Raw genomic sequence first — 47,506 nt, 5'->3', positions numbered from 1 at the left:
ATACTTAAGTTATTGAACCGCCGTATACGAGAACCGTATGTACGGTGGTGTGAGAGGTCGGCTAATCAATTAATGATTAGCCTCCTACTCGATTTCTTAATGAATGCCGTTCATGTCTAAAGTAGTAGTTCTAATGTATTTTATATGCGCTTTAAGAACAATAGTTTATATTTGGTGATGCATGTATATCTTGTCACTATCAAGTGAAAGGTGAAATAAGAGAAGGTAAAACTTTTAGACTATTGGTTACAAAAAAAGGTAATTGTGGTATGATTTAGTCAAAAGGTCATGTGGGGGAAAAGCGATGTTTACGACAAAAAAGAGAGAGAAACAAGAAGCGAATGCATTACTTAAGGAAATGGAGCAATTAAAAAAGTCCTATGAAATGAAAGAAGAGCAAGATCGGGAATGGTTTTTAAAAATTCGAAATGAATTGCAAGCAGCCGTTTCACAACACGAAAAAGTAAATTCTCAACATGGTCGATTGGAAGAGGTAATCTCGCGAATTGAAAATAGATTTAGTAATATCTATGAGATTAGTGAACAATCAGCCCAGAAGTCAAACAATCTTTACGAAAAAGGCCGGTCATTAAAAAACTTTTCAGAAATGAAGGTAGAACGTTCGCAACAAAATGCTGAAGATGTAAAAATTACAGCGCAAATTATTCAAGAACTTGGGGAGGAAATTGAATACTCTGAAATCAATATGAGCCATCTAAATGAGCGTTCCGTAGAGATTCAATCGATTGTAGGGGTTATTGAAGATATCGCTTCTCAAACTAATTTACTTGCTCTAAATGCATCAATCGAAGCGGCAAGAGCTGGGGAATCTGGCAAGGGATTCGCCGTCGTCGCACAAGAAGTTCGGAAATTAGCTGAAAGTACAGCTGACAGCACAGCTAATATTCAATCTTTGACGAATGCCCTGCAAGCCGAAATTGATAATGCTTTACAAGCGACAAAAAAGAGCTCGGAACTGATAGAAAAAGGAATCCAAATGAGTGAAAAAGCTGCGCAAAATGTGGAAGAGATGATGGGAGTTATTAAAGATAGCCAATTAGATATTGGGGCAATCGAGCAAATGATTGAGGAACAAAAGCAGTTTGCAGATTCAGTCCGGAATGAACTAGAAGAAGCTCAAACTCTGTTTGCCGATGCACATGAAACTATTATCGAGCATATCGAGGATGCTAAAATCGTTGATGAACGCTTAGAAAATGGAATACAACAATTACAAAATTAAGAAAAGCTGCCAAAATTGGCAGCTTTTCTTAATGTATTTTCCTAAATGTAGTATGATAAGATGCATGAACTTGTAAATAAGAAAAGCAGAGACGACTGTTCAGCTGCGTACAAACTTTCTAGGGGCCTGACGAGATAAAGGAAACACAGTGAGCCTAGTAGGCGAACTGATGTTGACTTATCGTAGGAAGGCACCGAAAGTTTGCTAGCAGCTTAGGAGTCGGAGCTAGACAAAGAAAAGCAGAGACGACTGTTCAGCTGCGTACAAACTTAAATAATAAGGATGAACGGCTAAGTACGCCACTTCCTGTGGCAACGCCGTTCTGACCAACATCCTGTTGGCCTGAGATAAAGGAAAAGTGAAAAGCGAACGACGGCTGATTAGGAGCGACAAGCAAATGTTCCTGAACTGAAGAAGGGTGAACTTGCCCTTCAGCGGTTCAGGGTTATTTGACCTCGAGCTCCTGCGGTCTGTAGCGAGACAACACAGTGAGCCTAAAAGGCGAACTGATGTTGACTTATCGTAGGAAGGCACCGAAAGTTTGCTAGCCGCTAGGCGCTGGAGTTAGATACAGCTAATAGACAAATTTAAACGAGTTGAATATTCAAAGAAGGAGTAATGATCCCGATGAAAAAATCATTTTTATCGAATTTTAATACAAATACACAAACAATTTGGAAACAATCTGGATTTACGAATCCTACAGAAGTGCAAGAATCAGTGCTCAATCCGATTTTGGCGGGGAACGATATAATCGCTAAATCTCCTACAGGTACCGGAAAGACGGTAGCCTATCTATTACCACTGATAGAAAGGATTAAAGAAGAAGACGGAGCTATCCAAACCGTCATTTTAGCTCCATCTCGGGAGTTGGTGATGCAAATCTATCAAGAAGTTCAGAAATGGACACAGGGTACGAAGATTCGAACAGCATCATTTGTGGGTGGCGCCAATATTAAGCGCCAATTGGAAAAATTAAAAACCAGTCCACAAATTGTTGTCGGCTCACCTGGGCGCATTTTGGAGTTAATTAAATTAAAAAAATTAAAAATGCATGAGGTGAAATCGATTGTCCTCGATGAAGGGGATCAGTTATTAAATGAAGAGCATTTAAATACAGTAAGAACGGTCGTGAAATCAACCCTTAATGATCGACAATTACTGTTATTTTCAGCTACCTCTCTTAAGGAACCAGAACAGATTAAGGCGATGATCGGGAGAGCACCTGAATTTATTTCTGTAGGTCAAGCTCAATCACCAACCGATCACCAAACCGAGCATCTATACTTACTTTGTGAACCGCGGGATCGTGCAAAATTGCTACAAAAAATAGCTGCTATGAAAAATGTGAAGGCTCTTGTATTTGTTCGTGACCGTGGAAATATGAATGTGCTTTATGAGAAATTAAAATATGAAAAAGTTTCTGTTAATCTTCTTCACAGCGATTTGAGTAAAAGAGAAAGGGAACAAGCTTTGACCTCCCTACGTAAAGGTGAAGTCACATTATTACTCGCTACCGATATAGCGGCAAGGGGCCTTGACATTAAGGGACTTACCCATGTGATCCATTTTGATTTTCCAAAAGATTTGGATCAATACATTCATCGTTCAGGGAGAACTGGCCGAATGGGAAAAAAAGGAACGGTCGTTTCATTTGTTACTCCAAGGGAAGAAAGAGAACTGAAAAAGTTTGCAAAACAGCTTCAGTTATCTATCAAGTTAATGCGCATCTATAAAGGGAATTTCGTTAGTACAATAAAACATAATAGGAAGGAAAAAAGATAAATGATAAAAGCAGTGGTCTTTGATTTTGACGGTTTAATATTGGATACAGAAACAGTTTGGTATGAATGTTATAAAGAGGTGCTTGCTGATTACGAAGTGGAGCTACCACTGGCAATTTTTGCCCAAATTATTGGGACACATGATGCTGCCTTTCATCAGTATATGGTTGAACAGTTAAAAGGAAGTGACCAAATAGAAGCGATTAATGCGGCGGCTTCAACACTTCATAAAGAAAAAATGGCGATGATCGTTGTGCGTGAAGGCGTCAAAGAATTTTTAGAGGAAGCTAAAGAATTAAATTTACGCATTGGATTGGCTACAAGCTCAAGTGAAAGCTGGGTGATGCCTTTTCTTAAGAAATATGACCTACTTAAGTATTTCGAGACAATTCAAACAAGTGATCAGGTTAGGAAGATTAAACCAGATCCTGAACTATATATAAAGGCGGTTGAAGCATTAGGGGTAAAACCGGAAGAGGCGATTGCTTTTGAAGATTCAGTGAATGGCTCTATAGCTGCGAAAAGAGCGGGGATGAATTGTATTATTGTCCCTAATCCTGTAACAAAAGATCTCGAATTTCAAGATTTTGATGCAAGAATCGAAACAATGGGTGGCCAATCTTTAAAGAAACTTTTAGATGAGATGGTTGAAAAAGCAGGAGCTAAGATTGAGTGAACAGTTGTTATAGCATCTGTGGCATTAATACCACAGATGCTCTTATACAATGAAAATGAATGCTGCCTATGAGGAAAGACAAAAGGCCAGTTTAATAGATTGGAAGTGAGCTTTATGAACCAAGAAAAGCTGATATATGAAAAAATACCTTATTCACTAGAGCGATTTTTTAATACATATAGTTCCCTAACCGCCAATTCAACCCATCATGTACTTTTAGAGAGTGGACGTGCCGGCAGATACAGTATCGCTGGACTTCACCCCTTTGCTAAAATTCAGGGCGCTAATCATTCATTAAAAGTGGAACAAGCTGGAAATATAAGAATTTTAGAAGGTAAACCACTTGCAGAACTTGAAAAATGGATGAAGTCTTTTGCATTTTCACCTGAACCAGGGCTTCCAGATTTTCAAGGTGGAGCAATCGGTTATATTAGTTATGATTACAATCAATATATTGAAGAATTGCCTAATCTTGCGGAAGATGATGTACAACTTCCCCTACTTTATTTTCTTGTTTTTGATGAGTGGGCTGTGTATGACCATAAAGAAGAGTGTTTATGGTTGATCGTATTAAATCAAAGAGCTGCAACAGAGAAATTAACAAAGCTGAAACAAAGTTGGATGAACTTTACACATGAAGAGGAGAACAATTTTGAACCTATTGATACAGAAGAAAATCTCTCCGTTTCTTTTACAGAAGAAGATTTTGTCAATGCAGTACAAAAAATTCAAGCCTATATAAGAGAAGGTGATGTTTTTCAAGTGAATTTGGCCGTTCGGCAATCCAAGCAACTTGGGATACCTCCGCTCGCCATTTATAAGCAATTAAGAAAATTAAATCCTTCACCATATATGGGATATCTTCATACACCAGACTTTCAAATTGTTTGCGGCTCTCCTGAATTGTTGATTCAAAAAAGTGGTCAGCGTGTGGGGACACGACCAATTGGCGGGACACGACCAAGGGGACGAGATGACATGGAAGATCAAGTATTAGCGAATGAACTGCTTGAAAATGAAAAAGAACGTGCAGAACATATTATGTTAGTTGATCTGGAAAGAAATGATCTTGGGCGTGTTTGTGAATATGGCTCTGTTCATGTTGATGAATTCATGATAGTGGAAAAATATTCCCATGTAATGCATCTTGTTTCCCATGTCAGTGGCCAAGTCTCAAAGGAAAAGACGCTTAGTGATTTAATCGAAGCAATGTTTCCTGGCGGTACGATTACAGGGGCACCAAAGATTCGTACAATGGAAATTATTGAGGAGCTTGAGCCTGTTAAACGTGGGATTTATACTGGATCACTTGGGTGGATTGGTTTTAATGAAGATTTGCACTTAAATATTGTGATCCGCACGATGATCGTGAAGAATGGGATGGCTCATGTACAGGCTGGAGCAGGAATTGTGATCGATTCAAATCCTGTTGCAGAATATAAAGAATCACTCAAAAAGGCGGAAGCGCTTTGGAAGGCAAAAGAATTAGCTGAGCAGAAGGAGACTGTCCAATGATTCTAATGATTGATAATTATGATTCTTTTACTTATAATCTTGTTCAATATTTGGGTGAGTTAGGAGAACCTATTACTGTAAAAAGAAATGATAAAATTAGCTTATATGATATAGAGGAGCATTCTCCTAATTACATTATAATTTCACCTGGTCCTTGTACTCCAAATGAAGCGGGGATTTCGCTTGAAGTAATTCGCCATTTTTCAGGGAAGATTCCAATATTAGGAGTTTGTTTAGGTCATCAGGCGATCGCTCAAGCTTTTGGTGGGAAAGTAGTGAAAGCAAAACAATTGCTACATGGGAAAACTTCGCAAGTATATCATGATCAAAAGACAATCTATACTCAAATACCTGATCCGTTTTTGGCAACAAGATATCATTCTCTCATTGTTGAAAAGGAGAGTTTACCAGACTGTCTAGAAATCACTTCTTGGACAGTGGATGACGAGATCATGGGGATTCGTCATACAAAATGGGCTGTGGAAGGAATTCAATTTCACCCTGAATCCATAACAACAGAGGCAGGTAAACAGCTTTTAGCTAATTTCTTGCAGACTTATCGGATCGGAGTCGTTTAATATGTATATGTATATTAATGGCGAATATATTCGCCAAGAAGAAGCTAGAATCTCCCCATTTGATCATGGTTATTTATATGGTTTAGGAATTTTTGAGACATTGCGCACCTATAATAGTTCCCCTTTTTTGCTTGAACAGCATTTAGAACGATTAAATTATGGGTTACGACAACTGCAAATCGCCAGACAATTTGAGTATCACGAAGTAGAAAAGTGGATTGGAGAGCTATCAAAGTTAAATGATTTGCCGAATTCTTATATTCGTCTCAACGTATCCGCTGGCTCCGGACAGATAGGGATTCAAACGACTACCTATGAATCGCCAACTACAATTATCTTCCAAAAGCAACTTCCGGTACTTAAGCCCTTAGGAGAAAAGGAAATTAGCTTTTTAAAAATATTACGAAATACTCCAGAAATGGAAACGCGGTTAAAATCACACCATTTTATGAATAATGTAATGGCGAAACGAGAAGTCGGCGCTGATCCAAATAAAGAAGGAATATTTCTGACAGAGAAAGGCTTTTTAGCAGAAGGAGTGACCTCGAATCTATTTTGGATTCGTAACAAAACTCTTTACACACCGGCTTTGGAAACTGGGATTCTCAAAGGGATCACACGGGAGTTTATATTCGAATTGGCAGCAGAGTTAGGTTTAAGGGTAGAGGAAGGATTTTATCAAAAAGAAGATCTACTAAGAGCAGAGGAAGTATTTCTCACCAATTCAATTCAAGAAATTATCCCAGTTAAAAATTGTGGGAAGCAAACTTTTTCCGGGAAAAATGGTTTCTACACTCAACAATTTTATCAATTATATTGTCAAGCTGTGGACGAATCGACGAAATAAAGAAAAGGTGTATCCAGAAAAAATTCTAGATACACCTTTTGGATGGCAAAATTAATTTTTATCATCTGGGGGACGATCAACCGTATGAGCATCATCTGAGTTGAGTGGACCACGTAAGAAAAAGACGAGAAAAAGGGCAACTAACATAATCACAACGATCATGCCAATGGCAATTCCTACACCCATTCTTATTCCTCCTCATCATGCTAAATTTGAACAGAAACTCTTCATACTTATAAGTATTATACTACCCTAAAAAAATATACTAAAACAGACGATAAAATAAAAAACACCCCCACAGCATAAAGCAATGGGAGTGTAGTTAAATATTAATTTGAAAATGGGTGATTATCAGGAACTTCATCCACTTTTGATGCATCATTAAAATTAAGAGTTTTATAAATGAAGTAAGATAAGAATGAAGCGGTTGTACCAAGAACAATGACTAGTCCAATTAAAATTCCTAAGTTCATTTGAAATCCCCCTCTTGTTCATAGTAGACTAAGCGTTTTTAACTCTGGTAGTTTTTATTTAGTCAAAAGTCATTTATTTCAATTATATAGTATTTATGACTTTTATTCAAAGGGACTTTGTATTATAATGGATAAGTCGTAAAAAATAATGACAAAATTGTGGCTCCGTAGCTCAGAGGATAGAGCGTCGGTTTCCTAAACCGTGCGTCACAGGTTCGATTCCTGTCGGGGCCGTCTCTGAAAGTCAATGATAGCAAGGGGTTGAGAACTTTCATCCCCTTGCTATTTTTAATGAAAATGCAAATTGGTCACCGATTGGTCACATTGATGTTTTTGAAGTGTCTTTTTCATCATTTTCTTGTTCCTTTTTAAATGCAGATTCCAGGTGCTCAGCCACAGCTTCTTGCATATTCGGGATCATGTGAGAGTATCTATCTAAGGTAACTGATATTGAAGAATGCCCTAAACGCTCTTGAACGATTTTAGGATGTACTTTCAATTCAAATAGCATGGAAGCGTGGGTATGTCGTAAATCATGGAAACGTATATTTTCTACATTTGTTTGTTTGAGACAACGTCTGAATGCTCGACCAATATTTGATGGTAAAACAAAATTTCCCGTTTTTGTTGCAACAATAAGATCCTGATCTTGATAATCGGAGCCAAGTTTATTTTTTAATTTCTTTTGTTTTTTAAGATGTTGCTTAAGCGCGAAAACATCACTATCCGATATGTTGATGGATCGGTAACTTGGATTATTTTTCAATTCTGAAATAATGTATTTTCCTTCATCTCTCTTAAGGGCCCTCCGAACATAAATCACTTTATTATCAAAATCGACACTATCCCATTTTAGTCCTAAAATTTCTCCTAAGCGCATTCCAGTAAATGCTGATAAGTACCATGAAATGTAATAATATTCTTGCATGGTTTTTGATAAGAATTGATTCAATTCTTTCATGTTCCAGTATTTCATTTCAATTTTCGGAACTTTCACGGGTTCTACTGCTTTCATAATGTTTCTAGGTAGTTCTCCGATACGGGCGCCTCTGCCAATAGCATTGGATAAAATGCGATGTATATGGTGTATTGATTGCGGAGATAATACCTCATTATCTAGCAAACTTTCATAAAACGATTCTACTTGTCTAGTAGTTAAATCAGCTACTTTGACATTGCCAAGAGCTGGGATAACATGATTATTAATATAGCCCTCATAATGCAAATAGGTACTGTGTACTACACGTTTTTCTTTAAATTTGAGCCAGTCTTTTAAGTAATCACCTAGCTTTTTCACTGTGGGTTCTACATATGTCCCTTTATTTAATTCAGCGATCATGTCAATCATGGCTTTTCTTGCTTTTCTTTCACTGGTAAACCCTGACACCCGTTTTTGTTTTCGCTTTTTGGTTACTGGATCTCGACCAATATCAATTACAAAAGAATATTTATCGCCACGTTTTACAATATGTCCTTTCATGTCTTATCCCCCTCAACAAATCGTAATAAAATCTTGTTTTCTTTCCTGTGGTAAAAACATAAGAAAATCATTTAATTCCGGCGTCGATAATATAAATTGTTGAACTATATACGGATCCACCCCATGCTTTTCTATTCTCTTTTTAATACTTTTAAGGTTAATGCCAATTCTGTTGGGATAATTAACATTAAAAATAAAATCAGCCAGCTGTATCGACATGCTAATCAATGATTCATCAAACTCTATTCTCTCTATGTATTCAAATGGTTTTATTACTTCAAAGTAATATGCGGGTTTGTCCCAATCTATTTCACAGAGATCAAAAGTTAGAGCATACCAATATGGGATTAGGTCTCCATTTTCATATTCATAGTACAGTCGTTGCTGTGGCATTATTTTTTCAGTCCTTTCTTATATAAGATAGATGATAATTCCTCCATAACCTTCATAGTTTCCTTGCTATAGGGAGGAGCCTTCGGATAGAGCGATTCCATAAATTCCCTGTGTTCCGCATCCAGCTTGGCTTGCTGAATTTTATTTCTGAACTGAATAAGTCGCTTCCTAGCAAATTCTTTCGTAACATTGAAATCTTTTGCGATAATTGGAATGCCGTCCTCAACATTGTAATAATTAGCAATCTCATATTCTTGTAGCATGAATGTAGGTACACAAAATTGATACATAAAGTTATTAGCTTGGTGTTCCTGTAATTTTCTGAATGCATGTCTTAATTTATGTTGATTTCCCACATGTCTAATCGCATGGCCAAGTTCATGTGCAAAATCTTGATACTCTTCTTGAGGTGATAATTCATTGTTTAAAAGTATGTAATAACTCCCATTAAATTTAGTGACTTTACTTTCATCTTCGTAGTAGTGGATCCAGATATCTAATTCTTTAGCAACCTTCCAAATATCAATATCTTGCGGCTTATGAATGTCCATATCTAAAAACAGATTCATTATATCCACCTCTAAATCAGTCATTATAAAACCCAATTGATACATCCCCTTTTTTTACAAACGTATGTTCTTTATAACTCTATAAGAAAAGCCCTAATAGGGCAATTATATTTATTTGTTTTTTTTTGGTTTGCTCTTATTTCGTGCCTTTTCAACTTCTTTCATCATCTCAATAAAATCAAAAACCTTTTGTTTACTTTCTTCAGAAAGTCCTTGTGCGCTCCTCATGGCATATTGAAAATCAGGGTCTTCATATATTTCTTCGGCAGTTTTTTCCTCATTCGGCTTATCCGTTCTTCCCAGAAGATAATCAGTTGAAACATCGAAAAAATCAGCAAGTTTTTTTATTGTTTCATTATCCGGCTCACTTTGTCCGGTTTCATATTTGGCATACCCTTGCCTTGTTATTCCTAAAAAATTTGCCATATTTTGTTGGGTTAATTTTTTATTTGTTCTTAAAAGTTTAAGCCTTTTAGAAAACATATCCACTGCCCTTTCTTCACTTATCATAATAATATTATATAGCAACAATGAGTTGCTTTTAAGTAAAGGAAACAAAAAGTTGCATTTTTACTTGACAGCAACCAAAAGTAGCGTATAATAATAATCATAAAGCAACCGTTAGTTGCTAATAGGTGGTGTTTAAATGACCAAAAAGGAATTAACTATCACCTTGATGGAGGCACGTAATAAGAAAAAAATGTCACATCAAGATGTAGTAGAAAAAATAAATAAATCAATAACTAGACAATACTACGGTATGATAGAAAAAGGCGACCGCAGACCATCTGTAGATGTAGCCAAATCTATCGCAAAAGTTCTTGATCTTAATTGGACCATTTTTTTTGAAGTTAATTGCAACTAATGGTTGCTAAAACCTTTTGAAAGGGGGCACATATGAATCTAACTGCCTTTGCGATCTGGGCTTAGTCTAAATCTCTTATCCTGAATTTGGCAATCATGATCCGTGATGATCATCAGAACTTACAACAAAAAGGAGCTGTTTTAAAGATAAAACCATATATAAATTTCGAGGTGAGAGCCTCAACTTTTTTTTAATAAAGATCGCAAAAAATGTTGCTGAATACCTAAGATTCTTAGAAAGGTGATGTTCTAAATGTCATTTGAAGAAACCATTCGTCAAATTGTACGCGAAGAAAATGAAAAGCACTTAAAAGATATTGCTTTGCTTTTAGAAAAACATGGCTATAACGAGGTTCCAAGATTTTTAACAGTGCCCGAAGCTGCCAAAATCTTAAGAATCGGACGCACAGCCACATATGAACTTTGTCAACAAGCAGAAGTAAATGGATTCCCCTGTTTTAGGGAAGGAAACAAAATTAGAATCCCATACACAGCCCTTATGAACTGGATTGATCAACAGGCAAATCAACTAATCTCTTAACTTAAGTTTACTAGGTATTGAGACGGTTGTCTGTTCCAAATTGGAACATGTTCAAATTTGGAACATTTTAAGGGGGTGAGTAGGTGAAATGAATTTAGGGGTAGCGTTGAGAAAAACGCGAAAATTTGCGGGGTTTAGTCAAGAAACTATGGCAGAGCTAATGCATTTGCCAAGGAGCACGATTTCTAAATTAGAGAACAACAAATTGGTTCTGAAAGCTGATGACTTAATCAGATGGTGTAACGTTACACAGACCCAAGAAATAGCAATCGCTTTAATTTACGGAGTTGACGTTCCAACGGTGGTACAGAACTTAACAACTTTGATTGGAGGTTTCATCTTTTGGATATAAACGAGAAATACCAAGAATTGGGTAATTGGGCAAGATGCATCTTGGAAGTACATAAGGATAAGCCTGGATTATTCACTTGCGAACAAATCGTTAAGGAATTAACGAAACGATATGAGCAATTGCGATTTGAACCGATTGAGGGGGATGTTTGATGGATTTATTCGGAATGTGGCTAATCACATGTGCAGCACTGGCATTTGGCTTTATGCTAGGACGATTCTTAAAAGAAAACAAAAAAGCAGCAAGATGAGGGGCAACTCAACTTACTGCAGGGCTCAATATACTAACTCCATTATAGCAAATGCTGTAGTGGAGTGCAACAAAGGGGGAAGTGTATGAAATGAGTAAGTTACTTTTTGATGAACACCCTTTAGTCATTTTGCCTTCTCTAGCGATCCATCTGGGGCTAAATGAATCAATTATCATTCAACAACTCCATTATTGGGTTAATAGTAACGGCAAAACGAGAGAAGGTCACAAATGGGTTTATAACACGTATGAGGATTGGCAAAAACAATTTCCGTTTTGGTCTATAAGTACTATTCGTAGAACTATTACAAAATTAGAGAATGCTGATTATATTATTGTTTCGAATTTTAATAAACTCGCCATTGATAAAACAAAGTGGTATCGGATCAACTACGACATGTTAAAAGGACTGAACAGTCCATCTGTTCAAAATGAACAGTCGATGTGTTCAAAAAGAACAGTAGGGCTGTCCAAAATGAACAAACCATTACCAGAGAGTTCTACAGAGAGTTCTTTAATACCTTATGTCGAGATAGTATCCTATCTCAACCACGCAGCTGATAAAAATTATAAAGATTCTACGAAATCAACTAGGAAACACATAAGGGCACGTTGGAACGATGGTTTCACTCTTGAAGATTTTAAAAAGGTAGTTGATATCAAGGTTACCGAATGGAAAAACGATGGAAAAATGAATAAATTCCTTAGACCAGATACTTTATTCGGAACTAAATTCGAAAGTTATTTAAATCAAGATGTCGGCAAGAAGGATCCGCCGGGACCAGGTAGTCCAGCACCATTTTCATATGACATAAATGCCGGGGAGGATTGGGAATGAAAGTTGAACAAGCTTACCTAGGAACGTTGCTTAAGGAAAATTATTTGATTAATGATTCTGGATTGAAAGCTAGTCAGTTTGAACAAGCTTGGCACATTGCTTTATTTGCAAGCATGAAAAACCTTGTAGGGAAAGGAAATTCTGTTGATATTGCTACTCTATCAATCGAATCGAATTTGGAAAGCTTTGGTGGAGCAAGCTACATAAACGACTTGATCAGTTTGGCTAATCCGCAAAAGGTGGAAGAATATGAACAGCTTGTGCTGGATGCATGGAAAGAACGCGAGAAGAAAAACATTCTTTCGATTGCGAAAGAAGAAGATTGGGAGATTGCTAAGGTCATATCAAGTTTGGATGCAATCAACGAAGTTCGGGATGATGATCACACTTCCATAGCAGATGCACTAGTAAGAGTGTTTGAAGCTCCATGGAAACAGACTTCACAGCCAAAAGGCGTATTGACAGGGATTAAGCGCCTAGATGATATGACAAATGGTTTCCAGAACGGAGAACTTACCATAGTGGCAGCAAGACCCTCGATGGGGAAATCGGATGTGATGTTACATTTTGCTAAGCAGGCCGGGTGGAACAACCACCTACCCTTAATTTTTTCACTGGAAATGCCAGAGAAAAGTTTGACTGACCGATTAATTGCCTCCACTGGTGGGATTAACCGAATGAAAATGCGCGATCCATACAAGAGTTTAACTCCTAGTCAAAAAGAGAACTGGTCACACATAGTTGGCCGTGTTACTGAAACAAACATACAAATATTTGATGGTGCTGGACAAACAGTGGCAGAGATGAGAGCGAAGGCAAGAAAACAGATGCACCAATACCCAGATAAAAAGCCAATCCTTATCATCGATTATATGACTCTTATACGCCCGTTACATCACCACAATGGAAATGCTAATGCTCAAGTTACAGAGATTTCTAGAGATCTTAAGGGCATGGCAAAGGAGTTCAATTGTCCGGTAGTTGTATTATCTCAACTTTCTAGAAAGGTTGATGAAAGAGCAGATAAGCGTCCTTTTCTATCAGACATCAGGGATTCAGGAAGTGTTGAACAGGATGCGGATGTCGTTATGTTCCTATATCGGGAAAAGTATTATGACAAGGATTCCGATAACAAACAATTAGAAATTATCGTAGCCAAGCAGCGTAACGGTCCAATTGGAACGGTATCCACAATCTATAACGAATTTACAGGAGAAATACTAGATGCCTACCATACGCGAGCTGTATGAGGACGCGATCAAGTACGAAGAATCCACTTTAGCCCATTACATACTTTTATTACTTCAAGAGGGCAAGATCAGTACCAATGATGATGATTCGGTGCTGGAACGAATGCCGATCGATGCCGAAAAACTAGATCAAATGATTCAGAGCAATTATTTAGGATTTAGCAAAATCAAAATATATTCCATCAAGTATGCCGTTAACACATTTGCCTTTGTTTATGCTGGAAGCCCAGCAGATGCCAAGTTATATTTTTTCTCTAGAACCGGAAAGCAGCCACTCAACTGCCATGAGCTATCCCTAGATTATATGATGGCAGTCGGTAATAGATTCATAAATTTTCGAGATTGGCGAAAGGAACAAAAACAATTTCCGTGCATTGTGGGTGTTTATAAAAAAGAGTATTGAAAGGAAGATTGTCATGTCAAAACAAATTGTTGATTTAAATGAATTCGCAGATGGGGCTGTTTCAGAACGCTTTAACTTGGAGCTTCAACGTGTTTTGGAAAATATAGCTGATCTAAACACTGAACCAACAACGAAAAGGAAAATTAGCTTAGAAGTCACTCTAACGGCTGATGAAGCAAGAGACGTCATTTTGGCAAGTGTTCAAGCTAAAACTAGATTAGCTCCTGCCAAGAAGCTTGAGTCCAAAATCATCATGGATCATGACGAAAATGGCCAGGTCACGGGGCAAGAACTGAAATCAGGTATTAAAGGTCAAACATATGCAGATATGGAAACTGGTGAAATCAAAGAAGATACAGGATCTAAAGTTTACAGTTTTAGACAATAAAAGGAGGAAGCTAAGTAATGATTAAACAAGCTATTGAGTACATTGTCGGTTTAGGAAAGTCGGAGATTCATAGGGAAAATGGACAAACCTTTTCGGATAAGCAGCTGCATTTAGTGGAAGTACCCACCTTACGTCCATTTGAGGTCAACACATTATCAAGTCTTATTAGTTATTTGAAGTCTAATTTTGATAGTTCTGAATCAGTTATCGTTCACATTGTTAGTCCCACCGAGGTAACAATTAAATCATCTATCAACGCAGATAAAAACAGAGATTACTTTATAAAAGCTAAAGCCTTAATTCCAGAAATATATTTTGACAATTGGTATGACAGCGAAAAATTTAACATTAAGCTGCAGTCTTGTTTCGTAAAAAATGATGATCGAGATGTGATGTTAAAAGTCATTGGAAATATCAAAGAAGAGGACGTAAAAACCTTCGGGGATAACGGTGTGAGTCAATCTGTTACAGCTAAAGTAGGCGTGGCAACTGTTGGTCAAGTGGAAGTACCTAACCCAGTTGTTTTAAAACCTTATCGCACATTTGTTGAGGTAGATCAACCAGAAAGCGAATTTATTTTCCGAATGATAAACGGTCCAAGCTGTGCGCTTTTTGAAGCAGATGGCGGGGCGTGGAAGCTTCAGGCAATGAAGAATATTGAAGTCTACTTACAAGCAGCACTTGGAGAAGAAATTGAAAATGGGAAAGTCATAATCATTGCATAAAATAGGGGCTCTTAAAGGGCCCTTCCAATAGAAAGGAGCCTAATTATGAAAACTTGCTTTCAATGTGGAAAAACACACAGTCGGAAACGGAGTAGTTTTTGTCAGGTCTGCTTTAAAAAAATGATTGGGAGTGAAAAACATGCATCTAGCAAAGTTAATTAAAATGCAAAAGACGTTGGATGGGCGTATTAGAAAAGAAAAAGGATTAGAAGGAAAGGATCTAGTACCAAATACATTTGTTGCTTTGCAAGTTGAGTTGGCGGAATTTGCTAATGAGGGCCGATGGTTTAAGCATTGGAAAGAAGATCGAGCGCCAAGGACAAGTGGAAAATGTTCTAACTGTCAGGGAAAAGGGGAAGGATTTTTTAGTGGAAATCGATATACAGGCAACAAAGAAGTTTGTGTGGCTTGTGACGGAACAGGCATTAATGAAAAGGAAAATCCACTTCTAGAAGAATTCGTTGATGGTGTTCACTTCTTCCTGTCGATTGCCATTCAAAATGGTTGGGATGATGCACTTTACATTTATGAGGAACAACTAGATCCAGGTGATTTTACAGGGGACTTAACCGGATACTATCTGGAAATGACATGCTTTCTAAGCAACGCATATATAAAAATATACTCATCGGAGGAAATTGAGAAGTCTAAGAAGTTGTACGGTTTCCCATCTAATCAATTTGATTTCAGAATGGCTTGGTTATGCTTTTTGAACTTAGGAATTAATGGATTCGGCTTTACGTTAGATCAGATCGAACAAGCCTATTTTGATAAAAATAAGGTAAATCACGAAAGACAAGCAAATGGATATTGAAGTTTTCTACAAACGCCGCGACGGCCAAACACTTGTCGTCGCGGGCCATTTATCCAAATGGGAGAAAAAAGAGCTCATCCGGGATGGTTATAAAACAAAGATTGTAAATAAGCATGGAATACCCGTGAGAAGGCGAGTTGAACGACACAATGGGAGGAAACAAAAGAAAAGCATTAAGTAAAACAAGTGTAAAAGTCATTATAAATATGGACATTGCAGTAGAAGCATTAAATAAAACTCAAATAAAGAACTTGCATGAAATTATAGGGAAGTTAACCAAGTGGGATGAAAAGTATAAGGAAAAGTTTGGCCGGAGTTGACACAAAAAGCGACATATTGAAAGGAGAATGTAAGTGGCTAATCTAGAAGGCATACAAAAGAAGTTTACAGTTGTAAAAGATAACGATATTTGGGACGCTGATGCACTTGCAAGAACGCAATTAGAGTGCGCCTTAGAATCCATTAATAAGCAAAGGAAAAAGAAAGGCAAGAAAGAAAACACATACCTTGTCATTAATACAGATGAACCCTATGCAGATGAAGTCATTGAAATTATGAAACGCAATGGACACTGGGGATAGAGTGCAATTGAAACAAATTGTGAAGGAGTGAAAATATGAAATACGTAATTCAATATGAACATCTTGAAGATGAATTAGTAATCAACGAAAAGACAAAGTGGCATTTTGATATGGTGAAGGAATGTGCAAATGAACACCGATTAGAATTATCGGATGAAGAATTTAAAGGGTTTTTTAAAATTCATATATCCGGCAAAGACATAAGTTGGTTAATGCACAAAATGAGTGTTTACAAACTATCGTTCGCAGATTCCCTTATAAGTTACATCACTTATTAGTTTACAGTCCGAACAAAAAACAACATTAGGAGTGAATAAAAATGCACGAGTTGAAATACAAAATTGGGCAGCAGGTAAAGTATCGAAACAAATGGTTTATTGTCCTTAACATTCGTATGGACGCATTAAACGAACAAGTGGATTACCTTTTGAAAAATGATTATACAACAGGCTGGATCAACGAGGAATTTATTCAAGAGGGAAGAGATGAAAGGTCCTTGAATGAAAGATTAAAAGATATTAAAGGCAACTGGGAATATGAGCGCTGTATCAAACCAGAGGATATTGACTGGCTGATCTCTACAGCAGATGAATATCAAAATGAAAGGTTTGTCCGTTTATGAGTAGAGAAGAACTTATTCATGAATTAACCAAACGTACTGGCATTGATAAAAGCATTCTCCAATTAAAAAGTACACCGGAATTAGAAGATTTATATGAGGAACGTATTTTAAACAAGGGAATGTTTTAAATGATCGAATATGTCTGCGAGGAATGTGAAGTGAATGAATTACAATTTGAAATTGTTCCCAAAAAGAAATGTCCGCATTGTGGGAAATATCTAGAAGCCGTTGAGCACGAAGACAAATAAAAAAGCCAGGATCTCTCCTGACAGCCTAATTCAATTTTACCACAAATTGGAGGGGTTCTGGTGAAAGAAAATCAAATTGCGGAAATAAATTTAACTGAAAATGCTCTTTATATTATACAGAATGGTAAAAAAACTAAAGTTACTCCTAAAAAGTTTGGGCAGGATTTAATTATTTGGAAAAACGGGATTGTCTTAGATATTGATCGTAGCGAGCGAGTGAGAATAGAAGGGCAGGAAGTTATATGATGCAGAAGTTTGGAAATTTTTACGATGATTATATTTGCAAACCGATAATGGGGCCATTTGAAAAATATATCTGGAATCCGATGTTAAAGCATCAAAAGATAACTTATTCATGTTTAGCATTAATTGTGATTTTACCAGTGATAATAAGATATTTAACTAAATAACAGTCCTTACGGAAGAACCGACGGACACTGAATGACGTTAAAACGTTGTTTGGTGTCCTTTTTATTTTTAAAAAAGGAAGTGAGAATATGAACCGTAGTTTAAAAGATCAATTAAAAGTTTGGAAGAAAGACCATATGGCCGTGAAGAAAGAAAAGGCTAAAAAGAAGCGTAAAGAAGAGCGTTTTTCAAATTCCGAATTGAAAAGTCTTATGGGGATGGACAGACCAATTTATGGCAGAGGAAAAGGCGGCGCCATTCGCCAAAAATAAATGGGAGGTTAGAGATTATGAAACAGCTTGATTTTCATTTATCGGCAATAGATCGTAAAGCCACGAAAGAAGAAGTGGAGGGCGCATTGGAAAGATACAGAGTCATGCTGCTCACACAAGAATTAAATCAGCTTCCCAAAGTTACACAAAGCTTTTCACTTGTTCCACCAACTAATACAAATGAATTTCATTCCTCCACTGAACAAGCTGCAGTTAATAATGCAAATTATGAATTGGAAAGAACAAAGTACATTAAAAGAATCACTTTGGCTGTTAATCGCTTGGGATATAAGGAAAGAGCCATCTTGATCATGAGATATATGACTGAGGATGATGTATTCGATTATGAGGTGTATAGCGAGCTTAATATGAGCGAAAGAACCTATCACCGATATAAAACGAAAGCATTCTATAAATTGGCCTTTGCTCTTGGGATTGAAGTATATGCAGAAGAGGAGGCAGGCGCATGAACTTTGTACACCCTATTCGGGATCCTGATCAGATCGCGGAAATGAAAAAGTATCTTCGACAGCAAAGTGAAAGAAATTATATGTTGTTTGTTACTGGGATAAATAGTGGATTGAGAATATCGGATATTTTGCCACTTCGAGTAAGGGATGCCAAGAAATCATACTTTGATTTAAGGGAGCAAAAGACACAAAAGCAGAAACGCATTCTTATGACTCCAGGACTAAAAAGAGAATTGAAGCGATACATTGAGGATAGAGAAGATGATGAATACCTGTTTAAAAGCCGTGAAGGTCTGAATAAGCCGATTGGCAGGAGTATGGCATATAAGATATTAAGAGAAGCAGCAGACTACGTAGGATTGGATGGGATAGGCACACATACGCTAAGAAAGACATTCGGGTATCATTTCTATATAAAGTATAAAGACGTAGCTTTGCTTCAGGAGATCTTTAATCACAGTGAGGAGAAGATCACCTTAAGATACATTGGAATCAACCAGGACTCAATGGACAGGGCTCTGAAAGACTTCAAGATATAATTACCACCTAACTTTATTGTTGGGTGGCTTTTTTATTGTCTAACGAGATATGTTCATCTTGATCTAAAGAGTCTTATTAATCCTATTAGATAACCATAAAAGACGAATGTGTAACTCATTTTAAGGAAATGCAATTGGAATAGTGGTATCAAGGCTTTCAGCCTTTGTGTAAGTTACCCAGTTTATAAGATATGGATAACTGTAATTAATAGGTGAAATATCAAGTGGCAGAAAAATGGCAGACTTTTGGCAGGATGATGGCAGGATTTTCCGTATTTACGGTGTTAAGATAGTAGTATCAAAAAATATAGAAACACGGATACCAAGGCACTGGTTACTCGGGTGTCTTTTTATATTTCATTAAAGGGAGAGGATAACCTATGAAAGTACCAATTCGTAAAACAATATCCGGTACGGAGTATTGGGATACAAAAGCTAAGAAGATAGTATTTGTCACAAAAGGTGAGAAGCCAAAGTTTGATGTTACTAAAGATCCTGAATCAATGATAAGTGGCGTTGATCTAACAACTGGTCCTGATTTAACATCTATCAATGGTGAGGTAATTGATACCCAAAGTTTAGATGAAATGAATGCTGATCAGCTACGAGCCTTTGCAAAAGATAATGATATTGAATTGCCTTTCAATGTGAAGAAAGAAGAGACCATTCGCAAAAGGATTCAGGAAGCATTAGATGCTGATGATGAACAATGAAGTACTGTGGCTTTAATGGCTGCTCCAATAAGATAAGTACTGGCTATTACTGTGATGAGCACAAGCGCAAGAAACCAAAGCACAAGCGAAGTAAGAAAGAAATCTACCATAGTAAGAACAAATCATTTTACAATTCAAAAGCGTGGGAGTCTATGCGCTCGTTTGTATATGAAAGAGAACGCGGCTACTGTCAAAGGTGCAAGAAGTTTGTCTTTGGTAGACGTGCTCATGTCCATCATGTCATTCCAATCAGTGAAGATGAGACATTGAAACTGGATCCTAACAATTTAAGACTTTTATGCCCACAATGTCACACAATTGAAGAAAATGAGGATAAGAAAAGGACTGTTTTCCCTTCGTATTTCGGATAGCCCCCCTACAAAATAATTTTTTTATATGGGCGGGGAGATAGGTAGCAGGGGAGGTAAACGCATCGTTGGACAAAATTTTAAAAAAATAAAGGGGGGTGTAAATTGTCCACTAAAAAAGAACGTAGAAAAATCGTTGTTGAAAAGACGGAAGCTGAGAAAGATAGGATCCTTAAAATCATGCTTGAAGCGGACATTTACACGAAAACACTAGACCCTTTGATTGAATCCTATCTTGATATTTTTGAAATCTATCAAACCATGTTTATAGAATGGAAAGATAAAGGTTTCCCATCTACTCAAAGGCATACGAATAAGGCCGGAGCAACCAATAATTCCAAACATCCATTGGCCCAACAGGTGGAAACTTGGTCCGAAAAGAAAACGAAAGCACTTGATTTATTGGGCCTTACCAATAAAGGGAAAAATGGCAATGGAGTTACTGGTGGTTCTTCTGTTCGTAAAGATGAAAAGATGGAGAAACCAGAAAAGAAAGTAAGTCAATTGGATGCGCATAGAAATAAGTGGCGCAGTAAGGCAGGTGGCTGATTTATGTGACAGAAATCAAACGTGGCGTAAATTATGCTGATGTTTACGCTAGAAAAGTAAGGCGAAGTCCTAAGAAATACCCCGATACAATTAAATTAGCTGTAGATCGTTATTACAGATGGAAAAAGCGTAAGGACATTTGGTTTGATGTAGATCGTGCTAATGAAATGATGGATTGGGTCCAGACATTTATTCGTCATGTTAAGGGGGATTTGGCTGGACAACCACTTATATTAGAGGATTGGCAAAAATTCATCTTTTCCAATATTTATGGTTGGGTACATGAAAACGAAAAGGGCGATATTGTCCGTGTTATTCGTGAAGCATATATTCAGGTTCCTAAAAAGAATGGTAAAACATTATTGGCGGTCGGTGGTCTTGGTTATGCCATGTATGGCGAAGGTGTTCTTGGTGCTGATTGTTATGCTTGTGCAAGTGATTTTACTCAAGCGCAATATGCAGCCAAGCCTTTTGCATCTACAATATTGAATCATGAAGCATTGATGGAAGATAGTACAATTTATAAAGGCCCAAAAGGTACTGTTTCGTCAGTTACTTACGATTATATTCATGATGATCTTGCCTATCAAAATACATTTATGGCTGTCACGAAGAACATTGGTTTTATTGAGGGTTCTAACCCACACTTTGTTCTAAATGATGAGCTGCATGCTCAAGAAAAGATGGAACAATACGATAACTTTAAATCTGCCCAAATCAACAGACCAGAACCACTCATGTTTAATATTTCTACTGCAGGAAAAGGTTCATCCTCTGTTGGAATGCGCGTTTATCGTGAAGCCAAAGAAGTTTTGAAAAATGATGACAATGATTCATCCTTTGTTATGATCTATGAGCCGAACAAAGGATATGATTGGACAGACCGAAAAGTTTGGGCAATGGTCAATCCTAACATCGGTATTTCCGTTACTATGAGTGCATTGGAAACTGAGTTCATTACTGCTGCTCGATCCGCCCATAAAAAGGCTGAGTTTCTATCCAAGCATTTAAATGTGTTTGTTAATGCTGCGGAAAACTATTTTGAACAAGATCAAGTGGAACATATTTTAGTGGATGATCTTGGAGATCTGGAAGGATTAACTTGTTACATTGGATTGGATTTATCTAAGACGACTGACTTAACATGCGTGAGTCTCAATTTCCCCACGCATGATGAAGAGGGTAGATCAATACTTAAAGTTAAGCAAATGTACTTCATTCCAACTGAAAATATTGACACACGAGAAAAAGAGGACAACGTACCTTATACTGACTTAGCGGAAAAAGGATTTGTCCAATTTTGTGATGGCAAAATGATCGATCAAGATCAAGTCTATGAATATATCGTGGAGTGTATTGAACTTTATGATGTGCAGCAGATTAACTATGACCCGGCTATGTCAGAAAAACTGATTGAGAAGATCGAAAACATTGGTCTAGAATGTGTGGCCGTTAACCAGTATCCAAATGTTATGAATGCTATGGTGGATGATTCCGAACTATTAATCTATGAAGGGCGTTTGTTCACAGATAACCCATTATTCATATATTGCACCTTGAATGTCGTTGTAGTTAAAAATATCAACGGCATGAAGGCACCTTCAAAGCGACAGTCCAAAAAGAAAATTGATGGATATGTTGCTTTTTTAGTTGCCCATAAAGAAACAATGTTCCATATGGATGAGGTTAATGATGAGGGAATGGATGAATTGATTGAAGAAATTTATAGATAAAGAAAGAGACTAGTTATACCCTAGCCTCTTCGAAAATACTTTCATTTTCTATTGGATTTAAGATTTTATACTCAAATTCAACAAAACAATTAATTTCATTATCCTGATCTTTAAAAATATTCTTTACTAATCCAATTGCAACTATATCATGTTTGTTAATCCAAAGTAGACCATCACCTATATAGAACGTACCATCCCATTTAAAATTATCCTGGGAGAACTTTTGAATATCCGATATTTGTTTTATTTTATCAAGATCATTAAGTGCTGGTATTTTACAAAAGGTTTGTACTTTATTGTATGAGTATATTGAATCCCTTCCACGAGTTGACCAATGTGTTGTAAAGGACATTTTTTCTTTGCCAAAGTAAAAATCGCCATCATTATTTGCATAATAAAATTTAACAGAATCTTGAAGTTTAGTGTCAAATTGCATATTGCCAAAAATAGTTGAGTATAATTTTAGTTGCATTGCAGTTACACCATATTTTTCTATTGGTGAATTAACTGAAGTAGGTAATATTCCTTCGTTATCAGCAATAACTGAAATTAATTTATAGAGTTCATCCTTGTTTTTAATAGAAGTTGGATTAGACATATCAACTTTTGTAGCAAATTTCCCTTCAAATATTTCAGGGAAATCAATTGTTTTTTCACTATGTACTATGGGAATAATATAAGGATTTGTCTGTAGACTCTTTATGAGTGCCACTTCTGTACCAACACCTGTTTTAGGGTCATCCATTTTATTCTTATATGATTCAGTAACAATAGGGAGAATATATCTACTTTTATTAAGTCCTTGTTCCATAAATTTCTGTAAGTTGCTTCCTGGAAAAACATCTAATTGGTCCAAATTAACCTTTATATTATATTTTTCAATAAAATTAGCAAGCCAATTGGCAAAACTTATTACTTCTTCTGATTCCCAAGAGTATGAAATAAAAGCTGTAATTTCTGTTTTCATTATTTATCCTCCCTCTATAATAATTAGAGTATATCTAATAAAGGGGACTTAAACAACAGATTTTAGAATACTAGAAAGGCGGTGATTAATTGGGATTTAGAACGAGGTTTTCTAACTTTGTTTACAATCGTTTAGAAAAGCGCATGAAAGAAAGTATTGGTGGTTCTGTTCGTTTTTCTTCTGTTTTTGCAACCGAAGGAAACATACTAGAATCAAGTGATGTTTATGAATTGCTTCAAGATATATCCAACCAAATGATGTTGGCAGATATTGTAGTTGAAGATGAAGATGGCAACGAAATCCGTAATGATCCAGCAATTAAAACGCTAAAGAATCCTAACAGCTACCTGACACAATCAGAGTTTATCAAATTGATGACCAATACCTATCTATTACGTGGAGAAGTTTTTCCTTTGTTAAATGACAAGCAAATTCATTTAGCTGCAGGTGTCTCTACGGAATTGTATAAAAACCTAGTTGAGCATTTTAAGATTGGTAGTGTTGAGATTCCACCTGATATGATTCGTCATATTAAAAATATTGGTACGAACCATTTAAAAGGTGTTGGTCTATTAGATCTTGGTAGAAACACGCTAGAAGGCGTTATGAGCGCTGAAAAGGTTTTGACAGACAAATACACTAAGGGTGGCTTACTCGCCTTCTTGCTTAAATTAGACGCTCATATTAATCCTGCAAATGGAGCGCAGTCTAAATTGATTAAAGCCATTTTAGACCAGTTGGAACAAATTGATGATTCGAGATCCGTTAAAATGATTCCGTTAGGCAAGGGTTACCAAATTGAAGCCATGAAAAGCCCTGTGGAAGACGAAAAGATACTTTCCTATTTGAATGTCTATAAAAAGGATTTAGGCAAGTTCTTAAGTATTAATGTGGACACGTACCAGGCATTAATCAAAGTTGATTTTGAAAAGGCCATGATGTATCTCCATAACAAGGCGGTACGTCCGATAATGAAAAACTTTGAAGACCATTTGAGTCTTCTTTTTTATGGCCAAAATTCGAAAAAACGAATTAAATTCAAGATTAATGTACTTGATTTTGTTACCTACAGTACCAAAACGAATATTGGATACAATATCGTTCGTACTGGTATCACTTCCCCGGATAATGTTGCCGATATGCTTGGATTTGAGAAACAAAATACACCTGAAACACAAGCAATCTACATTTCTAATGATTTGTCCAAAATTGGTGAGAAAAAAGCAACTGATGATTCACTTAAAGGGGGTGATGACGATCAGCAAAAAGATGGAGAAAAGGACAGTTGACATCACCAACATCCAAACAAGGAATAAAGAGAATGAACCAATTAAAATAAATGGTTATGCTGCCATTTTTAATAGTCGCACATCAATTGGTGATTTCTTTGATGAAATTATTTCTCCTGGTGCTTTTGACAGATCCATATCAGCTAAAAATGCCGATATCCGAGCACTGGTAAATCATGATTGGGATAAAGTGATTGGCAGAACTAAAGCCAACACTATGACATTAAGGGAAGATGAAAAAGGTCTAAATTTTGAAATTGAATTACCCAACACGTCTTATGCTAGAGATTTGGCAGAAAGTATGGAACGTGGTGACATCGATCAATGTAGTTTTGGTTTTTTTGTTGATGAAGGAAAAGAAAGATGGGATTACTCACAGGAACCTGCTTTACGAACCTTGGAAGAGGTTGAACTATATGAAGTGTCCATTGTAAGCCTACCTGCATACGAGGACACAGAAGCTGCTCTTGTCCGCAGTAAAGAAATTGATAAAACCGTTGAAAGACGGATTAAATTAATAAAACAAATAAATGAGGTGCTCAAATGAATAGAAAATTATTGTTGGCTCTACAAAAACGAAATAAGGCTAGATTGGAAGAGTTACGCGGAAAGTTAGAAAAGAATGAAGTTCGTGAGGAAGATTTGGAATCCGTTCAGACAGAAGTAGATGATCTAACGCAAGAACAGCAAGACATTGCAGATACCCTTGCAAATATGCCGGAAGAGGGAGATGAGGGAGAAGGCGAAGATCGTTCTGGTGATGACGATAAGGACGACAAAGACGAGGATGACGACGATGAAGAGGACGAAGAAAGAAAGAAAGGAATTTCCCAAGAACAGCGTGACAAAGTGTTAGGCGCTATTGGCAAAGGTCTTTCCACCCGTGGCCATAAATCCACCAAAACAAAAGAAAATGAAATCCGTTCAGCATTTGCTAATTATATTGTTGGGAATATTGACGATAAAGAAGCACGTTCTTTAGGTCTTGTTAGTGGAAATGGTGCTGTTACCGTTCCGGATTTTATGGCAAAAGAAATTATCACGTATGCTCAGGAAGAAAACTTCTTACGTCGTTTGGGAACTCGTGTAACTACTAAAGAGAATATCAAATACCCTGTACTTGTTAAGAAAGCAGAAGCGCAAGGGCATAAAGAAGAACGTACTACGGATATGCCTGAAACGGATATTGAATTCGATGTAATCGAACTTGAACCAACAGAATTTGATGCGTTGGCGACCGTAACTAAAAAGCTTCTTGCTCGAACTGGTTTACCGATTGAGCAAATTGTTATGGACGAGCTTAAAAAGGCATACGTCCGTAAAGAGATTCAGTACATGACTCACGGTAATGAAACGGATAATGTAAATGATGGCGCATTGTCTAAAAAGGCAATTGAATTCACTCCAACTGGTACAGTTGATTTGACTTCTGGTCAATCGTTATATGACGCACTAGTTGAAATGAAAAACACACCAGTTAAGGAAATACGTAAAAAAGCACGGTGGGTATTAAACACTGCAGCATTGACTGCTATTGAAAAAATGAAAACTGATGATGGATTCCCACTGTTACGTCCACTTGATGCTCCTGTTGAAGGATGTAACTATAAATTACTTGGTTATTTAGTTGAAGAAGAAGATGCCATTGATGGAGCTGATCCATCGGTACCAGTGTTCTACTTTGGCGACTTCAAACAATTCCGTATTCAGGACGTTATTGGATCCCTAGAAGTACAGAAACTTGTTGAACTTTTCTCACGTACCAACCGTGTCGGTTTTAGAATTTGGAATCTATTAGATGCTCAATTGGTCTATAGCCCATTTGAGCCACCTATTTATAAATATGAAATTACTCCTGATACACCCTAACGAGCCCGCAAATTTCAATGTGACAAATACAGACACGTCCATCACATTAACTTGGGATTAGGGCTTGTATTTTAATAAAAAGAAAGGATGATGAAATTGGCATCTACTTATAATGTTTATCGCGATGGCACTAAAGTTGCTAGTGGTTTGACTAGCAAAACGTATACAGATAGTGATTTAATCCCTGCAACAGCATACGAATACCACGTGACTGCAGAAAATGAACATGGAGAATCTGGACCAAGTAACACTGTCACAGTGACTACAGATGAACCACATGAGCCACCAGAGGAGCCTGGGGGATTATCTAGCACTGGTAACACCGATACAACCGTTGATTTAGGTTGGAATTAATATGGATGATCTAACAGCAAAATTAAAATCACATATTCATTGGGAGGAAGGTATGGATGAGTCCAACCTTCCTTTTTATATTGAAACAGCAAAAAAATATGTAAAAAGAGCTACTGGTGGGCAATCAGAATATCTGGTCATTATGGTTGCTGGCATTATGTATGATTACCGTGTGTCTGATTATGAATTGGAACAGGCATTAGATGCGATTACACCTTTCATTGTCCAGGAGGTGTTTGACGATGGCGAGGAGATCTTATCAGAGGAGACAAACGAATAAGCTCAAATGGACTGCTGATCTACTTAAGCTAGGTGAATATACGGATCCTGAAAATGATCGTATCAAGATTGATTATCTGCCGGACCGTGAAATTAAATATAACAACATTGGTGTCACTGTTACTGATAATGCATTTGTCGAACGTGACACAGATAAAATTGTTAAGAAAATCGAAGTCCGTATTGATAGAAAGATTGAGGACAACCGTAAAGATTATCGTATAAAAATACGTGATCGCATTTACAACATTGGACGTACTTATGTACGTGAAGAGGATCGGATCATGGAGGTGTCACTTTCCTATGCAAATTAGTCTTCAACAGTTAAGAGACATCATGAAAGAATCCGGTATACCAGTGCATCGGGATGGTGCACCTACTACGGCCGAATATCCATACATTGTCTATGAATATGTCAATGAGACACATAAGAGGGTCTCTAATAAAGTTATTAAGTCGTTACCACTCTATCAGATTGCTGTTATCACAGCTGGAACAGAAAGCGACTATGAGCCTTTAAAAGAAGTCTTTAATAAGTATGGGGTTTCGTATGATATGTTTTTCGGCATACCTTTTGACGAAAATGACGATACCATAACGCAATTTATTACCAATGTGAGGTGTGTACAGTGAGAGTACGAAGATTTTTATATTTGTTTTGGAAATTAAAAGTTTTGGGAATTCCAATGGCTACATTTAGGGTGGCCTATGGTAGAAATAAATCATTGAAAAACATTTGGAGACATTCGCGTAATTGGCGTTTCATTTGGGAGTGATACATTGCAAAACAACAACGGCTTTGCCGATATGCTCAAAGAGATGAAAACACTTCTTAAGGTGGACGAGAAAGTAACACTAGATGTGTTAGAAGAAGCAGCTGAATATTTTGCCAAACAATTAAAACCTAAAATACCTAGAACAGCACGCAATAAGAAGCACCTAATAGATACACTCAAAGTAGTTGTTAAAGGTGATAAAGTTCAAGTCATTTTTGATGATGAATCTTGGTATTGGCACCTTGCTGAACATGGTCATAGAAAACGCGGTGGCCGAGGGCGTATCAAAGGTGCTCACTTTGTTCAAAACACATGGGATGCCGAAAACGAAAAAGTGGCCAATATGATGGCCGACAAAATAATTAAGAAAATGGAGTGATATAAATGCCAAAAGCCAAAGAATTATTATACGTAGTAACTATCGAATCACTTTATATGGCTTTTATGACTGATGGAAAAGACAGTCGTGATGCCATTCCAACATATGATCCGGATATTTACCAAATGGACAATATTACAGAGTTAGGGATTGCAGGGAACATTACTACCGTCACAAAGTGGGCATCAGGAAAAATGTTTGTAAATGCGAGTAAAAATTCTAACTTTACTTTGAATTTAACTCATGTTGCATTGCCACAGGAAGTCAAAGATAAAATTGACGGTGTTACACCGGAAAAAGGAGTTTCTTTTGAAACGGCCGATGTAAAAGAATACCCAATGTTTGCGATGGGATTCACTGCAAAACTATCTGATGGTTCTCGGATTGCTCGTTGGTATCCAAGGGTACAAAAGACACCTGCAGAAGAAACTTTTGCAACATCAACAGAGGAATCAGAAGTACCTGATGTATCTGCAACATTCAATGCTACACCATTGCTTTATAACAACGTTACTGTAGCTGATTTTTCGGAGGTGCGTGATAGTGCCCTTGGAATTACTGCAGAACAATTCATGAAACAAGTAATCGCTGATGAATCACAACTTGATCTGCTAACCGCACCAGAAGAAGGATCTACACCCTAACAAGCCCGTAAATTTAGTTGCCAGTAATATCACTGATGAAAATGCAACATTAACTTGGGACTAAACAGGGCTAATTAAAAAGGAGCTGGAAAAATGGCTAAATTAAAAGATTTAGTAAATGTAAATATAAATAGAAATACCATCAAGATACAGGGAGTGGAAATCCCTGTTATTTTTACGTTTGAAAGCTTCCCATATTTGGAACAAGCTTATGGGAAACCGTATTATGTGTTTGAAAAAGATTTGAACGCCATGATGAAAAAAGGAAGGGTAACACTCGGTAAAAATGAATTTAAGCTGATGAAAGCTTTAATCTATGCGATGGTTCGCTCAGGTGGTACTGATTGTACAGTGCACGAACTTGAGGGAGCAATATCTATAGATGATTTACCAGGAGTTTTCCAAGTGGTATTGGGAATCTTCCAAAACCAAATCTTTCAAGCAGAAGATGCTAAAAAGATAAAAACTGAAAAAAAAAGCTAGTCAATGAGTCTCAATCCGAAGATCTGGATTGGGACTTTTATTTTTATGTCGGGAACACATTGCTGGGGTGGGATTTAGAAATGTTTTGGAATGTTACTCCTGCCCATTGGCTTAAACAATACATCATGCATTTAAAAGCAAACAACCCCGATGCATTAAAGACCGAAAAAGAAATCCATTTCTTGGACAATACGCCATTTCTATAAAAGAGGATGTGAGGTGATTGGCGGATAAAGAAAAAAATGTCGTCCTTAATTTTAAGATGGACGGCCAGGTTGAATATGCAAAGACAATAAGAGACATCAACGCCATTATGAATGCTGCAGCATCGGAATACAAAACGCATATAGCAGCCATGGGGCAAGATGCTACCGCCACACAAAAATTAGCTGCAGAAAAGAAAAAGCTCGAAATACAATTGGAAGCTGGTAAAAAGCGAACTGAACAATTAAGAACAGAGTATGACGCCATGGCGAAAAGTTCAAAGACCACAACAGGACAATTGGCGGCTAAACACAATCAGCTCATGAAATCAGAACGCGCTGAACTTGCTTTAGAAAAAGCACTCGAACAAGTCAATGAAGGGCTAACGGATCAGGCTGAGGAGTCGCGAAAAGCTGAACAAGCAATGAATCTACTTGAATCTCAATCAGAGCGACTAGATTCCCAAACACAGTTACTCAATGCTGAATACGAATTGCAAAAAGAAAAGCTTGGTGACAGTGCTGACGAAAGTGAAAAATTAGCCCTTAAAATGGCCCATCTGAATGATATACATGATGTGGCCAAGGATAAAGTAGAAAATTACGAAGAACAGCTAGAACTTGCCAAGCAACAATATGGTGAGAATTCAGTTGAAGTTGAAAGATATGAATTACAGCTTTTAGAAGCTCAAACAGCAGAACAACGATTGGCGAATGAAATTGCATCAACGAGTAAAGCGCTAGACCAACAAGTCAGCAAGCTTGCGAAAACATCTAAATCACTTCAAGACCTTGGTAAAAGGCTTAAAGATGTTGGCAGTGATATGTCCGACATTGGGAAGGATCTGTCCTTAAAAGTTACTGCCCCCGTAGTTGGCCTTGCAGGTGCTCTTGTTAAAACAGGTGTGGAGTATAAAGCCTTCAAGGAAGAAGCAAAACAAGCCTTTTCTGTTTTATTGGGAAGTGCTGAAGCAGCAGAAGAGCATATGGACCGCATCATGGACTTTGCCAAAACGACTCCATTTGCGTTTCCAGATTTAGTGAGTGCCAACCGTAAATTAGTTTCATTTGGTATGGCTGCAGAAGAGACAGAACCAGTTATGGAAGCAATTGCTAATGCTGTTGCTGCCATGGGTGGCGGTGCTCAAGAAATCGATACATTAGCCGATGTTTTCGCCAAAATAGAGTCTGGTGGAAAAATTACCGGGGAGGAATTAAACCGGTTTTCCGACCAAGGGGTTAACGCTCTGGCTATTTTGGCAAACCAAGCTGGTGTGTCTATGGAGGAAATGCGTAAGAAAATTTCCGATGGCGCTGTTGACAGTGAAACGGCCATTAATGGTCTTGTGGATGGGATCATGAATGGAACGGAAGGTGTCGCTGGCGAAACGGCCAAACTTGGTGGCTCACTTGATGCTCTTTCCGGAACATGGAAAGGTGCAATTGACTCCATGAAAGGTGCCTGGCGCCGTGCTGGGGATGCCATTGTATCGGATGACATGTTTAGCAAGATGACCGAATCTGTTGGGAAATTAACAGAGATCATTAACAAATTGCCTGAAATCTTAGGACCTGTTGCAAATACACTTGGAACCATGATGATGGGGCTAATTGATCATATTAGCGTTCTTGCCGATTGGTTTTTAAACCTAGATCCCGTATTCCAACAAATGGTCGTTAAGTTAGCTTTAGTAGTAGTGGCTGCAGGCCCATTTCTTTTAATCCTTGGAAAGGCGATAACCGTAGTAGGAGGGTTAATATCTAGTTTTGGAACAATAATTGGTTTTGTCCCTAAAATTGTAACAGGGATAAAAGCAATAGGGTCAGCGATGATGTTTCTAGCCACCAACCCTATTGGCCTTATTATAACGGCTATAGCGGCATTAATAGCTATTGGAATCCTTGTTTGGAAAAATTGGGACACCATCAAAGAAAAAGCTATTCAAATATGGGGTTATATCTCAGATTTCTTCAAAGATACTTGGGAAGCCATAAAAGAATCTGCAGTTGCGATATGGGATTACCTCAAAGAAACCGCCATGTCCATTTGGGATGGTGTTGTCGATGGCTGGAATAGCGCAATTGAGTCTCTTAAAGATGCTTGGGAATCAGTGAAGCAATTTTTCATTGATCTATGGCATGGCATTACTGATCCAGCTATTAATCTATGGAATGCAGTGATTGCTGGATGGAAAACGGCAATCGGTTTTCTTATGGACACTTTTTCCCCGATGTTTGAGTTTTTCTCAGGCTTATGGGAGCCCATAGCTGATACTGCCATGAATGTATGGGGCAATGTAGCTGAGTTCCTATCCAATCTATGGGAAAACATTAAAACTATAGCTAGTTCCGCATGGACCATTATCAAAAACGTGATATTAGGTCCTATTTTGCTTTTGATCAACCTTGTCACAGGGGATATGGATGAATTCAAATCGAATTTATCTGCAATATGGGAAAACATATCTGAATCTGCAGGAAAGATATGGGGAGCATTAAAGGATATTGTTCTGTCGTATATCGACACACTTATAAAAAATGCAAAAGCATTATGGGAAGGTTTTAGTGACATTATTGTTGGTTACTGGGAAGCCATAAAAGATACAGGAGCCAACATTTGGAACGCCATAGTAGATTTTATATTTAACATTTTCGGCTCCATAGAAGAAAAAGTAACAAACGCAATGGATTCTATTTTACAGACCATAGGAGATGTCTGGAATTGGATTTATGATGCCTGGGAAAACGCGCTAGGACTGATCATGGATTCCTCTAGTGGAAGGTTCCAAGAAGTGCTAGATAGCATTGACACCATTATGCAAGAAATTTGGGTAGTTATAGATAATGTTTGGCACTTCATAAAAGAGACTTTTCTCAATGGATTGGCGTTTGTTAAAGCCCTCCTAACTGGCGATTTTGCCGTTATGAAAGATTTAATGGGCGAGCAGATGGATCTCATAAAAGAAACAATTGCTAATGTATGGACAGCTATTGTTAATATATTTTCAACTGTCCTATCAACGATTGTAGACTTTATCTTTGATGCACTTGCTTCGATCGAAGAGAAGTTTACCCAAGGAATGGAATTTATCAGAAATATTTTAGCCATCGGCTTAGGATATGTAGAAGAACTGTGGAAATCCGTTCTAGCTTTTCTTGTAGGAGATACTGGAGAAAAGTTTGAAGCAATTAGCGAAAAGATCACGGAGATCATGGACACCATTTGGGATGTAATTGAAACCATTTGGAACTTTGTGAAAGAAACCTTCCTAAATGGCACTGCCTTTTTAAAGGCGTTGGTGTCAGGGGATTTCGCTGTCATGAAAGATCTGATCAGCGAGCAAATGACATTAATCAAAAATACGATTAGCCAAATTTGGCAAAACGTCAAACAACTATTTACCGATGTACTATCTGGAATATGGGCATTGGTCAAACTACAATTTGGAAGAATGAAAGACTTTATTACGTCTACGTGGAGTAATATTAAAACTTTCTTAGCAACAACCCTTGTCAATATTGTAAGTGGCATTAAACAAAAATTCCAAGATATCAAAGACTCCATTAAAACAAAAATGGAAGACTCTAAGCAATCCATTGTAGATATTTGGGACAAAGTCATGACATTCTTTAAAGAAATCGACTTGAAACAACTGGGTAAAGATATCATCCAAGGCTTGATCAATGGAATTGTGTCTAAAGTCACTGATGTCACAAATGCAGTTAAAAACGTAACAGATGCCATCACTGGAAAACTTAAATCCATCCTTCAAATTGCTTCGCCATCTAAACTAACAAAACGATTTGGCCGATGGTTTACAGAAGGATTGGGAATCGGGATTGAAGATGAAACAGACTATGCCGTCAAGAAAACTGAAGGCGTAGGCAGTGCAATAAGTAACGCCATGCAAGGATCGCTTGATTTTAGTGTGCCAGAATTTGAATTGGGTGGGGTTGTCACTCAGCCATCTAATTTTGGAACCTATGGAAATAACTACAGTACTTCTACAACGGAATATAACACGATAGATATGCGTGGAGTATTCGAAGGTGCTGTTCTTACAATTCGTGAAAATGCAGATATTGATAAGCTAGTAGATGTCATGACTGTTAAACTCAATCAAAAAATTAAACTGGATGCACGCAGAAATGGGGTGGTCATGCCGTGATAATTCTAGATGGTAAAAATATATCTGAATTTGGTTTTGAAGTGGAACCAGGACACGAGGATCCGATCACCCCAAACATGGAAAGAAAAACACTCGCTATACCTGGACGTCCTGGTCTTTGGGATTTTGGCTCAGAGATCAGGGAGAAGCCATTTTCTTTTCCGATAAAAATCATGGACAGATTCCACGATAACATGCAACAGGCTTATAACGAGCTTGTTGCATTTTTGTTTGATGAGTATGGGCAACCAAGAGAAATAAAAATGGTGAGAGAATATGAGCCAGATAAGTTTTATATGGTTAAAGTTGTGCAGCAAATGATTCCTGAAAGGCCAGCTGAAGATGGTACTTTAAATTTACCTTTTGTTGCGGATGATTCTTATAAATACTCAAATGTCTTTGCTGATGAGGTTACATGGGGAAGTGAAGAGATTACATTTGAATATCATTATTTACTTGGTCATGAGTCATTAGGTGGAAGTGTAAACATCACTAGCCCACAAATATTAAATTTATCTGTTGAAGGTTTAGCTGTTCAACCAATATTCGAAATAGAAGGAAGTGCCAATAATCTAACAATTAGTTGTGGCAAATATAGTTTCGCATTGCCAAACTTCACAAATACATCATGGTCAATAGATTTCGAGAAATATGTTGTTTTTAAAAATGGGGAAGATACCATGATTGAAATTAGAAAGTTTTATTTAATGCCTGGTGATAATCAGGTGAGGATTAATGGTAATAACATCAACATTGATATGCGAATCAAATTTCGCGATAAATATAATTAGGGAGGTTGTGATATGGCTGAATATATAATTAAACAAGACAGTTTAAATACTGGTCGAAAAAAGATCAATGAAGTTTTAACGATATCAAATGATAACTCCAGTAAGGCTAAGAGCGATTCAGCAGAGGCTTTATTAAAAGCAATTGAATCCATGAATCTTTCTGATCGTACTCGAAAAGAACTAGCACAAGCAATTTTAGAAGGTGATTCTAGTCCCCTTGGAGGGCAATTAAGTGTTGGGGCGGATGGAACTGTTTATGGAGATCCGCAAGAAAGGTTGATTGCAGAAAATGAACGGCTTAAGTCGCAGTTGGCACATATAGCGATAAATGTAAAATCGTTTGGTGCAAAAGGGGACGGGTTAGCTGATGATCGAATGGCAGTTCAAAATGCAGTAGATTATGCGGAGGCGAATGACCTATCCAAAGTGACCTTACCCAAAGGTAAACTGTATTTTTCAGGTTCGGTCGTCATTCCATCTGATATAAGTATCGAAGGTGCCGGATTAGACATAACTATTATTAATATGAAAGATAGTGCCAATCCAGCTTTTGTCATTAAACAGCCGACAATCAAAACACTAGCACAATCAAATGATATTAAAGCTGGCGACACTTTTCACCTAATCGATAATGACCTGATAGCAGGAGATCATCTTGTGTTCTCGTCTAATAACCGTTTTACTGAAGAATGGGACTTAGGAACAGCGATAAGAAGTTATTATAATAAAGGAGAAATATTTAAAGTAAAGTCCGCTGATTCAACATCAGTAACATTTTCAGAGCCTTCATCCATGAGCTTACCTGCCTCAACGGTAAAGCATGTTGAAACATTTACGCCCACAAAAAACATCTCGTTTAGTAATTTTAGTGTTGTTAGAAATAGAAAAACTACGGGGGAATCCAAAGCTATTTCTATAAAATATGCTGAAAAGGTAACTTTGAGCAATATTGGGACTGAAAATACGAACCATGCGGGAATCCTTGTTGATAGAAGTCGAGACGTTACTATTAATAATTTTCATGGTAAAGGCGGAACAGCGGATTTAGGGCTTAATTACGGCATTGCTATTGTTGATGGAAGTAAAAACGTTAATATAAATGGTGTATATGCTTCTGGATTCCGTCATGCGATAACAGGAGGTGGAACAGGGTACGCCATCCCTATGAATGTTTTTGCTGATTCTATAACCGTTAGCGACTCGCAACTACATTCATTAGATACGCATGGAAACACTAAGAATTTTATGTTTACCAATTGTGTAGTAGATAATGGGTTTAGTGTTAGTGGTATAGGACACATTGTTGATAATTTAAAATCCCAATTAGGATTATTACAATTATATGAGGGTGGCACAGACATAACTTGTAAAAATATCATATTCTTTAAAGGAAAAGGATTTTATGCAGATAGGGTTGTTCACAGAGCTTTATTTGAAAATATTACACTGAATTTGAATAGTATTTATACGAATAGTGCAACAAAAGGCGGCAGCACTTTTGTTATATTTAAAAATGTCAAAGTAATAAATAAAGACTTTGATAATGCGGTTGATATTCCTACAGCCGATGCAACATTGCCCAGTGATGGAGCTTCCCATTATGGTTTTTATTTACGAGACAATTTCACTTTATTAAACTGTTATACTGAAGGGTTTGTAACGGCCTTATACGTGAATGGGAAGGATTGTTATGTAGATGATGTTACTGCGGTAAATTGCGGATGGACTTCTTCTTTAAGCAGTTATCCTTGTGTACTGCAAGTATCTAAAAATGCAGATAAAAGTTATATCAATAATTTCAAAACAGGTTACAACAAAACTGGCGTTAGCAATAATGCGACTCGAACCATTCGTTTAGATAACTTAGGAACTGGCACAGGGAAACAAGTTACAATTAGCAATGTTAAGCATACAAAAGAACACACAATGACCCCTTATTATGGCATTTTTGCAGATGCAGTTTTCACAGAATTATTCTTGCAAAATGTTCGATTGGCTTTTGGAAGCGGAGGAAATTCCGTTTCTGCAACAGGTAAATTTATTTACAATACTGTAGTAGATGACAACTAAGGAACAATTGACAGTATACGATGGGGTGATTAACGCATTGTTTAGATGACGGCAAAAAGACCACACTAATAGTTCTATAGTGCGGTCTTTCCTTCTTCTTTAGGTTTATTTAAGCAATAACTCAAACCTACGCCAATAATAAGCCATTGGATTAGGGCGAAGGAGAAGTTATTTTGTGTTAATGATACTTCGGATAATTGGTAAATTATAATTCCTATAAAGAAAGCGGCTGAAAATCTAACTTTTTGATCAAATCTGTTAAGCCAAAACCTTTTCCAGATGCTATATAAAAATATAACAAATAAAGCCATTCCGACCAAACCGACCTGTAGTGTTATTTGCAAATATAAATTATGAGCAGACAGTGTCGAATCGAAAAAATCACTTGGCAACGCTCCAGAACCATAACCTAAAAGGGTTTTTTGATTAATAACATCGATCAAATTGCTCCAAATGAAATCTCTGCCAGAGTGAATGCTTTTACCAGTATATTTAATCATTTGGTAATTCAAATAATCATAGTTAGGTAGGTATTTATCTAATTTCGGATAAATTACCGTGAATGTAAAACAAAATGCGGCAATAAAGCCAAAATATAATTTGAATTTTAGCTTTGAATTAATAATTCTATTCCACAAGAAATAAGTTAAAAATATAAAAGCGATACTAAGAATTACCGATCTTGTTTCCGTGAAAAAAATTAAGCCTAATAGAATTATTGCAATAAATAATCTCCTCGTCGTTTGGAAATTTTTAGCATAGTAGCTGAAATATAACAAGGGGAAAAATGACAATAGAAAAGCATAGCCTCCCAAGGTATTAGGGTTTAGAGCTTCCTTATCAATAAAAGCAAAATACAGTAGGAAAGGAACTGTAAGGAAACTTAAGGCAGAAAATGTTTTTACGTGGTTCTTTTTCCAAACTATACTAGCAGCAATAAAGCAGATGAATCCAAATATAACTTGGTAGAAGATCCAATGCATAGCGCCTGAATAATTAAAAACATAAACTGATAAAAATAAAGCAAACGGAGAAAACAATTTAACATAGATTGGGTTTATTCCTTTGTGTTTTATGATAAGCATTAACATTAATATTAAAAAAGCTAATAAAGTACCAATAAACAGGGTTAAGTATTGGTCCGCTATTTTTAATCCTAATAACATAAAAAGCAAAATGAATGCCGCAAAAAAGTAAGTAGTTGTGCGGTCTATAGTGACATTTTTCAAAGGGTTACAACTCCTAAAGATGTATTATTCGTAATCAAATTGTAACATAAGAAAGGATGGTATGGTAGATGACAAATAAAAAAGTAAAGTATAATATAAAAGCATTCGGACTCTGTTGTGACGTAGAGAAAATTTTTCAAGTAGTAAAATATAATCAGTATAAAAGAAGGGTTTCCACTATTTGTGTCGAATAATGATGTAGAAAGGAGGAAATCAAATGATTTTTGTAAGCCATAATTCTAAAGACAAAGATTTCATTGGTCCTATGGCACAATCGCTAAAGGAGTCATATGGCGAAGAAAATGTCTTTTTTGATTCGTGGTCCATTAAACCAGGTGAAAATATTATTCAAAGAATGAATGAAGGACTAGAAAAATGTAAATATTTCTTTTTCTTTATTACAGAAAATAGCTTGAACAGTGAGATGGTGACGCTTGAATGGACTTCAACTTTGAAAGAAAGAGGACGAAGGGATATACAATTTATACCTATAAAAGCTGATGATATAGAAGTGCCGTTAATTATTTCAGCGCTCAATTATCTAGATATCACTACATCCGGACTAGACATGGTCTTAACCCAAATGTATGATTTAATAAATAGAGAAGAACGTTCCATAAATTTCCCTGCCTATAAGAACGTAAAAGCTTATGCGTTAGCAGAAAACGAAAATACAGTAAGATTCTTTATTTATGCAAAAAGGTTTTTTGAACCAAGCGGTAAGTTTTTATTTGTGACGAATTTAGAAGAAAATGATGTAAAACTGGAATATCTTAGTTCGAGTATAATTCAACATAGTTACAATCCCAAAAGTGCTACACTAAATGAAAAAGAACATTTAAACTCATTTATGATCGGTACTGAACATGGAATAAAAGTCGGATTTAAAGTTGAGATTTTGTTTGAACAACTATCAGGAAAACTCAAGTTGTTAAACCTGTATCATATAAAAGGCGAGGATAAATTTGAAATGATTCCAGTGACCCAAATTAACTCTATTGATGAATTGAATGTTAATTGAGTAACCAAAGGCACCCATAACGGTGCTTTTTCTTTTGGAGGTGTTTAAAATAATCCGCACACTAAACCTAAACCGCCAAACCACGGCCATCCTTGAAAATGCATATGTAATAGGGTACGAGAAGCAAACCAACGCGATATGGTCTGCTTCTTTTTCTTTGCCGTTGAATGACCCTAAAGTAGATAAGGTGGAGTTGTTAAAATACGTTGAAATCACGGATGAGGATGAATACATTGGTCTGTTTAGGATTATTCCTAAATTAACTATTAAAAATGAGTCAACTCAAGAAGTACGTTTTCAATGCGAGCATGTTTTGGCAACACTGTTGGGAACTCCATTATTCAAATATCACCAATTAACGAATTATGTAACAAAAGATACATTAGAATATCTCCTAAGCAGACAATTCCATAAGCATTGGAAACTTGGAAAAGTAGAGTTTACTAGATATTTTCATTATGGGTGGGAGAATGAAAATCTACTGGCTGCCATTTTCAGTATACCTAAGCCATTTAATGAGCAGTACAGATGGACATGGGACACACAGTCTTATCCATGGACTCTAAACCTAGTGAAACCAGAAACAGAGCCTTCTGCTCGGATAAAGGAGGGTTACAATTTAATAGGATTAGAGATTGAAGAAAATCCCATGTCTATGTTCAACCGCATTTATCCTCTGGGTGCTGGAGAAGGAGTAAACCAGCTAACCATTGAATCAGTTAATAATGGAATTCCTTATCTAGAGGATAGGAAGCCTAATGAGGAAATCAATGCAACAGTCTGGGCAGATAGACGTTTTACAGATGTTCAATCACTTATGGCGAGTGGAAATGCTCTCTTAAAAAAATGGAAAGAGCCCATTGTGACTTGGAAGGCTTCTGCAGCTGATGTTTCCATAATAACGGGATTATCCATTGATGAGTTAAAAGAAGGTCGTATTGTCAGACTCGATATTGATGGTTTTCCAGTTACTGATCTTAGAATCATGAAAGAGTCTAAGGCAGACATCAAGGGTGCTCCAGGCAACGTTGAATTAGAGATTGGTAATGTCCAAGAAGATCTTTCAACCACCCAAGCTGATCTTCAGCGCAGACAGCAGATTAACGAACTGTATAGTCAAGGTGCCACCAACATTTTTAACTTCACATACCAGGATAATTGCGATAGTAAAATACCCGCGATTATCCCTTTTTATATTGATGAGGATGTAGTCAATATCAATACGGTCGAACTTACGTTTAGGACACGTAAGTTTAGAGCATACAGTAGAGCTACTAAAGGCGGTGGTGCATTAGTAGATACAACCAAAGGTGGTGGAGGTATTGTTAAGTCCACTAAAGGGGGAGGAGGTACCACACAGACGACCACTAGTGGCGGTGGAACAACTCGCTCCACTACCAGTGGGGGAAGTAGTACGCAAACCAGTTCTAGTGGAGGAGGAACTAGTAAGTCAACTGCCAGTGGAGGAGGAACTTCTATATCAAGTGCAGGTGGTGGAAATCATCATCACACGTTATTCGTTGATAACGGAAGTGCTGAAGGAAGTTTACCGTATAGATCATTGCAAATTAATGATGGAGGGCAAGGCTCCACTATCCAAGTCAGAAAGGCAGGAAACGCTAATATAAGCACATATTCTGCAAGTGGTGATCACACTCATAGCGTGACAATCCCAACCCACACACACAATTTCGAAGTACCTAATCATACCCATACGGTTTCAATTCCAAATCATAGTCATGAGGTTACTATACCTGATCATAGTCATAGCGTGACAGTTCCAGAACACACTCATGAAATAGATTTGCCTAATCATTATCATGAAATCGAACTTCCAGATCATGTGCATGAAGTGGAACATGGTATTTATGAATTAAATGAAGATGCTTCGAAGGTGATTATCAAAGTGGATGGAAATACGGTTCCTTATGAAAATACAAGTGGTGATCGCATTAATTTAGTTGATTATATGTCCAAAGACAGCAATGGGAAAATAAATCGTGGAAGACATGAAGTTCAGATATTGCCAGATGGATTAGCGAGAATTGAAGCTGATCTTATTTTGCGTGTCTTTATTCAATCACAATTGGGAGGTAGTTTTTAGATGTCACTTATTACAGTTTGCGATGAGTGCGGTAATAATTTAATGGGTACAGAAGAAAGTTTTGGATACCATCGACAGAGTTACTTGACACTAGTCAATCATAAATGCGTAAGTCCTTTCCCTAGCAACGAGACCGATCAAGCCGATCAGCATTTTTGTCACGTAGGCTGTCTCAAAAAGTATTATTCTAAAATCACTTTTAGTATAGGTTCGGGTAACTCACAAGTCTATACAACTAAAACAACGGGAGGCGGTACTATTGCAAAAAGTCTTAGTCATAGTCACGAATAATGGAACAAAATATCAGTTTGGGATTGAAAAGAGTGTCAGTCAAATAACCAATGAAGTTGCAGCTTGTAAATCAGATTATTACCAGGTAGTTGATACATGTGCAATTAAACCGGATGAGATTGTTTCCATCGAACAATTTGAATATGATCCAGAGGAGGTTAATGGAGATGATCAAGCTTAATGTAACCACCCATAGTGGTGCAGACGATATTGTAGAAGTAGAATCTTATAATGCCGCTGAAATGGCCGAACAACTAAACAATAACGAATTACAAGCAATCGCCATTGGAGATAATGTCTATTCTAGAATCGATCTTAAAAACATCAAGCCTGTTTATGAGGAAGATGTTGACAATGAGAATGAATGAACATATTCTTAAATTGAGGGCTAGACTGATCATCGAAAGGCAGTTTCCCGACTGCTTGCCCTCACTAACATTCGGGAAAATTACTGTGGGAGGTAATTAAATGAAAAAGTTTGTACTTGGCCTAACTGTAGGCTTGCTTTCGGGATCTTTATTTGTTGGTCTTTTGGATGTAGGTGCCGTGGAAGAAAACAGTATTGGAAAGTACAGTGAAGAGCAGCTAGAACAAATGAAAATGGCTTGGTATGAATACCATCACGATGACATATTAAGAGGTTTGTCCTGTGAAGAATAAGTAATGTTTAACTAAGGATCCTATTGTAGGGTCCTTTTTCTACTTTAGATAGAGATTGGGAGGGGGTAAATTTTGGAGGGGTTAACCATTGAAAATATACTACAATATTTTTTAACACAGGGACCGTTTGCGGTCCTTTTTGTTTGGCTTTTTTACTCATCTCGTAAGGAAGCCGCAGACAGGGAGAAACAGCTTTACCAAACTATTGATGACCAGAATGAAATGTTAAAAGGATTTAGTTCCAAATATGACATAGTGATTAACAAATTAGATGGAATTGAAGATCGACTGCCCAAAAAATAGGCGGTCTTTTTTTTATTAAAAACCAAGGAGGAAAATTATATGTTTGAAATTTATGACGTTGTTTTAATCCCGTTGATTTTAGGAGTTGTGGAGTTATTTAAACAGGTAGGAGTGAACAAAAAGATTTTGCCATTTATTTCGCTGGCACTAGGAATTATCGTGGGTATTGTCTATGTTGCAGAATTCGATCTCAAACAAGGAATCTTAGTTGGTGCCATGTTGGGGTTGTCCGCAAGTGGTCTTTACAGTGGAGCAAAAAATACAATTGAAGGAGACGATAAATAATGAGTACAGCAAACTTTTTAAACAATATCAAATCAGGTGCATTGCAGTTATGGAGTAAATTTGGCATTTTGCCATCTGTGGCAGCAGGGCAAGCAGCACTAGAATCAGCATGGGGGAAAAGTGGACTAGCCGTTAATTATAATAACCTGTTTGGCATTAAGGGATCCTATCAAGGTAACTCTGCCATGCTCAATACTTGGGAAGTATATGGCGGACAGCGTTATGACATCAAAGCTGGATTTAGAGCCTATCCCAACTGGTCAACGAGCATTTTAGATTATGGGGTATTTTTAACTATTAATCCTCGTTACAAGGCAGCCATTAATGTGAGTGACTACAAAAAGCAAATTACGGCCATTCATAAGGCCGGTTATGCTACTGATCCCCAATATGCAAATAAGGTAATTACCATTATTGAAAATTACGATCTAGCATCTTGGGATAAGGAAGCTCTAAATAAGAAAGAATCACCTAAAAAAGAATCTGCAGTTACTGAAAGTTACAAAGTAGTGGTTGCGCTAAACGGTTATAAAACTGCTGCAGATGCAAAGGCACGTAAAAGCAAAGCTGGAAGCGTAAAAACAGGATCTTATTATGTTTTTAATAGATCTGGTGGGATGATCAACGTAACTGCAAAAGCAGGTGTACCTGGTAGCTGGATTAACCCTGAAGATAATAAGAAGACAGCTACACTAAAAGTTGGTCAAAAGGTGAGGATTAAATCCAGCGCCAAAAAGTACTCTCGATCCACAGCATCTATTCCTAGTAAATATAAAAATAAGTCATACACCATTCAGCAAATTGGGAATGATGATGTGTTAATTAAAGAATTGTATTCTTGGGTTAAAAAATCAGATTTACAATAATTAAAGGCGGCTTACCTTATACAGGTGGGTCGCTTTTTCTATTTAACAAATATTCATTCAACAACTCCTCGCTACGTGTTTTTAGCACAGGATTAAAATATCTTCGTTTACCTTCATATCCTCGTTGGATAATAAGGTAATCCGTAAATGTTCCTTCTGTTCCCATTTTCTCCACCTTGATTTTATTATCATGCATGTATTTTTTAGCTTTAGATAAATCCCTTTGGATGGTACGTATGACACTTTCAACGTGGTTAAGGTATGGCTGTTTGATCTTGAATTGGCTGCTCTCTATGACTTTAAGATCTCGATTAAGAATGATAATAAGCATAGGAAGATAGATTGCATTTTCTATAATAGCTTCATCATAATCAATTGTTAGCATAAGATCTCCTCATTCCACTTATTCATTTTCCCAATAACGATATTTTTTAGGCGTGAACTTTTTCTTGGCTAATCTTTTTGAGAAGAAATAAGTAAGATGCAATGAAGAAATGATAGCTTCTTGTGTTTCTACATCTAAACTTTGAAAATCAGCAGATTGCTTCTCACGTGACATTTCTTGGTCAAATTCCTTTTGGACCTCTCTGATATCTTTTGCTGTTAACTCTGGTAAAAAGCCATCGGGTACGTTCATAAATTTCATTAATATCATTCTCCTTGAAACTAAGTAGGATGTATTCATTGTATCAGAACTAATGTTTGTATTCAACTTGAAAGGGAATGAATGTTCCTATATAATTGATGGCATAAATAGAAGGTAATCAGGGGGCGTTTAAAACGAGAAACTTATCATGGAGACAAAAAGAGATTATTTTAGCTATTAAAGAATATGTGGAGGATAACGGTTATCCACCTTCATACCGAGAGTTAACTAACTTGGTAGGCCTAAAATCAGTATCTACGCTCGCTGGGCATTTGGATAGGTTAAAAGCTAAAGGATATGTTTCTTTTATGCCTGGTTTACCAAGGACCCTATCCCTAAATAAAGAAATCAATGTAGAATAAACAAAACCCCGTCATTAATTTGGCGGGGCTTTTTCTCTTTTATATAGTTCCCCAATATCTACCTCTAATAAATCTGCTAATTTATATGCTTTATCCATAGTTGGGTATGTTTTACCTACACTCCAATTAGAGAGCGTATTTGCGCTAACGCCCAAAACACTTTGAATGTATTCCCTCCTGTATTTGGATGTTCTTAACAAACTTCCTATTTGGCTTTTTAACATCGAATCACCTCTATTATTAATTTTCCACAAATAATCACTAATTCCTTTCACAATTATTTGTGATAAAAAGAAGCAATGGCCCATATAAATTAATTAAGACGTCACCAGACGCTACTTGACGTCATTATTAGTTTAGGAGGGTTACAGATGTATAGACCGACAGTACGATATGCAGACGTCTATAAAAGTTATATAGATGATTTATTCCAATCCACCCATTTAGATCGTAACCAAATAATAAGAGCTGCACTTTTTACTGCTGCACATTCTTCTGTTTTTTCAAACCTAATGAATGAAAACAAACGCCCTGACGTCCTTCTCCCCTCCCCACAATGGCAGTTAGATCAACCGGAATTATGGATGGAGAGTAACCCAACAATAAAAGAGGAGAGGAGAGACGTCAGTGATGTTGACGGTAAACGAACAGGAGAAATTAAAAGCATTAATGACTTTGATCGGAGATACGCCACAAGAAGCGATAAAAAACAAAAAGAGGAAGAATCAGATAGACGTCAGCGAAAGAGCTCGGGACGAATTAGGGAGATTCGAAAAGGAGGAGGAATTAGAATCAAGATCGGTTAGGGAAATAAAATTGGTTAAGGTTAAGGGGAGTTACGGAACTTATTTAGTCCAGGACAAAGTAACCTGGAAGGATCGGCTTTTTATAGTTGGTATCCTATTTATTATTTTCGTGTTCTCAAAATTTTTTTAAATTATATGGTCACATATTTGGTAACGTATCTAGTCAAACGACTTGAAATAAATTGGAAAAGTATTTATGCAGAATGTGGTGAAATTCATATATATCAATGATTTGGAAAGAATTAATAATGTTTGAAATGCTCTTAGTGGGTTTCCTAAACCGTGCGTCACAGGTTCGATTCCTGTCGGGGCCGTCAAACGTATTACACCGCTAGTTTACAAGCCGTTGAGGCTTTTCGCTAGGCTAGGCGGAGGCTCGCGGTCTACACGCAGAATAGCTGGCAAACAAGAGCGCCTCTTTCGTTATCTCTTATTTCAAGATTTAACGGATGGGGCGTTTTTTGTTGCGTAAAGGTAAGCGGATTGTATGGTGAAGGTCTAAGTCAAAGCAAGCATCCGAATAAATTAACAGCCGGCCGCAATCAAATGAGGGAATCTAGTCGCATGATGCTGCCTAGCATATAGAAACATCTTAAAATGGTAGAATGACCTTGAAAAAGAAAGGAACCCCTTTAAGGGAAGATCTCGGCCAAACGATTCAGTGGACAATGGCAAACAACCAAAGTGTAAAAGTTACAGTTTGATTAGACTGGTTCTTTGAGGATGTAAAGGGGTAAATCCACAGCTTATAAGAATCTGTATAAAGTTGGATGAAGTTGATGTTGATTATATTTCATTTTGATGTAATTGCAGGTGTGGAATTTCTTAATTAAATTGTTCTTTGTAAGACTTTTTCGTTTGAAATTTTACAATACAATGATATAACTCATAAAAAAGTTTGATACAATAATGTTGGTAGGCCGATATATGTCAATTCAAAAAACGGGTTTTGTGGGGTGGAATAATGAATGCTTTTTATTCAGCATTAAATTATGTAAATAGAATGATTTACGAGCCAAATAACTTAACTGTAAAGTCGATTCAAGAGGAAAAACAAAACTCTAAGTATAGTGCTGGTACATTTCGATTATCTTCAAGAACAGTTCGTTTCAGAGTTGCAAATATAACCCCCACCAAAGTAGGACAGTTTGTTGCTTTTTGGGAAAAACAGATGATGGTAAGTTTGGACAATTTATTTTTCCAAAAGAAGTTCTTTTCAAACAGGATATTCTTAGGTCCAGTTCAACAAAGGGGAAAATGGCAATAAGAGTTTATTCTAGCTGGGATAAACCGACTAGTAAGCAAGCTATGAAAACTCAAAAATGGCAGTTGCCCTATTTTGTTGATATGAGTAATCCGAGTAATTTATCCATAGATAAAATAATGAAATTGTATTCGTTTTAATCCTCTGTAAACGGGCGCTATAGCAGTATAACCTTATACCAGAAAAGGATGGATGTTTAAAATGAATAAAATTTATTGGATGTTATTACCCTTTGCGGTAATTATAGGTTTAATTTTTATATTTATTTTTCCGGAAAATGGTGTCATCTATGCTTTTATAACGGTAATTGTTTTTTGGATTGTTTATTACACTTGGACTTATATTACTAAAAAGGATGATCAGAAATAAAATAAAAACTATTCTTCACACGCATAACTATATGCCTCAATTGGGCGCAATCGTTAATCAAAGAAGATAATTAATACTAATAAGATTTGATACAATTACATTGGGAGGCTGGAATACGACTATTCAACAAATATAAGGACTGCATTTTTGGCTCAAAAACGCCGAGATAGAGGATGGTACTTTTGTGTGTCTTTCACTGTTAAAGGGAAAATTTATATCTCCTATTGCCCTTATTTATGTGCCCTTCATTTGACGGAGCTTTTTATATACTAGTTCAATTTAATCGCCTCTATAATCTTCTTGAATAGCACCTTTTCTTCAGCTAAACTAATTCATAGACTAAACTTTTGCAACGAGACTATAGGAAATAGCGATTGGAAAAATCTTGTTACACCTACGCTAGATCCACTTAGGAGGATTCCTGTAATTAAAGAAATTTGAGGGTTTAACAAAAAAGAGCCCCCTTGGTATGATACGAGGTGTCCAAAGCTGATCAGCAAAAAGGACCCTTAATTGATACCCAAGGAGGACTCAAAATGAAT

At 36.9% G+C, this 47,506-nt stretch carries 66 protein-coding genes, 1 tRNA gene and 1 pseudogene; 57 read left to right on the top strand and 11 right to left on the bottom strand.

Features of this window, described 5'->3' with window-relative positions; all coding sequences use genetic code 11:
• Positions 1 to 304: 304 nt before the first annotated feature.
• The 6 genes from J2Z23_RS20495 to pabC all read left to right on the top strand — a co-directional run bounded on the left by J2Z23_RS20495 (position 305) and on the right by pabC (position 6,643).
• A complete protein-coding gene (locus J2Z23_RS20495; protein ID WP_064468233.1) occupies positions 305 to 1,243 on the top strand; it encodes a methyl-accepting chemotaxis protein in 939 nt (312 codons plus the stop codon).
• 627 nt (positions 1,244 to 1,870) lie between these two features.
• Positions 1,871 to 3,028: a DEAD/DEAH box helicase gene (locus tag J2Z23_RS20490; RefSeq protein ID WP_209975099.1), complete on the top strand. Its 1,158-nt coding sequence runs from the start codon at positions 1,871 to 1,873 to the stop codon at positions 3,026 to 3,028.
• A gap of 3 nt (positions 3,029 to 3,031) precedes the next feature.
• Entirely contained in the window at positions 3,032 to 3,703 is a 672-nt protein-coding gene (locus tag J2Z23_RS20485) for an HAD family hydrolase (protein ID WP_174517092.1), read from the top strand.
• Positions 3,704 to 3,817: 114 nt separating this feature from the next.
• Complete coding sequence (locus J2Z23_RS20480) at positions 3,818 to 5,218, top strand: anthranilate synthase component I family protein (RefSeq protein ID WP_057987392.1); 1,401 nt, start codon at positions 3,818 to 3,820, stop codon at positions 5,216 to 5,218.
• Positions 5,215 to 5,796 carry an aminodeoxychorismate/anthranilate synthase component II gene (gene pabA / locus J2Z23_RS20475; RefSeq protein WP_209975097.1) on the top strand — a complete coding sequence of 194 codons (582 nt, stop codon included), beginning with the start codon at positions 5,215 to 5,217 and terminating at the stop codon, positions 5,794 to 5,796. Before J2Z23_RS20480 ends, pabA begins: the two co-directional genes overlap by 4 nt.
• Position 5,797: 1 nt before the next feature.
• The gene (pabC, locus tag J2Z23_RS20470; protein ID WP_209975094.1) at positions 5,798 to 6,643 is read left to right on the top strand and encodes an aminodeoxychorismate lyase; all 846 of its coding nucleotides are present in this window, start codon (positions 5,798 to 5,800) and stop codon (positions 6,641 to 6,643) included.
• Between the two features lie 51 nt (positions 6,644 to 6,694).
• On the opposite strand, the gene J2Z23_RS22680 is transcribed toward pabC, so the two are convergent.
• Together J2Z23_RS22680 and J2Z23_RS20465 are read right to left on the bottom strand one after the other, a co-directional pair.
• Complete coding sequence (locus J2Z23_RS22680) at positions 6,695 to 6,829, bottom strand: hypothetical protein (RefSeq protein ID WP_274380124.1); 135 nt, start codon at positions 6,827 to 6,829, stop codon at positions 6,695 to 6,697.
• A 143-nt stretch (positions 6,830 to 6,972) separates the two neighbouring features.
• Complete coding sequence (locus J2Z23_RS20465; RefSeq protein WP_209975092.1) at positions 6,973 to 7,116, bottom strand: hypothetical protein; 144 nt, start codon at positions 7,114 to 7,116, stop codon at positions 6,973 to 6,975.
• 161 nt (positions 7,117 to 7,277) lie between these two features.
• Here J2Z23_RS20465 and J2Z23_RS20460 point away from each other — a divergent pair.
• Positions 7,278 to 7,350 (top strand) — tRNA-Arg (locus tag J2Z23_RS20460).
• 85 nt (positions 7,351 to 7,435) lie between these two features.
• Here J2Z23_RS20460 and J2Z23_RS20455 read toward each other — a convergent pair.
• From J2Z23_RS20455 to J2Z23_RS20440, 4 genes are all read right to left on the bottom strand, one after another.
• On the bottom strand, positions 7,436 to 8,596 hold the full coding sequence (locus J2Z23_RS20455) for a site-specific integrase (protein ID WP_209975090.1): 1,161 nt from the start codon (positions 8,594 to 8,596) through the stop codon (positions 7,436 to 7,438).
• 12 nt (positions 8,597 to 8,608) lie between these two features.
• A complete protein-coding gene (locus tag J2Z23_RS20450; RefSeq protein ID WP_209975088.1) occupies positions 8,609 to 8,989 on the bottom strand; it encodes a hypothetical protein in 381 nt (126 codons plus the stop codon).
• The gene (locus J2Z23_RS20445) at positions 8,989 to 9,594 is read right to left on the bottom strand and encodes an ImmA/IrrE family metallo-endopeptidase (protein WP_209975086.1); all 606 of its coding nucleotides are present in this window, start codon (positions 9,592 to 9,594) and stop codon (positions 8,989 to 8,991) included. Before J2Z23_RS20445 ends, J2Z23_RS20450 begins: the two co-directional genes overlap by 1 nt.
• 75 nt (positions 9,595 to 9,669) lie before the next feature.
• On the bottom strand, positions 9,670 to 10,041 hold the full coding sequence (locus tag J2Z23_RS20440; RefSeq protein ID WP_209975110.1) for a helix-turn-helix domain-containing protein: 372 nt from the start codon (positions 10,039 to 10,041) through the stop codon (positions 9,670 to 9,672).
• Between the two features lie 163 nt (positions 10,042 to 10,204).
• On the opposite strand from J2Z23_RS20440, the gene J2Z23_RS20435 reads away from it, so the two are divergent.
• The 24 genes from J2Z23_RS20435 (at position 10,205) to J2Z23_RS20330 (ending at position 22,485) form a co-directional block, all read left to right on the top strand.
• Complete coding sequence (locus tag J2Z23_RS20435) at positions 10,205 to 10,423, top strand: helix-turn-helix domain-containing protein (protein ID WP_209975084.1); 219 nt, start codon at positions 10,205 to 10,207, stop codon at positions 10,421 to 10,423.
• A 252-nt stretch (positions 10,424 to 10,675) separates the two neighbouring features.
• Positions 10,676 to 10,963 carry a helix-turn-helix domain-containing protein gene (locus J2Z23_RS20430; RefSeq protein WP_209975082.1) on the top strand — a complete coding sequence of 96 codons (288 nt, stop codon included), beginning with the start codon at positions 10,676 to 10,678 and terminating at the stop codon, positions 10,961 to 10,963.
• Between the two features lie 88 nt (positions 10,964 to 11,051).
• The gene (locus J2Z23_RS22845; RefSeq protein ID WP_209975080.1) at positions 11,052 to 11,315 is read left to right on the top strand and encodes a helix-turn-helix domain-containing protein; all 264 of its coding nucleotides are present in this window, start codon (positions 11,052 to 11,054) and stop codon (positions 11,313 to 11,315) included.
• Positions 11,306 to 11,467, top strand: a complete 162-nt coding sequence (locus tag J2Z23_RS20420) for a hypothetical protein (RefSeq protein WP_209975078.1) — start codon at positions 11,306 to 11,308, stop codon at positions 11,465 to 11,467. Before J2Z23_RS22845 ends, J2Z23_RS20420 begins: the two co-directional genes overlap by 10 nt.
• A 188-nt stretch (positions 11,468 to 11,655) precedes the next feature.
• Positions 11,656 to 12,402, top strand: coding sequence for a conserved phage C-terminal domain-containing protein (locus tag J2Z23_RS20415; protein ID WP_209975076.1), 747 nt, complete (start codon positions 11,656 to 11,658; stop codon positions 12,400 to 12,402).
• The gene (locus tag J2Z23_RS20410; RefSeq protein WP_238482875.1) at positions 12,399 to 13,652 is read left to right on the top strand and encodes a replicative DNA helicase; all 1,254 of its coding nucleotides are present in this window, start codon (positions 12,399 to 12,401) and stop codon (positions 13,650 to 13,652) included. The genes J2Z23_RS20415 and J2Z23_RS20410 overlap by 4 nt, the downstream gene beginning before the upstream one ends.
• The gene (locus tag J2Z23_RS20405; protein WP_209975072.1) at positions 13,627 to 14,055 is read left to right on the top strand and encodes a hypothetical protein; all 429 of its coding nucleotides are present in this window, start codon (positions 13,627 to 13,629) and stop codon (positions 14,053 to 14,055) included. Before J2Z23_RS20410 ends, J2Z23_RS20405 begins: the two co-directional genes overlap by 26 nt.
• Before the next feature lie 13 nt (positions 14,056 to 14,068).
• Complete coding sequence (locus tag J2Z23_RS20400) at positions 14,069 to 14,443, top strand: replication terminator protein (RefSeq protein ID WP_209975070.1); 375 nt, start codon at positions 14,069 to 14,071, stop codon at positions 14,441 to 14,443.
• A gap of 17 nt (positions 14,444 to 14,460) precedes the next feature.
• A complete protein-coding gene (locus J2Z23_RS20395) occupies positions 14,461 to 15,168 on the top strand; it encodes a hypothetical protein (protein WP_209975068.1) in 708 nt (235 codons plus the stop codon).
• Between the two features lie 139 nt (positions 15,169 to 15,307).
• The gene (locus J2Z23_RS20390) at positions 15,308 to 15,982 is read left to right on the top strand and encodes a dUTP diphosphatase (RefSeq protein WP_209975065.1); all 675 of its coding nucleotides are present in this window, start codon (positions 15,308 to 15,310) and stop codon (positions 15,980 to 15,982) included.
• 137 nt (positions 15,983 to 16,119) lie between these two features.
• On the top strand, positions 16,120 to 16,302 hold the full coding sequence (locus tag J2Z23_RS20385; protein WP_209975063.1) for a hypothetical protein: 183 nt from the start codon (positions 16,120 to 16,122) through the stop codon (positions 16,300 to 16,302).
• Positions 16,303 to 16,335: 33 nt separating this feature from the next.
• On the top strand, positions 16,336 to 16,563 hold the full coding sequence (locus tag J2Z23_RS20380; protein WP_209975061.1) for a hypothetical protein: 228 nt from the start codon (positions 16,336 to 16,338) through the stop codon (positions 16,561 to 16,563).
• A 35-nt stretch (positions 16,564 to 16,598) separates the two neighbouring features.
• On the top strand, positions 16,599 to 16,841 hold the full coding sequence (locus J2Z23_RS20375) for a hypothetical protein (protein WP_209975058.1): 243 nt from the start codon (positions 16,599 to 16,601) through the stop codon (positions 16,839 to 16,841).
• Between the two features lie 41 nt (positions 16,842 to 16,882).
• Positions 16,883 to 17,185 carry a hypothetical protein gene (locus tag J2Z23_RS20370; protein WP_209975057.1) on the top strand — a complete coding sequence of 101 codons (303 nt, stop codon included), beginning with the start codon at positions 16,883 to 16,885 and terminating at the stop codon, positions 17,183 to 17,185.
• Positions 17,182 to 17,313, top strand: coding sequence for a hypothetical protein (locus J2Z23_RS22675; RefSeq protein ID WP_274387293.1), 132 nt, complete (start codon positions 17,182 to 17,184; stop codon positions 17,311 to 17,313). Before J2Z23_RS20370 ends, J2Z23_RS22675 begins: the two co-directional genes overlap by 4 nt.
• Complete coding sequence (locus J2Z23_RS22875) at positions 17,314 to 17,433, top strand: FmdB family zinc ribbon protein (protein ID WP_476629906.1); 120 nt, start codon at positions 17,314 to 17,316, stop codon at positions 17,431 to 17,433.
• 60 nt (positions 17,434 to 17,493) lie between these two features.
• Complete coding sequence (locus J2Z23_RS20365; protein WP_209975055.1) at positions 17,494 to 17,679, top strand: DUF3954 domain-containing protein; 186 nt, start codon at positions 17,494 to 17,496, stop codon at positions 17,677 to 17,679.
• A 251-nt stretch (positions 17,680 to 17,930) separates the two neighbouring features.
• Positions 17,931 to 18,113 carry a hypothetical protein gene (locus J2Z23_RS20360; RefSeq protein WP_209975053.1) on the top strand — a complete coding sequence of 61 codons (183 nt, stop codon included), beginning with the start codon at positions 17,931 to 17,933 and terminating at the stop codon, positions 18,111 to 18,113.
• Between the two features lie 17 nt (positions 18,114 to 18,130).
• The gene (locus tag J2Z23_RS20355) at positions 18,131 to 18,583 is read left to right on the top strand and encodes an ArpU family phage packaging/lysis transcriptional regulator (protein WP_209975051.1); all 453 of its coding nucleotides are present in this window, start codon (positions 18,131 to 18,133) and stop codon (positions 18,581 to 18,583) included.
• Positions 18,580 to 19,122 carry a site-specific integrase gene (locus J2Z23_RS20350; RefSeq protein WP_209975049.1) on the top strand — a complete coding sequence of 181 codons (543 nt, stop codon included), beginning with the start codon at positions 18,580 to 18,582 and terminating at the stop codon, positions 19,120 to 19,122. The genes J2Z23_RS20355 and J2Z23_RS20350 overlap by 4 nt, the downstream gene beginning before the upstream one ends.
• A gap of 380 nt (positions 19,123 to 19,502) precedes the next feature.
• The gene (locus J2Z23_RS20345; RefSeq protein ID WP_209975047.1) at positions 19,503 to 19,835 is read left to right on the top strand and encodes a hypothetical protein; all 333 of its coding nucleotides are present in this window, start codon (positions 19,503 to 19,505) and stop codon (positions 19,833 to 19,835) included.
• Positions 19,832 to 20,206, top strand: a complete 375-nt coding sequence (locus J2Z23_RS20340) for an HNH endonuclease (RefSeq protein WP_209975045.1) — start codon at positions 19,832 to 19,834, stop codon at positions 20,204 to 20,206. Before J2Z23_RS20345 ends, J2Z23_RS20340 begins: the two co-directional genes overlap by 4 nt.
• A gap of 102 nt (positions 20,207 to 20,308) precedes the next feature.
• Positions 20,309 to 20,752, top strand: coding sequence for a P27 family phage terminase small subunit (locus tag J2Z23_RS20335; RefSeq protein ID WP_209975043.1), 444 nt, complete (start codon positions 20,309 to 20,311; stop codon positions 20,750 to 20,752).
• Between the two features lie 5 nt (positions 20,753 to 20,757).
• Positions 20,758 to 22,485: a terminase large subunit gene (locus J2Z23_RS20330; protein WP_338018453.1), complete on the top strand. Its 1,728-nt coding sequence runs from the start codon at positions 20,758 to 20,760 to the stop codon at positions 22,483 to 22,485.
• A 13-nt stretch (positions 22,486 to 22,498) separates the two neighbouring features.
• On the opposite strand, the gene J2Z23_RS20325 is transcribed toward J2Z23_RS20330, so the two are convergent.
• Positions 22,499 to 23,452, bottom strand: coding sequence for a toll/interleukin-1 receptor domain-containing protein (locus J2Z23_RS20325; protein ID WP_209975042.1), 954 nt, complete (start codon positions 23,450 to 23,452; stop codon positions 22,499 to 22,501).
• A 143-nt stretch (positions 23,453 to 23,595) separates the two neighbouring features.
• Between J2Z23_RS20325 and J2Z23_RS20320 the strand changes: the two genes are divergently transcribed.
• The 14 genes from J2Z23_RS20320 to J2Z23_RS20255 all read left to right on the top strand — a co-directional run bounded on the left by J2Z23_RS20320 (position 23,596) and on the right by J2Z23_RS20255 (position 36,758).
• Positions 23,596 to 24,741 (top strand): phage portal protein, encoded by a 1,146-nt coding sequence (locus J2Z23_RS20320; protein WP_420798649.1) that lies wholly within the window; start codon positions 23,596 to 23,598, stop codon positions 24,739 to 24,741.
• Entirely contained in the window at positions 24,704 to 25,288 is a 585-nt protein-coding gene (locus tag J2Z23_RS20315; protein ID WP_209975037.1) for an HK97 family phage prohead protease, read from the top strand. Before J2Z23_RS20320 ends, J2Z23_RS20315 begins: the two co-directional genes overlap by 38 nt.
• Positions 25,285 to 26,610, top strand: coding sequence for a phage major capsid protein (locus J2Z23_RS20310; RefSeq protein WP_209975035.1), 1,326 nt, complete (start codon positions 25,285 to 25,287; stop codon positions 26,608 to 26,610). The genes J2Z23_RS20315 and J2Z23_RS20310 overlap by 4 nt, the downstream gene beginning before the upstream one ends.
• Positions 26,611 to 26,700: 90 nt before the next feature.
• Complete coding sequence (locus tag J2Z23_RS20305) at positions 26,701 to 26,964, top strand: fibronectin type III domain-containing protein (protein ID WP_209975033.1); 264 nt, start codon at positions 26,701 to 26,703, stop codon at positions 26,962 to 26,964.
• Position 26,965: 1 nt separating this feature from the next.
• Positions 26,966 to 27,244 carry a phage gp6-like head-tail connector protein gene (locus tag J2Z23_RS20300; RefSeq protein WP_209975031.1) on the top strand — a complete coding sequence of 93 codons (279 nt, stop codon included), beginning with the start codon at positions 26,966 to 26,968 and terminating at the stop codon, positions 27,242 to 27,244.
• Positions 27,207 to 27,557 (top strand): hypothetical protein, encoded by a 351-nt coding sequence (locus J2Z23_RS20295; protein WP_209975029.1) that lies wholly within the window; start codon positions 27,207 to 27,209, stop codon positions 27,555 to 27,557. The genes J2Z23_RS20300 and J2Z23_RS20295 overlap by 38 nt, the downstream gene beginning before the upstream one ends.
• Positions 27,547 to 27,876: a hypothetical protein gene (locus tag J2Z23_RS20290; protein WP_209975027.1), complete on the top strand. Its 330-nt coding sequence runs from the start codon at positions 27,547 to 27,549 to the stop codon at positions 27,874 to 27,876. Before J2Z23_RS20295 ends, J2Z23_RS20290 begins: the two co-directional genes overlap by 11 nt.
• Positions 27,877 to 28,023: 147 nt before the next feature.
• Positions 28,024 to 28,398, top strand: a complete 375-nt coding sequence (locus J2Z23_RS20285; protein ID WP_274387292.1) for an HK97-gp10 family putative phage morphogenesis protein — start codon at positions 28,024 to 28,026, stop codon at positions 28,396 to 28,398.
• Between the two features lie 5 nt (positions 28,399 to 28,403).
• Entirely contained in the window at positions 28,404 to 29,042 is a 639-nt protein-coding gene (locus tag J2Z23_RS20280; RefSeq protein ID WP_209975025.1) for a major tail protein, read from the top strand.
• 93 nt (positions 29,043 to 29,135) lie between these two features.
• Positions 29,136 to 29,525 carry a hypothetical protein gene (locus J2Z23_RS20275; RefSeq protein ID WP_209975023.1) on the top strand — a complete coding sequence of 130 codons (390 nt, stop codon included), beginning with the start codon at positions 29,136 to 29,138 and terminating at the stop codon, positions 29,523 to 29,525.
• Positions 29,526 to 29,605: 80 nt separating this feature from the next.
• A complete protein-coding gene (locus J2Z23_RS22670) occupies positions 29,606 to 29,731 on the top strand; it encodes a hypothetical protein (RefSeq protein WP_274387291.1) in 126 nt (41 codons plus the stop codon).
• Positions 29,732 to 29,748: 17 nt separating this feature from the next.
• Positions 29,749 to 33,897 (top strand): tape measure protein, encoded by a 4,149-nt coding sequence (locus J2Z23_RS20265; protein ID WP_209975020.1) that lies wholly within the window; start codon positions 29,749 to 29,751, stop codon positions 33,895 to 33,897.
• Positions 33,894 to 34,688: a phage tail domain-containing protein gene (locus J2Z23_RS20260; RefSeq protein ID WP_209975018.1), complete on the top strand. Its 795-nt coding sequence runs from the start codon at positions 33,894 to 33,896 to the stop codon at positions 34,686 to 34,688. Before J2Z23_RS20265 ends, J2Z23_RS20260 begins: the two co-directional genes overlap by 4 nt.
• Before the next feature lie 12 nt (positions 34,689 to 34,700).
• On the top strand, positions 34,701 to 36,758 hold the full coding sequence (locus J2Z23_RS20255; RefSeq protein WP_209975016.1) for a glycosyl hydrolase family 28-related protein: 2,058 nt from the start codon (positions 34,701 to 34,703) through the stop codon (positions 36,756 to 36,758).
• Between the two features lie 74 nt (positions 36,759 to 36,832).
• Here J2Z23_RS20255 and J2Z23_RS20250 read toward each other — a convergent pair whose 3' ends face one another.
• Positions 36,833 to 37,987: an O-antigen ligase family protein gene (locus tag J2Z23_RS20250; protein ID WP_209975014.1), complete on the bottom strand. Its 1,155-nt coding sequence runs from the start codon at positions 37,985 to 37,987 to the stop codon at positions 36,833 to 36,835.
• Positions 37,988 to 38,204: 217 nt separating this feature from the next.
• On the opposite strand from J2Z23_RS20250, the gene J2Z23_RS20245 reads away from it, so the two are divergent.
• The 8 genes from J2Z23_RS20245 to J2Z23_RS20210 all read left to right on the top strand — a co-directional run bounded on the left by J2Z23_RS20245 (position 38,205) and on the right by J2Z23_RS20210 (position 43,517).
• Positions 38,205 to 39,008, top strand: a complete 804-nt coding sequence (locus J2Z23_RS20245) for a toll/interleukin-1 receptor domain-containing protein (protein WP_209975012.1) — start codon at positions 38,205 to 38,207, stop codon at positions 39,006 to 39,008.
• A gap of 40 nt (positions 39,009 to 39,048) precedes the next feature.
• Positions 39,049 to 41,112, top strand: coding sequence for a phage tail spike protein (locus J2Z23_RS20240; protein WP_338018452.1), 2,064 nt, complete (start codon positions 39,049 to 39,051; stop codon positions 41,110 to 41,112).
• Positions 41,113 to 41,371: 259 nt separating this feature from the next.
• Complete coding sequence (locus J2Z23_RS20235; RefSeq protein ID WP_209975010.1) at positions 41,372 to 41,584, top strand: hypothetical protein; 213 nt, start codon at positions 41,372 to 41,374, stop codon at positions 41,582 to 41,584.
• Complete coding sequence (locus J2Z23_RS20230) at positions 41,571 to 41,771, top strand: hypothetical protein (protein WP_209975008.1); 201 nt, start codon at positions 41,571 to 41,573, stop codon at positions 41,769 to 41,771. The genes J2Z23_RS20235 and J2Z23_RS20230 overlap by 14 nt, the downstream gene beginning before the upstream one ends.
• 100 nt (positions 41,772 to 41,871) lie before the next feature.
• Positions 41,872 to 42,063, top strand: coding sequence for a hypothetical protein (locus J2Z23_RS20225; protein ID WP_209975006.1), 192 nt, complete (start codon positions 41,872 to 41,874; stop codon positions 42,061 to 42,063).
• 72 nt (positions 42,064 to 42,135) lie between these two features.
• Positions 42,136 to 42,366, top strand: a complete 231-nt coding sequence (locus J2Z23_RS20220) for a BhlA/UviB family holin-like peptide (RefSeq protein ID WP_238482874.1) — start codon at positions 42,136 to 42,138, stop codon at positions 42,364 to 42,366.
• A gap of 39 nt (positions 42,367 to 42,405) precedes the next feature.
• On the top strand, positions 42,406 to 42,651 hold the full coding sequence (locus J2Z23_RS20215) for a hypothetical protein (protein WP_209975004.1): 246 nt from the start codon (positions 42,406 to 42,408) through the stop codon (positions 42,649 to 42,651).
• Positions 42,651 to 43,517 (top strand): glycoside hydrolase family 73 protein, encoded by an 867-nt coding sequence (locus J2Z23_RS20210; RefSeq protein WP_209975001.1) that lies wholly within the window; start codon positions 42,651 to 42,653, stop codon positions 43,515 to 43,517. Before J2Z23_RS20215 ends, J2Z23_RS20210 begins: the two co-directional genes overlap by 1 nt.
• A gap of 16 nt (positions 43,518 to 43,533) precedes the next feature.
• Here J2Z23_RS20210 and J2Z23_RS20205 read toward each other — a convergent pair whose 3' ends face one another.
• Positions 43,534 to 43,902 carry a YhjD family protein gene (locus J2Z23_RS20205; protein ID WP_209974999.1) on the bottom strand — a complete coding sequence of 123 codons (369 nt, stop codon included), beginning with the start codon at positions 43,900 to 43,902 and terminating at the stop codon, positions 43,534 to 43,536.
• A gap of 18 nt (positions 43,903 to 43,920) precedes the next feature.
• Entirely contained in the window at positions 43,921 to 44,163 is a 243-nt protein-coding gene (locus J2Z23_RS20200; protein WP_064467920.1) for a hypothetical protein, read from the bottom strand.
• Positions 44,164 to 44,270: 107 nt separating this feature from the next.
• Between J2Z23_RS20200 and J2Z23_RS22465 the strand changes: the two genes are divergently transcribed.
• The gene (locus J2Z23_RS22465; protein ID WP_209975101.1) at positions 44,271 to 44,525 is read left to right on the top strand and encodes a LexA family protein; all 255 of its coding nucleotides are present in this window, start codon (positions 44,271 to 44,273) and stop codon (positions 44,523 to 44,525) included.
• A gap of 14 nt (positions 44,526 to 44,539) precedes the next feature.
• Here the strand turns inward: J2Z23_RS22465 and J2Z23_RS20190 are convergent, their stop codons facing one another.
• The gene (locus tag J2Z23_RS20190) at positions 44,540 to 44,749 is read right to left on the bottom strand and encodes a helix-turn-helix transcriptional regulator (protein WP_209974997.1); all 210 of its coding nucleotides are present in this window, start codon (positions 44,747 to 44,749) and stop codon (positions 44,540 to 44,542) included.
• Positions 44,750 to 44,896: 147 nt separating this feature from the next.
• Here J2Z23_RS20190 and J2Z23_RS20185 point away from each other — a divergent pair, with 147 nt between their 5' ends.
• The 3 genes and pseudogenes from J2Z23_RS20185 (at position 44,897) to J2Z23_RS20175 (ending at position 46,964) form a co-directional block, all read left to right on the top strand.
• Positions 44,897 to 45,331: a hypothetical protein gene (locus tag J2Z23_RS20185; protein ID WP_209974994.1), complete on the top strand. Its 435-nt coding sequence runs from the start codon at positions 44,897 to 44,899 to the stop codon at positions 45,329 to 45,331.
• A gap of 964 nt (positions 45,332 to 46,295) precedes the next feature.
• Positions 46,296 to 46,735: pseudogene (locus J2Z23_RS20180) on the top strand (MepB family protein).
• A gap of 61 nt (positions 46,736 to 46,796) precedes the next feature.
• Positions 46,797 to 46,964: a hypothetical protein gene (locus J2Z23_RS20175; RefSeq protein WP_209975112.1), complete on the top strand. Its 168-nt coding sequence runs from the start codon at positions 46,797 to 46,799 to the stop codon at positions 46,962 to 46,964.
• Positions 46,965 to 47,506: the final 542 nt, after the last annotated feature.

Source organism: Lederbergia galactosidilytica, assembly GCF_017873565.1.
Taxonomy (GTDB): Bacteria; Bacillota; Bacilli; order Bacillales; family Bacillaceae_C; genus Lederbergia; species Lederbergia galactosidilytica.
This window is presented reverse-complemented; position numbering and strand designations above follow the sequence as displayed.

Excerpts from the sequence above, each read along its gene's own strand:
- J2Z23_RS20495 (WP_064468233.1), top strand. The coding sequence starts at position 305 with ATGTTTACGACAAAAAAGAGAGAGAAACAAGAAGCGAATGCATTACTT.
- J2Z23_RS20490 (WP_209975099.1), top strand. The coding sequence starts at position 1,871 with ATGAAAAAATCATTTTTATCGAATTTTAATACAAATACACAAACAATT.
- J2Z23_RS20480 (WP_057987392.1), top strand. The coding sequence starts at position 3,818 with ATGAACCAAGAAAAGCTGATATATGAAAAAATACCTTATTCACTAGAG.
- pabA (WP_209975097.1), top strand. The coding sequence starts at position 5,215 with ATGATTCTAATGATTGATAATTATGATTCTTTTACTTATAATCTTGTT.
- pabC (WP_209975094.1), top strand. The coding sequence starts at position 5,798 with ATGTATATGTATATTAATGGCGAATATATTCGCCAAGAAGAAGCTAGA.
- J2Z23_RS22680 (WP_274380124.1), bottom strand. The coding sequence starts at position 6,829 with ATGGGTGTAGGAATTGCCATTGGCATGATCGTTGTGATTATGTTAGTT.
- J2Z23_RS20465 (WP_209975092.1), bottom strand. The coding sequence starts at position 7,116 with ATGAACTTAGGAATTTTAATTGGACTAGTCATTGTTCTTGGTACAACC.
- J2Z23_RS20455 (WP_209975090.1), bottom strand. The coding sequence starts at position 8,596 with ATGAAAGGACATATTGTAAAACGTGGCGATAAATATTCTTTTGTAATT.
- J2Z23_RS20450 (WP_209975088.1), bottom strand. The coding sequence starts at position 8,989 with ATGCCACAGCAACGACTGTACTATGAATATGAAAATGGAGACCTAATC.
- J2Z23_RS20440 (WP_209975110.1), bottom strand. The coding sequence starts at position 10,041 with ATGTTTTCTAAAAGGCTTAAACTTTTAAGAACAAATAAAAAATTAACC.
- J2Z23_RS20435 (WP_209975084.1), top strand. The coding sequence starts at position 10,205 with ATGACCAAAAAGGAATTAACTATCACCTTGATGGAGGCACGTAATAAG.
- J2Z23_RS20430 (WP_209975082.1), top strand. The coding sequence starts at position 10,676 with ATGTCATTTGAAGAAACCATTCGTCAAATTGTACGCGAAGAAAATGAA.
- J2Z23_RS22845 (WP_209975080.1), top strand. The coding sequence starts at position 11,052 with ATGAATTTAGGGGTAGCGTTGAGAAAAACGCGAAAATTTGCGGGGTTT.
- J2Z23_RS20415 (WP_209975076.1), top strand. The coding sequence starts at position 11,656 with ATGAGTAAGTTACTTTTTGATGAACACCCTTTAGTCATTTTGCCTTCT.
- J2Z23_RS20410 (WP_238482875.1), top strand. The coding sequence starts at position 12,399 with ATGAAAGTTGAACAAGCTTACCTAGGAACGTTGCTTAAGGAAAATTAT.
- J2Z23_RS20405 (WP_209975072.1), top strand. The coding sequence starts at position 13,627 with ATGCCTACCATACGCGAGCTGTATGAGGACGCGATCAAGTACGAAGAA.
- J2Z23_RS20400 (WP_209975070.1), top strand. The coding sequence starts at position 14,069 with ATGTCAAAACAAATTGTTGATTTAAATGAATTCGCAGATGGGGCTGTT.
- J2Z23_RS20395 (WP_209975068.1), top strand. The coding sequence starts at position 14,461 with ATGATTAAACAAGCTATTGAGTACATTGTCGGTTTAGGAAAGTCGGAG.
- J2Z23_RS20390 (WP_209975065.1), top strand. The coding sequence starts at position 15,308 with ATGCATCTAGCAAAGTTAATTAAAATGCAAAAGACGTTGGATGGGCGT.
- J2Z23_RS20375 (WP_209975058.1), top strand. The coding sequence starts at position 16,599 with ATGAAATACGTAATTCAATATGAACATCTTGAAGATGAATTAGTAATC.
- J2Z23_RS20370 (WP_209975057.1), top strand. The coding sequence starts at position 16,883 with ATGCACGAGTTGAAATACAAAATTGGGCAGCAGGTAAAGTATCGAAAC.
- J2Z23_RS22675 (WP_274387293.1), top strand. The coding sequence starts at position 17,182 with ATGAGTAGAGAAGAACTTATTCATGAATTAACCAAACGTACTGGCATT.
- J2Z23_RS22875 (WP_476629906.1), top strand. The coding sequence starts at position 17,314 with ATGATCGAATATGTCTGCGAGGAATGTGAAGTGAATGAATTACAATTT.
- J2Z23_RS20360 (WP_209975053.1), top strand. The coding sequence starts at position 17,931 with ATGAACCGTAGTTTAAAAGATCAATTAAAAGTTTGGAAGAAAGACCAT.
- J2Z23_RS20355 (WP_209975051.1), top strand. The coding sequence starts at position 18,131 with ATGAAACAGCTTGATTTTCATTTATCGGCAATAGATCGTAAAGCCACG.
- J2Z23_RS20350 (WP_209975049.1), top strand. The coding sequence starts at position 18,580 with ATGAACTTTGTACACCCTATTCGGGATCCTGATCAGATCGCGGAAATG.
- J2Z23_RS20345 (WP_209975047.1), top strand. The coding sequence starts at position 19,503 with ATGAAAGTACCAATTCGTAAAACAATATCCGGTACGGAGTATTGGGAT.
- J2Z23_RS20340 (WP_209975045.1), top strand. The coding sequence starts at position 19,832 with ATGAAGTACTGTGGCTTTAATGGCTGCTCCAATAAGATAAGTACTGGC.
- J2Z23_RS20325 (WP_209975042.1), bottom strand. The coding sequence starts at position 23,452 with ATGAAAACAGAAATTACAGCTTTTATTTCATACTCTTGGGAATCAGAA.
- J2Z23_RS20320 (WP_420798649.1), top strand. The coding sequence starts at position 23,596 with ATGAAAGAAAGTATTGGTGGTTCTGTTCGTTTTTCTTCTGTTTTTGCA.
- J2Z23_RS20315 (WP_209975037.1), top strand. The coding sequence starts at position 24,704 with ATGACGATCAGCAAAAAGATGGAGAAAAGGACAGTTGACATCACCAAC.
- J2Z23_RS20310 (WP_209975035.1), top strand. The coding sequence starts at position 25,285 with ATGAATAGAAAATTATTGTTGGCTCTACAAAAACGAAATAAGGCTAGA.
- J2Z23_RS20305 (WP_209975033.1), top strand. The coding sequence starts at position 26,701 with ATGAAATTGGCATCTACTTATAATGTTTATCGCGATGGCACTAAAGTT.
- J2Z23_RS20300 (WP_209975031.1), top strand. The coding sequence starts at position 26,966 with ATGGATGATCTAACAGCAAAATTAAAATCACATATTCATTGGGAGGAA.
- J2Z23_RS20295 (WP_209975029.1), top strand. The coding sequence starts at position 27,207 with ATGGCGAGGAGATCTTATCAGAGGAGACAAACGAATAAGCTCAAATGG.
- J2Z23_RS20290 (WP_209975027.1), top strand. The coding sequence starts at position 27,547 with ATGCAAATTAGTCTTCAACAGTTAAGAGACATCATGAAAGAATCCGGT.
- J2Z23_RS20280 (WP_209975025.1), top strand. The coding sequence starts at position 28,404 with ATGCCAAAAGCCAAAGAATTATTATACGTAGTAACTATCGAATCACTT.
- J2Z23_RS20275 (WP_209975023.1), top strand. The coding sequence starts at position 29,136 with ATGGCTAAATTAAAAGATTTAGTAAATGTAAATATAAATAGAAATACC.
- J2Z23_RS22670 (WP_274387291.1), top strand. The coding sequence starts at position 29,606 with ATGTTTTGGAATGTTACTCCTGCCCATTGGCTTAAACAATACATCATG.
- J2Z23_RS20255 (WP_209975016.1), top strand. The coding sequence starts at position 34,701 with ATGGCTGAATATATAATTAAACAAGACAGTTTAAATACTGGTCGAAAA.
- J2Z23_RS20245 (WP_209975012.1), top strand. The coding sequence starts at position 38,205 with ATGATTTTTGTAAGCCATAATTCTAAAGACAAAGATTTCATTGGTCCT.
- J2Z23_RS20230 (WP_209975008.1), top strand. The coding sequence starts at position 41,571 with ATGATCAAGCTTAATGTAACCACCCATAGTGGTGCAGACGATATTGTA.
- J2Z23_RS20225 (WP_209975006.1), top strand. The coding sequence starts at position 41,872 with ATGAAAAAGTTTGTACTTGGCCTAACTGTAGGCTTGCTTTCGGGATCT.
- J2Z23_RS20215 (WP_209975004.1), top strand. The coding sequence starts at position 42,406 with ATGTTTGAAATTTATGACGTTGTTTTAATCCCGTTGATTTTAGGAGTT.
- J2Z23_RS20210 (WP_209975001.1), top strand. The coding sequence starts at position 42,651 with ATGAGTACAGCAAACTTTTTAAACAATATCAAATCAGGTGCATTGCAG.
- J2Z23_RS20205 (WP_209974999.1), bottom strand. The coding sequence starts at position 43,902 with ATGCTAACAATTGATTATGATGAAGCTATTATAGAAAATGCAATCTAT.
- J2Z23_RS20200 (WP_064467920.1), bottom strand. The coding sequence starts at position 44,163 with ATGAAATTTATGAACGTACCCGATGGCTTTTTACCAGAGTTAACAGCA.
- J2Z23_RS20190 (WP_209974997.1), bottom strand. The coding sequence starts at position 44,749 with ATGTTAAAAAGCCAAATAGGAAGTTTGTTAAGAACATCCAAATACAGG.
- J2Z23_RS20185 (WP_209974994.1), top strand. The coding sequence starts at position 44,897 with ATGTATAGACCGACAGTACGATATGCAGACGTCTATAAAAGTTATATA.
- J2Z23_RS20175 (WP_209975112.1), top strand. The coding sequence starts at position 46,797 with ATGAATAAAATTTATTGGATGTTATTACCCTTTGCGGTAATTATAGGT.